At 62.4% G+C, this 57671-nt stretch carries 51 protein-coding genes (1 of these 51 cut by a window edge); 20 read left to right on the top strand and 31 right to left on the bottom strand.

Annotated elements, in window-relative coordinates:
• From dnaE to rpsB, 16 genes are all read right to left on the bottom strand, one after another.
• Positions 1–2991, bottom strand: partial view of a DNA polymerase III subunit alpha gene (gene dnaE, locus FW789_RS08620; RefSeq protein ID WP_181088545.1) — the 5' portion only. The gene continues 534 nt to the left of window position 1, outside the view; 2991 of the gene's 3525 nt are visible here — the first part of the coding sequence; its start codon is at positions 2989–2991; its stop codon lies off the left edge, out of view.
• Positions 2992–3101: 110 nt separating this feature from the next.
• Positions 3102–3725, bottom strand: a complete 624-nt coding sequence (rnhB, locus tag FW789_RS08625) for a ribonuclease HII (protein WP_101317266.1) — start codon at positions 3723–3725, stop codon at positions 3102–3104.
• Entirely contained in the window at positions 3726–4853 is a 1128-nt protein-coding gene (gene lpxB, locus FW789_RS08630) for a lipid-A-disaccharide synthase (RefSeq protein ID WP_103436330.1), read from the bottom strand.
• Position 4854: 1 nt separating this feature from the next.
• Positions 4855–5631, bottom strand: coding sequence for an acyl-ACP--UDP-N-acetylglucosamine O-acyltransferase (gene lpxA, locus FW789_RS08635; protein WP_101317262.1), 777 nt, complete (start codon positions 5629–5631; stop codon positions 4855–4857).
• Positions 5628–6068: a 3-hydroxyacyl-ACP dehydratase FabZ gene (fabZ, locus tag FW789_RS08640; protein WP_101317259.1), complete on the bottom strand. Its 441-nt coding sequence runs from the start codon at positions 6066–6068 to the stop codon at positions 5628–5630. The genes lpxA and fabZ overlap by 4 nt, the downstream gene beginning before the upstream one ends.
• Positions 6069–6183: 115 nt before the next feature.
• Positions 6184–7239, bottom strand: a complete 1056-nt coding sequence (lpxD, locus tag FW789_RS08645) for a UDP-3-O-(3-hydroxymyristoyl)glucosamine N-acyltransferase (protein WP_446431335.1) — start codon at positions 7237–7239, stop codon at positions 6184–6186.
• 1 nt (position 7240) lies between these two features.
• Positions 7241–7744, bottom strand: a complete 504-nt coding sequence (locus tag FW789_RS08650; RefSeq protein WP_101317254.1) for an OmpH family outer membrane protein — start codon at positions 7742–7744, stop codon at positions 7241–7243.
• A 45-nt stretch (positions 7745–7789) separates the two neighbouring features.
• Entirely contained in the window at positions 7790–10138 is a 2349-nt protein-coding gene (gene bamA / locus FW789_RS08655) for an outer membrane protein assembly factor BamA (protein WP_101317252.1), read from the bottom strand.
• 73 nt (positions 10139–10211) lie between these two features.
• A complete protein-coding gene (gene rseP, locus FW789_RS08660; protein ID WP_103436328.1) occupies positions 10212–11564 on the bottom strand; it encodes a sigma E protease regulator RseP in 1353 nt (450 codons plus the stop codon).
• 46 nt (positions 11565–11610) lie between these two features.
• Positions 11611–12801: a 1-deoxy-D-xylulose-5-phosphate reductoisomerase gene (gene ispC / locus FW789_RS08665; RefSeq protein ID WP_446431336.1), complete on the bottom strand. Its 1191-nt coding sequence runs from the start codon at positions 12799–12801 to the stop codon at positions 11611–11613.
• Positions 12798–13613 (bottom strand): phosphatidate cytidylyltransferase, encoded by an 816-nt coding sequence (locus FW789_RS08670; protein WP_446431337.1) that lies wholly within the window; start codon positions 13611–13613, stop codon positions 12798–12800. Before FW789_RS08670 ends, ispC begins: the two co-directional genes overlap by 4 nt.
• Positions 13613–14368, bottom strand: coding sequence for a polyprenyl diphosphate synthase (gene uppS, locus FW789_RS08675; protein WP_103436325.1), 756 nt, complete (start codon positions 14366–14368; stop codon positions 13613–13615). The genes FW789_RS08670 and uppS overlap by 1 nt, the downstream gene beginning before the upstream one ends.
• A gap of 16 nt (positions 14369–14384) precedes the next feature.
• Positions 14385–14942 (bottom strand): ribosome recycling factor, encoded by a 558-nt coding sequence (gene frr / locus FW789_RS08680; protein ID WP_101317243.1) that lies wholly within the window; start codon positions 14940–14942, stop codon positions 14385–14387.
• On the bottom strand, positions 14939–15682 hold the full coding sequence (gene pyrH, locus FW789_RS08685) for a UMP kinase (RefSeq protein WP_101317241.1): 744 nt from the start codon (positions 15680–15682) through the stop codon (positions 14939–14941). Before pyrH ends, frr begins: the two co-directional genes overlap by 4 nt.
• 181 nt (positions 15683–15863) lie before the next feature.
• Positions 15864–16727, bottom strand: a complete 864-nt coding sequence (tsf, locus tag FW789_RS08690; RefSeq protein ID WP_101317239.1) for a translation elongation factor Ts — start codon at positions 16725–16727, stop codon at positions 15864–15866.
• Positions 16728–16914: 187 nt separating this feature from the next.
• On the bottom strand, positions 16915–17652 hold the full coding sequence (rpsB, locus tag FW789_RS08695; protein WP_101317236.1) for a 30S ribosomal protein S2: 738 nt from the start codon (positions 17650–17652) through the stop codon (positions 16915–16917).
• Positions 17653–17999: 347 nt separating this feature from the next.
• Here rpsB and map point away from each other — a divergent pair, with 347 nt between their 5' ends.
• The 4 genes from map (at position 18000) to FW789_RS08715 (ending at position 23548) form a co-directional block, all read left to right on the top strand.
• Complete coding sequence (gene map / locus FW789_RS08700) at positions 18000–18782, top strand: type I methionyl aminopeptidase (protein ID WP_103436323.1); 783 nt, start codon at positions 18000–18002, stop codon at positions 18780–18782.
• 21 nt (positions 18783–18803) lie between these two features.
• Positions 18804–21506 carry a [protein-PII] uridylyltransferase gene (locus FW789_RS08705; RefSeq protein ID WP_103436322.1) on the top strand — a complete coding sequence of 901 codons (2703 nt, stop codon included), beginning with the start codon at positions 18804–18806 and terminating at the stop codon, positions 21504–21506.
• Between the two features lie 23 nt (positions 21507–21529).
• On the top strand, positions 21530–22726 hold the full coding sequence (dapC, locus tag FW789_RS08710; protein ID WP_446431338.1) for a succinyldiaminopimelate transaminase: 1197 nt from the start codon (positions 21530–21532) through the stop codon (positions 22724–22726).
• Between the two features lie 87 nt (positions 22727–22813).
• Positions 22814–23548, top strand: coding sequence for a M12 family metallopeptidase (locus FW789_RS08715; protein WP_103436320.1), 735 nt, complete (start codon positions 22814–22816; stop codon positions 23546–23548).
• Positions 23549–23550: 2 nt separating this feature from the next.
• Here FW789_RS08715 and FW789_RS08720 read toward each other — a convergent pair whose 3' ends face one another.
• Entirely contained in the window at positions 23551–25197 is a 1647-nt protein-coding gene (locus FW789_RS08720; protein ID WP_103436319.1) for a Na+/H+ antiporter, read from the bottom strand.
• A 271-nt stretch (positions 25198–25468) separates the two neighbouring features.
• Between FW789_RS08720 and FW789_RS08725 the strand changes: the two genes are divergently transcribed.
• The 4 genes from FW789_RS08725 (at position 25469) to FW789_RS08740 (ending at position 28582) form a co-directional block, all read left to right on the top strand.
• On the top strand, positions 25469–25816 hold the full coding sequence (locus FW789_RS08725; protein WP_101317223.1) for an ArsC family reductase: 348 nt from the start codon (positions 25469–25471) through the stop codon (positions 25814–25816).
• 42 nt (positions 25817–25858) lie between these two features.
• A complete protein-coding gene (dapD, locus tag FW789_RS08730) occupies positions 25859–26893 on the top strand; it encodes a 2,3,4,5-tetrahydropyridine-2,6-dicarboxylate N-succinyltransferase (RefSeq protein ID WP_103436318.1) in 1035 nt (344 codons plus the stop codon).
• A gap of 76 nt (positions 26894–26969) precedes the next feature.
• A complete protein-coding gene (locus tag FW789_RS08735; protein WP_103436317.1) occupies positions 26970–28175 on the top strand; it encodes a cysteine desulfurase in 1206 nt (401 codons plus the stop codon).
• Positions 28172–28582: a SufE family protein gene (locus FW789_RS08740; RefSeq protein ID WP_186697674.1), complete on the top strand. Its 411-nt coding sequence runs from the start codon at positions 28172–28174 to the stop codon at positions 28580–28582. The genes FW789_RS08735 and FW789_RS08740 overlap by 4 nt, the downstream gene beginning before the upstream one ends.
• Before the next feature lie 15 nt (positions 28583–28597).
• On the opposite strand, the gene tcdA is transcribed toward FW789_RS08740, so the two are convergent.
• The gene (gene tcdA / locus FW789_RS08745) at positions 28598–29419 is read right to left on the bottom strand and encodes a tRNA cyclic N6-threonylcarbamoyladenosine(37) synthase TcdA (protein WP_103436315.1); all 822 of its coding nucleotides are present in this window, start codon (positions 29417–29419) and stop codon (positions 28598–28600) included.
• 255 nt (positions 29420–29674) lie between these two features.
• Here tcdA and FW789_RS08750 point away from each other — a divergent pair, with 255 nt between their 5' ends.
• The 4 genes from FW789_RS08750 (at position 29675) to FW789_RS08765 (ending at position 34727) form a co-directional block, all read left to right on the top strand.
• On the top strand, positions 29675–32266 hold the full coding sequence (locus FW789_RS08750) for a glycosyltransferase (RefSeq protein WP_103436314.1): 2592 nt from the start codon (positions 29675–29677) through the stop codon (positions 32264–32266).
• A gap of 102 nt (positions 32267–32368) precedes the next feature.
• Positions 32369–33520 (top strand): succinyl-diaminopimelate desuccinylase, encoded by a 1152-nt coding sequence (dapE, locus tag FW789_RS08755; RefSeq protein ID WP_446431339.1) that lies wholly within the window; start codon positions 32369–32371, stop codon positions 33518–33520.
• Positions 33520–34332 (top strand): putative RNA methyltransferase, encoded by an 813-nt coding sequence (locus FW789_RS08760; protein ID WP_101317209.1) that lies wholly within the window; start codon positions 33520–33522, stop codon positions 34330–34332. The genes dapE and FW789_RS08760 overlap by 1 nt, the downstream gene beginning before the upstream one ends.
• 17 nt (positions 34333–34349) lie before the next feature.
• Complete coding sequence (locus FW789_RS08765; protein ID WP_101317207.1) at positions 34350–34727, top strand: hypothetical protein; 378 nt, start codon at positions 34350–34352, stop codon at positions 34725–34727.
• Positions 34728–34813: 86 nt separating this feature from the next.
• Here the strand turns inward: FW789_RS08765 and FW789_RS08770 are convergent, their stop codons facing one another.
• On the bottom strand, positions 34814–35023 hold the full coding sequence (locus FW789_RS08770) for a cold-shock protein (protein WP_101317205.1): 210 nt from the start codon (positions 35021–35023) through the stop codon (positions 34814–34816).
• A 232-nt stretch (positions 35024–35255) separates the two neighbouring features.
• Between FW789_RS08770 and plsB the strand changes: the two genes are divergently transcribed.
• From plsB to FW789_RS08785, 3 genes are all read left to right on the top strand, one after another.
• Positions 35256–37745 (top strand): glycerol-3-phosphate 1-O-acyltransferase PlsB, encoded by a 2490-nt coding sequence (gene plsB, locus FW789_RS08775; protein ID WP_207072514.1) that lies wholly within the window; start codon positions 35256–35258, stop codon positions 37743–37745.
• Positions 37746–37843: 98 nt separating this feature from the next.
• Positions 37844–38242 carry a YbaY family lipoprotein gene (locus FW789_RS08780; RefSeq protein WP_103436310.1) on the top strand — a complete coding sequence of 133 codons (399 nt, stop codon included), beginning with the start codon at positions 37844–37846 and terminating at the stop codon, positions 38240–38242.
• A gap of 35 nt (positions 38243–38277) precedes the next feature.
• On the top strand, positions 38278–38967 hold the full coding sequence (locus FW789_RS08785) for a DUF4197 domain-containing protein (protein WP_101317199.1): 690 nt from the start codon (positions 38278–38280) through the stop codon (positions 38965–38967).
• A gap of 54 nt (positions 38968–39021) precedes the next feature.
• On the opposite strand, the gene FW789_RS08790 is transcribed toward FW789_RS08785, so the two are convergent.
• From FW789_RS08790 to FW789_RS08805, 4 genes are all read right to left on the bottom strand, one after another.
• Positions 39022–42075 carry an efflux RND transporter permease subunit gene (locus FW789_RS08790; protein ID WP_446431340.1) on the bottom strand — a complete coding sequence of 1018 codons (3054 nt, stop codon included), beginning with the start codon at positions 42073–42075 and terminating at the stop codon, positions 39022–39024.
• A 6-nt stretch (positions 42076–42081) separates the two neighbouring features.
• Complete coding sequence (locus FW789_RS08795; protein ID WP_207072512.1) at positions 42082–43182, bottom strand: efflux RND transporter periplasmic adaptor subunit; 1101 nt, start codon at positions 43180–43182, stop codon at positions 42082–42084.
• A 427-nt stretch (positions 43183–43609) separates the two neighbouring features.
• Positions 43610–44944: an amino acid permease gene (locus FW789_RS08800; RefSeq protein ID WP_207072743.1), complete on the bottom strand. Its 1335-nt coding sequence runs from the start codon at positions 44942–44944 to the stop codon at positions 43610–43612.
• A gap of 294 nt (positions 44945–45238) precedes the next feature.
• The gene (locus FW789_RS08805; protein ID WP_103438709.1) at positions 45239–45997 is read right to left on the bottom strand and encodes a gamma-glutamyl-gamma-aminobutyrate hydrolase family protein; all 759 of its coding nucleotides are present in this window, start codon (positions 45995–45997) and stop codon (positions 45239–45241) included.
• Between the two features lie 332 nt (positions 45998–46329).
• Here FW789_RS08805 and FW789_RS08810 point away from each other — a divergent pair, with 332 nt between their 5' ends.
• On the top strand, positions 46330–46971 hold the full coding sequence (locus tag FW789_RS08810) for a TetR/AcrR family transcriptional regulator (protein WP_103436305.1): 642 nt from the start codon (positions 46330–46332) through the stop codon (positions 46969–46971).
• Here FW789_RS08810 and FW789_RS08815 read toward each other — a convergent pair.
• Positions 46968–47750: a class I SAM-dependent methyltransferase gene (locus FW789_RS08815; RefSeq protein ID WP_446431341.1), complete on the bottom strand. Its 783-nt coding sequence runs from the start codon at positions 47748–47750 to the stop codon at positions 46968–46970. The two genes, FW789_RS08810 and FW789_RS08815, sit on opposite strands and share 4 nt — an antisense overlap.
• A gap of 94 nt (positions 47751–47844) precedes the next feature.
• Between FW789_RS08815 and FW789_RS08820 the strand changes: the two genes are divergently transcribed.
• Positions 47845–48465: an energy transducer TonB gene (locus FW789_RS08820; protein WP_446431342.1), complete on the top strand. Its 621-nt coding sequence runs from the start codon at positions 47845–47847 to the stop codon at positions 48463–48465.
• Here the strand turns inward: FW789_RS08820 and FW789_RS08825 are convergent.
• From FW789_RS08825 to ppc, 7 genes are all read right to left on the bottom strand, one after another.
• Positions 48462–49151 carry an extensin-like domain-containing protein gene (locus FW789_RS08825; protein ID WP_446431343.1) on the bottom strand — a complete coding sequence of 230 codons (690 nt, stop codon included), beginning with the start codon at positions 49149–49151 and terminating at the stop codon, positions 48462–48464. The two genes, FW789_RS08820 and FW789_RS08825, sit on opposite strands and share 4 nt — an antisense overlap.
• Positions 49152–49157: 6 nt before the next feature.
• Entirely contained in the window at positions 49158–49988 is an 831-nt protein-coding gene (locus FW789_RS08830; RefSeq protein ID WP_186697650.1) for an isocitrate lyase/PEP mutase family protein, read from the bottom strand.
• 30 nt (positions 49989–50018) lie between these two features.
• A complete protein-coding gene (locus tag FW789_RS08835; RefSeq protein WP_446431344.1) occupies positions 50019–50888 on the bottom strand; it encodes a DUF72 domain-containing protein in 870 nt (289 codons plus the stop codon).
• 3 nt (positions 50889–50891) lie between these two features.
• Positions 50892–51179 carry a hypothetical protein gene (locus FW789_RS08840; RefSeq protein ID WP_101317179.1) on the bottom strand — a complete coding sequence of 96 codons (288 nt, stop codon included), beginning with the start codon at positions 51177–51179 and terminating at the stop codon, positions 50892–50894.
• 131 nt (positions 51180–51310) lie between these two features.
• The gene (tsaB, locus tag FW789_RS08845; protein WP_103436300.1) at positions 51311–51985 is read right to left on the bottom strand and encodes a tRNA (adenosine(37)-N6)-threonylcarbamoyltransferase complex dimerization subunit type 1 TsaB; all 675 of its coding nucleotides are present in this window, start codon (positions 51983–51985) and stop codon (positions 51311–51313) included.
• 87 nt (positions 51986–52072) lie between these two features.
• Positions 52073–52720: an adenylate kinase gene (gene adk / locus FW789_RS08850; RefSeq protein WP_101317175.1), complete on the bottom strand. Its 648-nt coding sequence runs from the start codon at positions 52718–52720 to the stop codon at positions 52073–52075.
• Positions 52721–52978: 258 nt separating this feature from the next.
• Positions 52979–55606, bottom strand: a complete 2628-nt coding sequence (ppc, locus tag FW789_RS08855) for a phosphoenolpyruvate carboxylase (protein WP_207072742.1) — start codon at positions 55604–55606, stop codon at positions 52979–52981.
• A 177-nt stretch (positions 55607–55783) separates the two neighbouring features.
• Between ppc and FW789_RS08860 the strand changes: the two genes are divergently transcribed.
• From FW789_RS08860 to FW789_RS08870, 3 genes are all read left to right on the top strand, one after another.
• The gene (locus FW789_RS08860; RefSeq protein WP_103436297.1) at positions 55784–56128 is read left to right on the top strand and encodes a pilin assembly protein; all 345 of its coding nucleotides are present in this window, start codon (positions 55784–55786) and stop codon (positions 56126–56128) included.
• 282 nt (positions 56129–56410) lie between these two features.
• Complete coding sequence (locus FW789_RS08865) at positions 56411–56824, top strand: DUF4398 domain-containing protein (protein WP_103436296.1); 414 nt, start codon at positions 56411–56413, stop codon at positions 56822–56824.
• Positions 56825–56872: 48 nt separating this feature from the next.
• Entirely contained in the window at positions 56873–57658 is a 786-nt protein-coding gene (locus FW789_RS08870) for an OmpA family protein (protein ID WP_101317166.1), read from the top strand.
• The last annotated feature ends 13 nt before the right edge of the window (positions 57659–57671 follow it).

Below are 57671 nucleotides of genomic sequence, written 5' to 3' on the forward strand. Positions count from 1 at the left end.
CTGGCGGGCGAATCGGCGGATTTCGCCTTCGTACTCGTCGATCGGGTGGCCGGTCAGGTACAGCCCCAGCGTGTCCTTTTCACCTTTCAAGCGCTCTTTGAGGGTCAGCTCGCGCGCCTTGCGGTGGTTGGCATAAACGTCGACATCCGCTTCGACGAACAGCCCGCCAAACAGGTCGATGTGGCCGCTATCGGCGGTCCGCGCGGTCTGCTCGGCCGACTTCACTGCCTCTTCGAGCGCCGACATCAGCGCTGCCCGGTTGCGGTCGATGTTGGCCTGGTAGGCCTTGATCTCGTCGTGAAAGTGCGGCCCGAGGCGATCCAGCGCACCGCTGCGGATCAGTGCATCGAGAGTACGCTTGTTGACCCGCTTGAGGTCGATGCGCTCACAGAAGTCGAACAGATCCTTGAACGGCCCACCGGCACTGCGCGCCTCGACAATGGCCTCCACTGGCCCTTCACCTACACCTTTGATCGCGCCCAGGCCATAAATGATGCGGCCATCGTCGTCGACTGTGAACTTGAACTCGGAGGCGTTCACATCCGGGGCGTCAAGGCGCAGTTTCATGGTGCGCACTTCTTCGATCAGCACCACCACCTTGTCGGTGTTGTGCATATCCGCAGAAAGCACCGCCGCCATGAACGGCGCCGGGTAGTGCGTCTTGAGCCAGGCGGTCTGATAAGAAACCAGGCCGTAGGCGGCCGAGTGCGACTTGTTGAAGCCGTAGCCGGCGAATTTTTCTACCAGGTCGAAGATGTTACCGGCCAGATCCGCACTGATGCCGTTGTTGGCACACCCCTCGATGAAGCCGCCACGCTGCTTGGCCATCTCTTCGGGCTTTTTCTTACCCATCGCCCGGCGCAGCATGTCAGCACCGCCGAGGGTGTAGCCGGCCATGACCTGGGCGATCTGCATCACCTGTTCCTGATACAGGATGATGCCGTAGGTCGGTGCCAATACAGGCTGCAGGCCTTCGTACTGGTAGTCCGGGTGTGGGTAGGCCAGCTCGGCGCGACCGTGTTTACGGTTGATGAAGTCATCAACCATGCCCGACTGCAGTGGGCCTGGGCGGAACAACGCCACCAATGCGATAAGGTCTTCCAGGCAGTCGGGCTTGAGCTTTTTGATCAGCTCTTTCATACCGCGCGACTCGAGCTGGAATACCGCAGTGGTCTCGGCCTTCTGCAGCAGCTCGTAGGTTTTCTTGTCGTCCAGCGGGATGAAGTCGATGTTCAGATCGGGCAAGCCTTCCTTGGCCTGCTCGCGGTTGATCGTCTCCATCGCCCACTTGATGATGGTCAGGGTGCGCAGGCCGAGGAAGTCGAACTTGACCAGCCCCGCCGCCTCGACGTCGTCCTTGTCGAACTGGGTTACCAGGCCGCCGCCCTCTTCGTCACAGGCGATCGGCGAAAAGTCGGTGAGCTTGGTCGGTGCGATAACCACACCACCCGCGTGCTTGCCGGTACCGCGACAGACGCCCTCGAGCTTGAGGGCCATGTCCCAAATCTCGCGGCCATCCTCGTCGCTCTTGAGGAAGTCGCGCAGCACCTCCTCCTGCTCGTAGGCCTTTTCCAGGGTCATGCCGACTTCGAACGGGATCATCTTCGACAGACGATCAGCCAGCCCGTAGGACTTGCCCTGCACCCGCGCCACATCGCGCACCACCGCTTTCGCAGCCATGGTGCCAAAGGTGATGATCTGGCTTACCGCGTTACGCCCGTAGGCGTCGGCGACGTATTCGATGACTCGGTCGCGGCCATCCATGCAGAAGTCGACGTCGAAGTCGGGCATCGATACCCGCTCAGGGTTGAGGAAGCGCTCGAACAGCAGGTCGTAGGCCAGCGGGTCCAGGTCGGTGATCTTCAACACGTAGGCGACCAGCGAACCGGCACCCGAACCGCGGCCAGGGCCGACCGGTACGCCGTTGTTCTTGGCCCACTTGATGAAGTCCATAACGATCAGGAAGTAACCGGGGAAGCCCATTTGGATGATGATATCCAGCTCGAACTTGAGCCGGTCCAGATAGACCTGACGCTTGGCCTCGTAGTCCTCGGTAGTGTCCTTGGGCAGGATCACCGTCAGGCGTTCTTCCAGGCCCTCGTGGGAAACGTGGCGCAGGTAGTCATCGATGCCCATGCCATTGGGCGTCGGGAAGTCGGGCAGGAAGTGCTTGCCCAGTTGCACCTCGATGTTGCAGCGCTTGGCGATTTCCACCGTGTTGGCCACGGCGTCGGGCAGGTCGCTGAACAGCTCGACCATCTCTTCCTGGCTTTTCAGGTATTGCTGATCACTGTACAGGCGCGGTCGGCGCGGGTCGTCGAGGGTCCAGCCCTCACCGATGCAGACGCGGGTTTCGTGGGCGTCAAAATCGGTCTGCTTGATGAAGCGCACATCGTTGGTCGCGACCAGCGGCGCGCCAACCCGGTCAGCCAGGGCTACAGCGGCGTGCAGGTAGTCTTCATCGCCAGGGCGATTGGTGCGCTGCAGCTCGACGTAGAAGCGCCCGGGGAACATGCCCAGCCAGTCGCGCAGCAAGGCTTCGGCCTCTGCGCTGCGGCCGCTGAGCAGGGCCATGCCGATATCCCCTTCGCGGGCGGCAGACAGCGCGATCAAGCCTTCGCTGGCCGGGGCTATCCAGTCGCGCTGGATGACCACCAAGCCATTGCGCTGGCCGTCGACCCAGCCGCGCGAAATCAATTCGGTGAGGTTGCGATAACCCTTGGGGTTCATCGCCAGAAAGCAGATACGCGACAATGGCGCTTCCGGATCAGCCCCGGCCAGCCACAAATCGGCGCCGCAAATCGGCTTGATGCCGTTGCCCATCGCGTTCTTGTAGAACTTCACCAACGAGCACATGTTGCTCTGGTCGGTAATCGCCACTGCCGGCATGTTCAGTCCGGCCAAGGCCTTGGCCAGCGGCTTGATCCGCACCAGGCCATCGACCAGGGAGAATTCGGAGTGCACACGAAGGTGAACGAAAGAAACCGACATGTAAGGGCCTATAGCAGAGCAGCGGACAAGCGCGGGATTGTACCGCAAATGTGAACGGCTGCGGCGCCACGTGACGGCCTGCAGGGTCGCAGCGCGACCCGCGCAGGCGATCAGATCAGTGAGGTAGGCACGCCCGCGCGGGCTTCCCAGGCCACCCGCACCGGCGCGAAGGAGCGCCGGTGGATCGGCGTAGGCCCAAGCCGGGCAAGTGCCTCAAGGTGCACGGGGGTCGGATAGCCTTTGTGACCACCCATGCCGTAGCCGGGGTAGATCAACTCGAAGGCGCTCATCTCGCGGTCGCGGGTGACCTTGGCCAGGATCGACGCAGCAGCGATCGCAGGCACCTTGGCGTCGCCCTGCACCACTGGGGCGGATGGCACAGCCAGCACCGGGCAGCGATTGCCGTCGATCAAGGCAAGCTTGGGCGTGATGCTCAAGCCCTCGACCGCGCGCTGCATGGCCAGCATTGTGGCATGGAGAATGTTCAACCGGTCGATTTCATCAACCTCAGCCCGCGCAATGCAAAAGCTCAGGGCTTTTTCGCAGATTTCGTCGAACAACGCTTCGCGCCTGGCTTCGGTGAGCTTCTTGGAGTCGTTCAAGCCGAGGATCGGCCGCCGTGGATCGAGGATCACCGCTGCCGTGACCACCGCACCGCAGAGTGGCCCGCGGCCAACTTCATCGACGCCTGCGACGAGTTCTTCGACCAAGTTGAAATCCAGTCCCAGCTGCATCTAGCGTTGCTCCAACAAGGCCAGCACTGCGTCCGCCGCCTGGTTCGAGGCGTCACGACGGAGGGTGCGGTGAATCTGATCGAAGCTGTCAGTCTGATGCTGGCCATCGGCAAGCAACGGTGCCAGGGTCTGCGCCAGGGCCTCGCTGGTGGCAGCGTCCTGCAGCAGTTCCGGCACCAACATGCGCTGCGCCAACAGATTGGGCAGCGACACGTAGGGGCTTTTGACCATGCGCTTGAGAATCCAGTAGGTCAGCGGCGCCAGGCGATAGGCGACGACCATTGGCCGCTTGTACAGCATCGCTTCCAGCGTAGCGGTACCCGACGCAATCAGCACTGCATCGCAGGCGGCCAGTGCCTGATGCGACTGACCATCGAGCAGAGTCAGCGGCAGGTCGCGACCTGCCAGCATCTGCTCGATCTGCTCACGGCGGGTCTGGTTGGCGCAGGGCAAGACGAACCGCACACCCGGGATCAACTGCTGCAAACGCTCGGCGGCCTCCAGGAACAGCGCACCCAGCCGGCCGACTTCGCCGCCGCGGCTGCCGGGCATCAATGCCACCAGCGGCCCGGCGGGCAGGCCCAGCTCGGCACGAGCGGCTTGACGGTCAGCCTCCAGCGGAATCGTATCGGCCAGCGGATGGCCGACAAAGCGCACCGGTACACCCTGCTCTTCATAGAAGCGCGCCTCGAATGGCAGCAGGGTCAGCATCAGGTCGCAGCCTTCGCGGATCTTCAGCACCCGCTTCTGCCGCCAGGCCCAGACCGACGGGCTGACGTAGTGCACGGTCTTGATGCCGTGCTGGCGCAGTTTCAGTTCGATATTGAGGGTGAAGTCGGGCGCATCGATGCCGATGAACACATCGGGCTTCTCGTCAAGCAGGGTCTCGATCAGCAGTTTGCGTCGCTTGAGCAGCTCACGCAGACGCCCGAGCACCTCAACCAGACCCATCACTGCCAGGCGCTCCATAGGGAAGTAGGACTGCATGCCCTCAGCCTCCATCAACGGGCCGCCGACACCGATAAAGCGCACACCGGGATGGCGCGCCTTGAGTGCGCGCATCAAACCGGAGCCGAGGATATCGCCGCTGGCCTCACCTGCGACCAACGCTACACAAAGCTCACTCATATCAGCGGGTGATGCCGCGAGCGGAGCTCTGGATGGAGGCACGGAACAGCTCGACCTCAGGGTGCAATGCAGCTAACTCCTGCAACTCGTTAATAGCCTCGTCAGCCGTCAGGCCCTGGCGATAGACCATTTTGTAGGCCTTGCGCAGCGCGAGGATGACTTCATCGCTGAATCCACGCCGACGCATGCCTTCGAAGTTCATGCTGCGGGCTTCGGCCGGGCTGCCAAATACAGTGACAAACGCGGGTACATCCTTGCCGATCGCGGTGCCCATGCCCGAAAACGCGTGAGCGCCGATATGGCAGTACTGATGAACCAGGGTGTAACCAGACAGAATTGCCCAGTCGCCCACATGCACATGGCCAGCCAGCGCAGTGTTGTTGACCAGAATGCAATTGTTGCCGATCACGCTGTCATGGCCAATGTGGGCATAGGCCATGATCAAATTGTGATCGCCGAGGGTGGTTTCGGCACGGTCCTGAACGGTCCCGCGGTGAATGGTCACGCCTTCGCGGATCACGTTGTGGTCGCCGATTACCAGACGCGTTGCTTCACCCTTGTACTTGAGGTCAGGGGTGTCTTCGCCAATCGAGGAAAACTGGTAGATACGGTTGTTCTTGCCGATCCGGGTCGGCCCTTTGAGTACCACATGTGGGCCGATTACTGTGCCCTCCCCGATTTCGACATCGGGACCAATGATCGACCAGGGGCCCACCTCGACACCGTCCGCCAGCCTGGCAGAAGGATCGACGATAGCCCGCGGATCAATTGAATTCATAGGGAGCGTTCCGCACAGGTAATCTGCGCCGAGCATACCGGCTTGCCGTCAACCAGGGCACGGCACTCAAACTTCCAGATCATGCTCTTGCGGCTGAGGAACTTGGCTTCGAGGACCAACTGGTCGCCTGGCAACACTGGCTGACGGAAGCGTAGCTTGTCGGAGCCAACAAAGTAGTACAGCGTGCCGTCTGCCGGCTTGGCATCGAGCATCTTGAACCCGAGAATCCCGGCCGCCTGGGCCATGGCTTCGATGATCAGCACGCCTGGCATGATCGGGTGGGCCGGGAAGTGGCCATTGAAGAACGGCTCGTTGATGCTGACATTCTTGTAGGCACGAATGCTCTGGGCCTCGAAGTCCAGCTCCGTGACCCGGTCCACCAGCAGGAACGGGTAACGGTGAGGCAGGTATTCGCGAATCTCGTTGATGTCCATCATTTCGGGGGGAAGCCTGTAGTAAGAATAGGGAGCGCAGGTGCTGACCACACGCTCCTTTAGCAATCCAATAGAGGAGCCAGCTAGCAACGGATCACTCTTGGCTCAGGAAATGGTATCAGCCTTCTGATGTCGGCTGGCCACCTGAGGTCACGGTCTCGAAGCGTTTTTCCATCTGCTGCAGGCGCTTGGCCATATCGTCGAGCTGGCGAATCCGCGCCGCACTTTTGCGCCAATCGCCCAGCGGCTGCATGGCCGTGCCGGAAGAATAGGCACCCGGCTCGGTGATCGAACGGGTAACCATGGTCATGCCGGAGACGAACACGTTGTCGCAGACATCGATATGGCCAACCATGCCGACACCGCCAGCAATGGTGCAATGCTTGCCAATGCGGGTGCTGCCAGAGATGCCGACACACGCGGCCATAGCCGTGTGATCGCCAATCTGCACGTTGTGCGCGATCTGGATCTGGTTGTCGAGCTTGACCCCGTTGCCGATCTGGGTATCCGCCAATGCACCGCGGTCTACCGCAGTATTGACGCCGATCTCGACATCATCACCGATGCTCACACCGCCAATCTGGGCAATCTTGCGCCAGACGCCCTTCTCGTTGGCAAAGCCGAAGCCCTCGCCGCCGATTACCGCACCGGACTGAATCGTCACCCGCGCACCAATGGTCACGTCGTGATACAGCGTGACCCGCGGGGCCAGCCAGCCGCCTTCGCCAATCACACAGCGCGCACCAATGAAGCAGTGCGCACCCACGGTGACATTGGCAGCGATGCGCGCACCGCTCTCGATCACCGCAAACGGCCCAATGCTGGCATCGGCATCGACCTGAGCGTCATCAGCAACCACGGCGCTGGGGTGAATCCCCGCTACAGCCTTGGGCTTTGGATCAAACAGGTGAGAGATGCGCGCGTAAGCCAGATACGGGTCGGCGACGATCAGGGCGTTGCCGGCGAAGCCTTCGGCGTCTGCTGCCTTGAGCAGAACCGCAGAAGCCTGGGAATTGTCCAGGTACTTGCGGTACTGCGGGTTGGCGAGAAAGCTCAATTGCCCGGGACCGGCCTCCTGCAAGGTGGCCAGCCCGGTAATCTGCAGCGCCTCGGGCCCCTTGAGGGTAGCGCCGAGCGCCTCGGCCAATTGGCCGAGCGTCATGGTCACGATCATATCAACGGGCTTGGTTCATGCGCTCGATGACTTGGCGAGTGATGTCGTACTGCGGTTTGACATCGATCACTGCGCCGCGCTCGAGCACCAGGTCAAAGCCGCCTTTCTTGATCACTTCTTCAACAGCACCGTCCAGCTTCGGCTTGAGCTGCTTGAGCATGTCACGGTCGGCAACGGCCTTGGCTTCGTTGAGTTCCTTGGACTGGAACTGGAAGTCACGGGCTTTTTGCTTGAATTCGAGCTCAAGACGCTCACGCTCTTGCTGCTGCATCTTGTCGCCGCCTTTGAGCAGACGGTCCTGGATGCCTTTGGCGCTGCTTTCCAGGCCCTTGAGCTTGGTCAGTTGCGGGCCGAACTTCTTCTCGGCATCGACGGCGTAACGCTTGGCGGCGTCCGACTCGAGCAGTGCCATCTGATAGTTCAGCACAGCCACTTTCATTTCGGCGAAAGCGGGGGTGGCGACCAGCGCCGCAGCCACGAAGGCCAGTTGGGTCAACTTACGCACGATGCACTCCTGGAGAATCCGTTGTCGTTTAGCACGGGGCCGACCTTAGAAGGTCTGCCCCAGAGAGAATTGGAACACCTGGGTTTCGGCTTCTGCCGGCTTCTTGATCGGCATTGCCAAACTGAAGCTCAACGGGCCCAGCGCAGTGATCCAGGTTACGCCCAGGCCAACCGAACTGGCCATGTCCGAGAAGCCGACCTTGGTGCAATCAGGCTTGGAACCGCAGTTGGTGTCGAACACGTTACCCACGTCCCAGAACACGGAGGTGCGCAGCGAGCGCTGGTCCTTGACGAACGGCAGCGGGAACAGCAACTCGACACCACCCTGCACCAGCACGTTGCCACCGAAGGCCAACGGATCCTGATCGGGGTCAGCCGCGGTACCCGGACGGTTACCCTTGCTCGGCGTACTGCGCGGGCCGAGGGTGTTGTCCTTGAAGCCACGTACCGAGTTGAAACCACCGGCGTAGTAGTTTTCGTAGAACGGCAGACCAGAGGTGCTGCCATAACCGTCACCGTAACCCAGCTCAGTGTGCAGACGCAGGGTGTAATCGTTGGACAGCGGCTTGAACAGCTGGCCACGGTAGTCCAGTTTGTAGAACGACAGGTCGCTGCCCGGCACGGTGCTTTCCAGGGTCAGGCTCTGGGAGTGACCACGGGTGGCCAGTACACCTTTGTTCAGGGTCGATTCGGACCAGCCGACAGACGCCTTGAAGTTGAGGAAGTTGTCGCCCTCTTTGTCGACGAAGTCGAAGATCTCGTCAACGGTGTAGCGACCGGTCTTCAGCTTGTCCTGCTGCACGCTCAGGCCGTAGGTCAGACGCGATGTCTCGCTGATCGGGTAACCGACGCTGACACCGGCACCCAGGCTGTCTACTGCGTAGCTGGCCACGTCGACGTCGAGGTCGTCGTAGTCGGTGCTGCGGTAGAAGGCGTTGTAACCCAGGCTGACGCCATCGGCAGTCCAGTAGGGGTCAACGAAGCCAAAGTTGTAGCGGGTCTGGTATTCGCTGCGGGTCAGACCGATCGAAACCTTGTTACCGGTACCGAGGAAGTTGGTCTGGCTGATCGAACCACCGAGGATCAGGCCGGCGCTCTGGGCGAAACCGACGCTGGCGGTGATCGAACCGGAGGCCTGCTCTTCAACGCTGTAGTTGACGTCGACCTGGTCATCGGTACCCGGCACAGGCGGGGTCTCGACGTTGACTTCCTTGAAGAAGCCCAGACGCTCAAGGCGAGTCTTGGACTGGTCGATCAGGTAGGTCGAAGCCCAGCCGCCTTCCATCTGGCGCATTTCGCGACGCAGCACTTCGTCTTCGGTCTTGGTGTTGCCGCGGTAGTTGATGCGGTTGACGTAGGCACGCTTGCCCGGGTCGACCACGAACATGATGTCGACGGTGTGGTCTTCATCGTGCGCCTGCGGCACGCCGTTGACGTTGGCGAAGGTATAGCCTTCGTTACCCAGACGACGGGTGATCAGGTCGGACGTGGTGGTCATCACTTTGCGCGAGAAGACCTGGCCTGGCTGCACCAGCAGCAGCGACTGGACCTGGTCTTCCGGAACCTTGAGGTCACCGGACAGCTTCACGTCACGAACGGTGTACTTCTCACCTTCATTGATGTTGACGGTGATGTAGACGTGCTTCTTGTCCGGGGTGATCGACACCTGGGTAGAAGCGATGTCCATGTTGATGTAGCCGCGGTCCAGATAGTAGGAGCGCAGACGCTCGAGGTCACCGGAGAGTTTTTCGCGGGCATACTTGTCGTCGTTCTTGAAGAACGACAACCAGTTGGTGGTTTTCAGCTCGAACAGCTGGCCGAGCTCGTCATCATCGAACACGGTGTTGCCCACCACGTTGATGTGCTGGATCGCGGCAACCGTGCCTTCGTTGATGTTGATCTTCAGGCCAACCCGGTTACGCGGCTGTGGCACGACTTCAGCTTCGACCTCGGCCGAGTAGCGGCCCTGGGCCACGTACTGACGTTGCAGTTCGTTACGCACACCCTCGAGGGTGGCGCGCTGGAAGATCTCGCCTTCGGCCAGACCAGACTGCTTAAGACCTTTCATCAGGTCTTCAGTGCTGATCGCCTTGTTGCCTTCGATCTCGATGCTGGCTACCGACGGACGCTCGACCACATTGATGATCAAGACGTTGCCGTCGCGGCTCAGCTGGATATCCTGGAAGAAGCCAGTCTTGAACAGCGAGCGGGTGGAATCCACCAGGCGACGGTCGTCAGCCTGATCGCCCACGTTCAGAGGCAGTGCGCCGAACACGCTGCCGGCGGAAACCCGCTGCAGGCCGTTGACGCGGATATCGGAGATGGTGAAGGACTCAGCGTGAACTTCAGCGATCATCAGTGCGGAGAGGACCGCAGTTAGCAGCAGACGTTTCATGAAGTCCTTTTATTCCAACTGGCAATAAACAACCCGCCGCAAAAAGGCGGCAGGTTTGCAATTGAGCGAAGCTTTATAGTCGACCCAGATCGTTGATCAGGGCGAGCAACATCACCCCTATGACCAAACTTATACCGATCTGGACCCCCCAACCTTGCACCCGATCCGACAGCGGACGGCCGCGTGCCAACTCGATCAGGTAGAACAACAGATGCCCCCCATCCAGTACTGGAATGGGCAGCAGGTTCAGAACCCCCAGGCTTATGCTCAGGTAGGCCAGGAAATTCAGGAAATCCCCAACGCCCGACTGGGCTGAAGCGCCCGCCACTTTAGCAATGGTTATCGGTCCGCTCAAGTTTTTTACCGAGAGCTCGCCGAACAGCATTTTCTTCAACGACTCAAGGGTCAGAATGCTCATGTTCCAGGTCCGCGTCAGGCCTTCGCCCATCGCGGCCAGCGGCCCATAGCTGACTTCGCGCAGCATCGTCGCCGGCCATTCGCCACCTTTGACCCCTGCCCCGAGGTAACCACCGGAGGCCTGGCCTTCGCCTTTGCGCGCCAGGGTTACCGCAACATCCAGCACCGCAGCATCGCGCTCGATCCGCAGCTGCACCTTGGCCTCTGGGCGGGCACGCACGCTGTCGACCACTTGTTGCCAGTCGTTGAGGGCAATGCCATCCAGGCTCAGCAGCTTGTCACCGGTTTTCAGCCCCGCTGCCGCCGCCGGCCCGTTCGGGTCGATTTCGGCCAGTACCGGGGCAATCACCGGGCGCCACGGGCGCAGACCCAGCGACTGGATTGGATCGGGTTCATCCGCCCCGCGCAGCCACTGATTCAAGTTGATCTCGTGTTGCCTCTCGGCAGTGCTGCCCTCGTCCAGCACACCCACGCGCAGGGTGCCGCTCTCGCCAAGGCGGCGCACCAGTTGCAGGTTGACCGCAGACCAGCCATTGGTCGCCTTGCCGTCCACCGAGACGATTTCCTGGCCAGCAGCGAGGCCGGCACTGGCGGCCAGGCTACCCGCCTCGACCGCACCGATGACCGGCCGTACCTGCTGGGTGCCAAGCATGGCCAGCAGCCAGAAGAACACGATTGCCAGGAGGAAGTTGGCGATCGGCCCCGCGGCGACAATGGCGATGCGCTGGCCGACCGGCTTGCGATTGAACGACTGCTCGATCAGCGCCGGCGGCACTTCGCCCTCGCGTTCGTCGAGCATCTTCACGTAACCGCCCAGCGGAATGGCCGCAACCACGAATTCCGTGCCATGCCGGTCGTGCCAGCGCAGCAGCGGGGTGCCGAAGCCTACCGAGAAACGCAGCACCTTGACCCCGCAACGGCGCGCAACCCAGAAATGACCAAATTCGTGGAAGGTGACCAGCACGCCCAACGCAACCAGGGTACCGATGATCATGTAGAGCGCAGTCATATCCATCTCCGAAAGACGTTCAGGACAACCCTGGAGCGAGCACGCATCAGCGGCCGTTCCGCCGCAGCCATTCCCGGGACAGCTCCCGCGCGCGCTGGTCGGCAGCAAACACCGCATCCAGCGACGTCAGTGGCACAACTGGCTCCTGTTCGAGCACCTGCTCGATCATACCCGCGATCTCCGGGAAGCGGATACGCCGCTGCAAGAATGCCTCAACTGCCACTTCATTGGCCGCATTGAGTACCGCAGGTGCACTGTGGCCGGCTTCTGCCGCCTGACGCGCCAGGCGCAGGCAGGGGAAGCGTTGCGGATCGGGCGCCTGAAAATCCAGCCGGGCGATGGCGAACAGGTCAAGCGGGGCAACGCCGGAGTCGATCCGCTCTGGCCAGGCCAGCGCATTGGCAATCGGCGTGCGCATGTCCGGATTACCCAATTGGGCGAGCACCGAACCATCGACGTAATCCACCAATGAGTGGATCACGCTTTGCGGATGCACCACGACTTCGACCTGAGCTGGAGCAGCATCGAACAGCCAGCAAGCCTCGATCAGCTCGAGGCCCTTGTTCATCATGCTCGCCGAGTCGACCGAAATCTTGCGCCCCATCGACCAGTTGGGATGGGCACAGGCCTGCTCGGGCGTGACTGCTTCAAGCTGCGCCGATGGCGTTTCGCGGAACGGCCCGCCGGAGGCCGTCAGCAAGATGCGGCGCACGCCAACTGCACCCAGACCAAGCGCATAATCGCCGGGCAAGCATTGGAAAATGGCATTGTGCTCGCTGTCGATCGGCAGCAACACCGCGCCACTGCGCCGTACTGCGTCCATGAACAACGCGCCGGACATAACCAGCGCTTCCTTGTTGGCGAGCAGAACCTTCTTGCCGGCCTCAACCGCCGCCAGGGTTGGACGCAAGCCAGCAGCACCGACGATCGCAGCCATTACCGCGTCGACTTCGCTGGCTGCAGCCACCTGACAAAGGCCGGCCTCGCCTTCGAGCACCTCGGTAGCACTGCCCGCCGCCGCCAGATCCGCACGCAGGCGCAGCGCAGCGTCAGCGCTTGGTACCACAGCAAACGCTGGGCTATGACGCAAACACAGCGCCAGCAGCTGCTCGACCTGGGAATAACCGCTGAGAGCAAATACTTGGTAGCGCTCTGGGTGACGGCCAATCACGTCAAGCGTGCTCAGACCAATCGAACCGGTAGCGCCAAGCACCGTGATCCGTTGCCTACGGCTCACATGACACCCCATTCAGCGGCCCACAGCAGCACGGAGAACATCGGGATGGCAGCGGTCAGGCTGTCGATGCGGTCAAGCACACCGCCATGGCCCGGCAGCAGGTTGCTGCTGTCCTTGATGCCTTCGCGGCGTTTGAACATGCTTTCAGTGAGGTCACCCACCACCGAAGCCATCACCACCACTACCGCACCCAGCAGGCCCAGCAGCAGTTGGCCGATGCTCCAGTCACGCACCAGGCCTACGCCCAAGGCGATCAGCAGGCTGACGCCAAGGCCGCCATACACGCCTTCCCAGCTCTTGCCGGGGCTGACGTGAGGGGCCAGCTTGCGCTTGCCGAACGCGCGACCGGAGAAGTACGCACCGATGTCGGCAGACCACACCAGCACCATCACCGAGAGAATCAGGAAGTTACCCAGCGGCCAGTGCTTGAGCAACACCAGGCCTTGCCAGGCCGGCAGCAGCACCAGCAAGCCGATCAGCAGGCGGCAGGCGGCACTCGACCACAGTTCGCTACTGCGCGGGTAGGTCAGCACCAGCCAGGTCGCCAACCCCCACCAGATCACCGCTGCGCCGAGCACCCAAGGCGCCAGTTCGGGCAACAGGTACAGCAGCATCAACGCCGCAGCCACCACAGCGGCATAAGCGATGCGCATTGGTTGAGCCATCAAGCCGGCCAGACGCGCCCATTCCCAGGCGCCCAAGGTGACCACACAGCCGATGAACAGGGCGAAGTCGCCGCCCTGCAGAAGAAAGAATCCAGCCAGTGCAATCGGCAGCAGGATCAGCGCAGTAATGATGCGTTGTTTAAGCATTAAGCACGAGCTCCAGCCTCGACCTGCTCGCTGGTTTTCCCAAAGCGGCGTTGGCGCGAAGCGAAATCGGCCAGCGCGGTACGCATGGCCTCGTGTTTGAAGTCCGGCCAGAACAGGTCGGAGAAATACAGCTCGGCGTAAGCCAGCTGCCACAGCAGGAAGTTGCTGATGCGATGCTCGCCGCCGGTACGAATACACAAGTCAGGCAGCGGCAGGTCGCCGGTCGACAGACAGGCCTGCAACAACCCCGGAGTGATGTCGTCCGGGCGCAGATGCCCAGCCTGAACCTCACGGGCCAGCCGTTGCGCCGCCTGGGCGATATCCCACTGACCACCATAATTGGCAGCGACCTGCAGGATGAAGCGATTGCTGCCGGCGGTTGCCGCTTCGGCCTCGCGCATGGCGGCCTGCAGCTCCGGATGAAAGCGGCTGCGATCACCGATGATGCGCAGGCTGATGTTGTTGTCATTGAGGCGCCGGGCCTCGCGGCGCAAGGCTGTGAAAAACAACTCCATCAACGCGCCGACCTCATCGGCCGGGCGCTGCCAGTTTTCACTGGAGAAGGCGAACAGGGTCAGGACTTCGACACCCGCCTCGGCACATACCTCAATCACCGCGCGCACAGCATCCACGCCAGCTTTATGCCCGGCAACACCGGGCAGCAGACGCTTCTTCGCCCAGCGATTGTTGCCGTCCATGATGATCGCGACGTGGCGCGGCACCCCTGACGGCGCCGCTTGCTTGGTCTTTTCCATGAAGAGAACCCTGGCCTCAGACGGCCATCAGGTCCTTTTCCTTCGCCTTCACGGCAGTTTCGATATCCGCGACGAACTTGTCGGTCAGCTTCTGGATGTCATCAGCCGCACGACGCTCTTCGTCTTCGCTGATTTCCTTTTCCTTGACCAGGTCCTTGAGCTGGCTGAGCGCATCACGACGAATGTTGCGCACGGCGACACGGCCATCTTCAGCAGCTTCACGGGCCTGCTTGGTGAAGCCCTTGCGGGTTTCTTCGGTAAGCGCTGGCATGGTGATCAGCAGCAGCTCGCCCAGGTTGGTCGGGTTCAGGTTGAGGCCTGCGCTACCGATAGCCTTGTCGACCGCGCTGAGCATGTTGCGCTCGAAAGCAACGACCTGCAGGGTGCGCGAATCCTTGACTGTGATGCTGGCCACTTGCTTGATCGGCGTATCCGCGCCGTAGTACGGCACCATCACGCCTTCGAGAATGCTTGGGTGAGCAACACCGGTGCGGATGCGGCTGAACGCATGCTGGAGCGATTCCAGCGATTTGGTCATACGTTCCTGAGCATCTTTCTTGATTTCGTTGATCATGCTTGGCCTTCCTCGATCAAAGTACCTTCAGCGCCACCCACCACGATATTCAGCAGGGCGCCAGGCTTGTTCATGTTGAATACACGCAATGGCATTTTGTGGTCGCGGCACAGACAAATTGCGGTCAGGTCCATCACACCCAGCTTGCGATCCAGAACCTCATCATAGGTGAGGCGATCGAACTTCTCGGCGTGCGGGTCCTTGAATGGATCGGCAGTGTACACACCGTCGACCTTGGTCGCCTTCAGCACTACATCTGCATCGATTTCGATGCCGCGCAGGCAGGCTGCGGAGTCGGTGGTGAAGAACGGGTTGCCGGTACCGGCGGAGAAAATTACCACATCCCCGGAGTTGAGGTGGCGAATAGCTTTGCGACGATCGTAATGGTCGGTGACGCCGACCATGGAGATGGCCGACATGACCAGTGCCGGGATGTTCGAACGCTCAAGGGCGTCGCGCATGGCCAGGCCATTCATCACCGTGGCGAGCATGCCCATGTGGTCGCCGGTAACCCGATCCATGCCGGCGGCGCTGAGCGCTGCACCGCGGAACAGGTTGCCGCCGCCGATGACCAGACCCACCTGGACACCGATGCCGACCAGCTGACCCACTTCGAGGGCCATGCGGTCCAACACTTTCGGGTCGATCCCGAACTCTTCCGAGCCCATCAGGGCCTCGCCGCTAAGTTTGAGCAAAATGCGTTTATAGCGAGGTTGGCGACCACTCACCTGCTGAGCCATTGCGAGTCTCTCCTGCGGCGTTTTTAAGAAAATTCTGCGCGGGCTGGGTTACAGCCAGCTAACTGTAGCGTGGCGCTGCTTCAGCGCCAGCGGTACCAGGCCGGATAAACCTGGTGCCGGTTTGACAAAGAGGCTGCGCGCGTGAGCGGGCAGCCTCTTTGGGGCGACAGACGAGGCTGTCTTACTGCTTGGCAGCAGCCAGCTGGGCGGCAACTTCTTCAGCGAAGTTGTCGACCGGCTTCTCGATGCCTTCGCCTACTTTGAAGTAGGTGAAGGAAACGATTTCAGCACCGGCCTTCTTGGCCAGTTCGCCGACTTTGATCTCCGGGTTCATGACGAAAGCTTGCTCTTTCAGCGAGGCTTCGGCTTTGAACTTGGTGATACGACCGTTGATCATGTTCTCAACGATGTTTTCCGGCTTGCCGGCGATCTTGTCAGCGTTCAGCTGCAGGAAGACAGCCTTCTCGCGCTCTATGGCCTCGGCGGAGATTTCCGACGAATCGAGGAACTCAGGGTTCGACGCAGCAACGTGCATGGCGATTTCTTTGGCCAGCTGAACATCGCCGCCCTTCAGAACAACCGCAACACCGATCTTGTTGCCGTGCAGGTAGGCACCAACAACGTCACCCTCAACGCGCACCAGGCGACGGATGTTGACGTTCTCACCAACCTTGGCGACCAGTGCTTCACGCGCCGATTCGCGCGCAGCGATCAGCGGGGCAGCGTCGGTCAGCTTGTCGTTGAAAGCCTGTTCCACGCTTTCAGCAACGAAGTTTTTGAAGTCGTCTTGCAGAGCCAGGAAGTCGGTCTGCGAGTTCACTTCCAGCAGGACGGCGGACTTGTCGTCGGCCTTGATGGCGATAGCGCCTTCAGCGGCAACGTTGCCAGCCTTTTTGGCGGCCTTGATGGCGCCGGAGGCACGCATGTCGTCAATGGCTTTTTCGATATCGCCGTCAGCCTTTTCCAGGGCTTTCTTGCAATCCATCATGCCTTCGCCGGTACGCTCGCGCAGTTCTTTGACCAGCGCTGCAGTAATTGCTGCCATTTCAAAATCCTCTTGGAAAGTTTTTCAACCATTCCACCCGCTCTTCACGGGCGTTCAATTCTGCTAATCCACTGTCTTGTTGCCAGCAGGAGGTCATCATGCGGCGGTATTGCTGACAGGAGGATTTCAGGTGGCAAAAAGGGGGCCAAGCCCCCTTTTCGCGTGCCAAGTAGACGCCAGGCGTCAATTACTCAGCAGCTGGTGCCGCCGCTTCTTCAACATAGACTTCGGTGCCGCCAGCAACATGGTTGCGGCCGCGGATGATAGCGTCAGCCATCGAAGCCATGTACAGCTCGATTGCGCGGATGGCGTCATCGTTGCCTGGGATGATGTAATCAACACCTTCCGGGCTGCTGTTGGTATCGACAACGCCGATAACCGGGATGCCCAGCTTGTTGGCTTCGGTGATCGCGATGCGCTCGTGATCAACGTCGATGACGAACAGTGCGTCAGGCAGACCGCCCATGTCCTTGATACCACCCAGGCTGCGGTCCAGTTTCTCCAGATCGCGCGAACGCATCAGAGCTTCTTTCTTGGTCAGCTTGGCGAAGGTACCGTCTTCAGCCTGGACTTCAAGATCACGCAGACGCTTGATCGAAGCGCGGATGGTCTTGTAGTTGGTCAGCATGCCGCCCAACCAGCGGTGGTCGACGTATGGCGAACCACTGCGAGCAGCGTGCTCGGCGACCAGTTTGCCGGCGGAACGCTTGGTGCCGACGAACAGGATCTTGTTTTTGCCCTGGGCCAGGCGCTCGACGAACGACAGAGCGTCGTTGAACATCGGCAGGGTTTTTTCCAGGTTGATGATGTGAATCTTGTTACGCGCGCCGAAAATGTATTTACCCATTTTCGGGTTCCAGTAACGGGTCTGGTGACCGAAGTGCACACCGGCCTTCAGCATATCGCGCATATTGACTTGGGACATGATTGTTCCTTGATAAGTCGGGTTGGGCCTCCACGTATCCCAATGACCAACCCACGTCGCCGAAGCGGTCGGGGCACCCAGGTCATCGTGTCGACACGTGTGTGGGTTAAGGCAGTCGAGGTCGTCCCCGAAAGCGGCGCACTTTATACCACAGACTCGGCGCTGACGGAACTGCAATCCTGTCGCATCCGTCAGTGCTTTTTGCAGCGGGCCCGCAATCGCGCCAAAATGCCTCATATAGAGAGCCGCCAGCGGGCCTTTCTGCCGACAGATGGGCGCCTCGCTCTGGTAGAATCTGGCCTTTCCCGTTTGTTCGCGCCCTGCACGGCGCCGTAGAGAGCCTGTCAATGACCGTTACCATCAAGACTGCAGAAGACATCGAAAAGATGCGCATCGCCGGCCGCCTGGCCGCTGAAGTACTGGAGATGATCGAGCCACACGTCAAGCCCGGCGTTACCACCGAAGCGCTCGACCGCCTGTGCCACGACTACATCGTCAACATTCAGCAGGCCATCCCGGCCCCGCTCAACTATAAAGGCTACCCGAAGTCGATCTGCACCTCGATCAACCACGTGGTCTGCCATGGCATCCCCAACGACAAGCCATTGAAGGATGGCGACACGCTGAACATCGACGTGACCGTGATCAAGGACGGCTACCACGGCGATACCAGCCGCATGTTCCATGTCGGCACCGTGCCGGTGTGGGCCGAGCGCCTGTCCAAGGTCACCCAGGAATGCATGTACAAGGCGATCGAGCTGGTCAAGCCGGGCTGCCGCCTGGGCGACATCGGCGAAGTGATCCAGAAGCACGCCGAGAAGAACGGTTTTTCGGTGGTGCGCGAGTTCTGCGGTCACGGCATCGGCAAGGTTTTCCATGAAGAACCGCAGATCCTGCACTACGGCCGTGCCGGCACTGGCATGGAGCTCAAGGAAGGCATGACCTTCACCATCGAGCCGATGATCAACCAGGGCAAGGCCGACACCAAGGTTCTGGGCGACGGCTGGACGGCCATCACCAAGGACCGCAAGCTGTCGGCGCAGTGGGAGCACACCCTGGTGGTTACCGCGACCGGTTACGAGATCTTCACCCTGCGCAAAGACGACACCATCCCCCGCACGTCGGCCTAACACTTTCAGGAAAGCGACTCGATGCCCCAGGTGGATCCCGAGCTGTTCGACCGCGGCCAGTTCCAGGCGGAACTGGCGCTCAAGGCAAGCCCCATCGCAGCCTTCAAGAAGGCTATCCGCCTGGCCCGCGAGGTACTCGATCGGCGCTTTCGCGAAGGCCGTGACATCCGCCGGCTGATCGAAGATCGCGCCTGGTTCGTCGACAACATCCTGCAACAGGCCTGGAGCCAGTTCGACTGGCAACCACCCGAAACGATCGCCCTGATCGCAGTGGGCGGCTATGGCCGCGGCGAACTGCACCCGTACTCGGACATCGACCTGCTGATTCTGCTCGACGGCGCCCAGCACGAGCAGTATCGCGACGCCATCGAACAGCTACTGACCCTGCTCTGGGACATCGGCCTTGAAGTCGGCCAGAGCGTGCGCAGTGTCGACGAGTGCGTCGAGCAGGCCCGCGCCGACCTGACGGTGATCACCAACCTGATGGAAAGCCGCACCATTTGCGGCCCCGAAGCCCTGCGTCAGCGCATGCTCGAGGCCACCAGTACCTCGCACTTGTGGCCGAGCAAGGAGTTCTTCCTGGCCAAGCGCGCCGAACTCAAGGCCCGCCACCACAAGTACAACGACACCGAATACAACCTCGAACCCAACGTCAAGGGATCGCCCGGCGGCCTGCGTGATATCCAGACCGTGCTTTGGGTCGCGCGCCGCCAGTACGGCACCTTGAACCTGCACGCCCTGGCCGGCGAAGGCTTTTTGCTGGAGAGCGAAAACGAACTGCTGGCATCGTCCCAGGCCTTTGTCTGGCGGGTGCGCTATGCCCTGCACATGCTCGCCGGCCGCGCCGAAGACCGCCTGCTGTTCGATCACCAGCGCAGCATCGCCGCCTTGCTCGGCTTCAGCGACGAAAATCCCAAGCGTGCCATCGAGCAGTTCATGCAGCAGTACTATCGGGTGGTGATGAGCATCAGCCAGCTCTGCGACCTGATCATCCAGCATTTCGAAGAAGTGATTCTGGCGGACGAAGACAGCGGCACCACCCAGCCGCTCAACGCCCGCTTCCGGCTGCATGATGGCTACATCGAGGCCGCCCATCAGAACGTGTTCAAGCGCACCCCGTTTGCCATGCTCGAGATGTTCGTGCTGATGGCCCAGCACCCCGAAATCAAGGGCGTGCGCGCCGATACCGTGCGCATGCTGCGCGCCCATCGGCACTTGATCGACGATGACTTTCGCAACGATATCCGCAACACCAGCCTGTTCATCGAGCTGTTCAAGTGCGAGATCGGCATCCACCGAAACCTGCGCCGGATGAACCGCTACGGCATTCTTGGCCGTTACCTGCCCGAGTTCGGCCTGATCGTCGGGCAGATGCAGCATGACCTGTTCCACATCTATACGGTCGATGCGCATACGCTCAACCTAATCAAGCACCTGCGCAAATTGCAGTACACCCCGGTATCAGAGAAATTCCCGCTGGCCAGCAAGCTCATGGGCCGTCTGCCCAAACCCGAGCTGATCTACCTGGCCGGGCTCTATCACGACATCGGCAAGGGCCGTCAGGGCGACCACTCCGAGCTCGGCGCAGTCGATGCGCAGGCGTTCGGCGAACGCCACCAGTTGCCAACCTGGGACACTCGGCTGATCGTCTGGCTGGTGCGCAACCACCTGATGATGTCGACCACGGCCCAGCGCAAGGACCTCTCCGACCCGCAGGTGATCAATGATTTTGCCCTGCACGTCGGCGATGAAACGCGCCTCGACTATCTCTACGTACTGACCGTTGCCGACATCAACGCGACCAACCCGACGCTGTGGAACTCCTGGCGCGCCAGCCTGCTGCGCCAGCTTTACAGCGAGACCAAGCGTGCCCTGCGCCGCGGCCTGGAAAACCCGCTAGACCGCGAAGAGCAGATCCGCCAGACACAAAGCGCTGCGCTGGACATCCTGATCCGCGAAGGCACCGACCCGGACGACGTCGAGCAGCTCTGGTCGCAACTGGGTGACGACTACTTCCTCAAGCACACCGCCGCCGACGTCGCCTGGCACAGCGATGCAATCCTGCAGCAGCCGGCTGACGGCGGCCCGCTGGTGCTGATCAAGGAAACCACCCAGCGCGAATTCGAAGGTGGCACGCAGATCTTCATCTATGCGCCCGACCAGCACGACTTCTTTGCCGTGACAGTGGCGGCGATGTCGCAGCTGAACCTGAACATCCACGACGCGCGCATCATCACTTCGAGCAGCCAGTTCACCCTCGACACCTACATCGTGCTGGACAACGACGGCGGCTCGATCGGCGACAATCCGCAGCGGGTCAAGCAGATTCGCGACGGTTTGACCGAAGCCTTGCGCAACCCGGAAGACTACCCGACCATCATCCAGCGGCGCGTCCCGCGTCAGCTCAAGCACTTCACCTTTGCGCCGCAGGTGACCATCCTCAATGATGCCCAGCGCGCGGTGACCATTCTCGAGATCACGGCTCCCGACCGGCCTGGCCTGCTGGCACGGATCGGGCGGATCTTCCTCGAGTTCGACCTGTCGCTGCAAAACGCCAAGATCGCCACTCTCGGCGAGCGGGTCGAAGACGTGTTCTTCATTACCGACGCCAACAACCAGCCGCTGTCCGACCCGCAACTGTGCAGCCGCCTGCAAGAAGCGTTGGTCCAGCAGTTGCAGCCCAGCCAAGGCAGCGACAACAGCCCTGCCCGCCTGACTATCTAGATGATTGACGAGACCTCGTGCCGATGAACCAAGCCATGACCCAGCTGCAGCCCTACCCGTTCGAGAAGCTGCGCGCCCTGCTCGGCAGCGTGCAGCCCGCCGCTGACAAACGTGCCATTGCCCTGTCGATCGGCGAACCCAAGCACGAGTCGCCGACCTTTGTAGCCAAGGCCCTGGCAGACAACCTTGACAAGCTGGCGGTGTATCCAAGCACGCTGGGCTTGCCGGCCCTGCGTCAGGCGATTGGCCAGTGGTGCGAGCGCCGCTTCAATGTGCCCGGCGGCTGGCTTGACGCTGACCGTCACATCCTGCCGGTCAACGGTACCCGCGAGGCCCTGTTTGCATTCACCCAGGCGGTGGTCAACCGCGCCGACGATGGCCTGGTGATCAGCCCCAACCCGTTCTACCAGATCTACGAAGGTGCAGCGCTGCTGGCCGGTGCCACCCCGCACTACCTGCCGTGCCTGGAAGACAACGGTTTCAACCCTGACTTCGACGCAGTGTCGGCCGAGACCTGGCAACGCTGCCAGATCCTGTTCCTGTGCTCGCCAGGCAACCCGACCGGCGCGCTGGTGCCGCTGGACACGCTGAAAAAGCTGATCGCCCTGGCCGACGAGCATGACTTCGTGATTGCCTCCGACGAATGCTACAGCGAGCTGTACTTCGACGAAGAAAACCCGCCGCCGGGCCTGCTCACCGCCTGCGCCGAGCTGGGTCGCAGCGACTTCAAGCGCTGCGTGGTGTTCCACAGCCTGTCCAAGCGCTCCAACCTGCCCGGCCTGCGCTCAGGCTTTGTCGCGGGCGATGCGCAGATCATCAAGCCGTTTTTGCTGTACCGCACCTATCACGGCTGCGCCATGCCCGTACAAACCCAGCTGGCCAGCGTGGCCGCCTGGCAGGACGAAACCCACGTGCGGGCCAACCGCGACCAGTACCGGGCCAAGTACGACGCCGTGCTGGAGATTCTCCAGCCCGTTATGAACGTGCAGCGGCCCGACGGCAGCTTCTACCTGTGGGCCAAGGTGCCGGGTTGCGATGCTGACTTCACACGCGATCTGTTCGAAGCTGAACATGTCACCGTCGTGCCGGGTTCATACCTGTCCCGCGAAGTCGACGGCGTCAACCCAGGCGCAGGCCGTGTGCGCATGGCCTTGGTCGCACCATTGGATGAGTGCATCGAGGCGGCGTCGCGTATCCAGCGCTTCCTTGAACGCCGCTGAGCCAGTTACAAGCTGATATATGTAAGGCACAGCTGCATAGCCGATCGGCGAAGCTCGTGGTCCATCAATTGACCAGGAGCTTTCCCGATGATCATCGATTCCCGGCCTTGTTGCCGCAACCGCATCCCAGAGCAGCTCTCCTACGACCTGGCGATCGCCGAAAACCCACGCAACAGAGGCGTAAGTAGTGGCGGGCGACACAAACGCGGCCTCGTCAAACACACGCACTTGTGGGAGCCGGGCCGCACGCTGTGGATCTCGTTCATGGGCTCACCTGATCGAAGCCTGAAAATGGCAATTTTCGAACTGGCGAGCCAGTGGACTGACCTGTCCGAGGCGAATCTGGAATTGGATCTGGCCGAAGACAACGATGCCAATGCCCAGATCAGGGTTCTGACCGGCAAGGATGTCCTGCACAATGAATCAGACTTCGGCACCGATGCGCTGGCCCATACCGACGAGACCATGTGCCTGAACGTCGCTCCCGGCGAAGAGTGGTTTGAATGTACAGTGCTGCATGAGTTCGGCCACGCCCTCGGACTACAGCACGAACACACCCACCCTGATGCCAATATCCCGTGGAACGAACAGGCGCTCATCGCCACGCTCCAAGGCGCTGGCTGGACTGCACAGGATGTGTACCAGCAGTATCTGGAGGTGCAGACTGATACAGCCATGATAAAAACCGCTTACGACCCGTTGTCGATCATGCATTATGCCGTCGCGCAATGGCAGACCATTGGCGATTTTGAAATCGCACGCAACCACCAGCTCAGCGAAAAGGACCTTGAGCTGATGCGCCTGGCCTACCCGCACGACTGAACCTAGCGAACCTGTCCAAGGTTGGCCTCGCTCATGTCCAGATCGCCCAGCACCTGGCGCACGACCTCATCACCTACCAGGTGCTGGCGATGCAGGCTATAGAGTTCCAGGCGCTGGGCACGCAGCGCACGCAAACGCAGGCGCCGCTCGAGCAAGTCCATCTGGTGCGCCAGCTCACGGGCTTCGGCGCTGTCATTGTAGCTGGCCAGTTCATCGCGATACTCGGCCATCAGCCGCGCCTTGAGCTCGACCGCCAAGGTTGCCTGAGCCGCATCCTGAGCAGCGTTGGCATCGACCACCTCCTCGGCTTCGAGGGCATGGATCGCTGCCTCTGCGGTAAGCCGCCACGCCTCCCGCACTTCCTGCTGCAAGCGCTCGTCCGGGCTCTGGGTAATGCCGCGCAAGAGCAGCGGCAAGGCAATGCATGCACTGAGCAACGACAACAGAATCACCCCGGCGGCAATAAAGATCAGCAAGTCGCGTTGCGGGAACGCCTCCCCGGCACCGATCAACAACGGCACCGACATCACGCCCGCCAAGGTCACCGCACCGCGCACGCCGCCCAGGGTCAACAGCCAGCAGGAACGTGCAGTCGGCACCAACACCAGTTCAGGCTTGCCGCGCCAGCGGCGTACCACGCCAATCGCCCGCCAGATGCTCTGTACCCAGATGAACCGGAGCACGATCAGCGCCGCAAAGATTGCCAGCACTTCCAGGCAGCGGAAGGCGAGCGCCGGCCACAGCGATGTTTCGTGGCTGACCACTGCCTTGATGATGTCCGGCAACTGCAGGCCCAGCAGCAAGAAGATCAAACCGTTGAAGGCGAACTCAAGCAACGACCAGACGCTGCGATTGAGTAGCCGAGTGCTGGTCTGGCGCGGCAGCAGATCCAGCCAGCTCTGCATCATGCCTGCGGCTACCGCCGAAAGGATGCCCGACACACCAAGACGCTCGGCCAGTACATAGGCCGCGAACGGCAGCAACAGCATGAACACCACATGGGTGGCCGGATCATCCCAGCCGCGGGTGATCATCCACGCGCGTAGCCGCCCGACCAGCCAGCTCAACGCCACGCCAACGGCCAGCCCTCCCAAGGCCACCAGTACGAACGACAAGCTCGCGTCGGTGAGCGAAAACACCCCGGTAATGGCCGCTGCCAGGGCGAACTTGAAGGTCACCAGGCCCGAGGCATCATTGAGCAAGGCTTCGCCCTGAAGCATGTGCATCAACGGCGTCGGCAGTCGGTCCTGGGCAATGGCCGAGACGGCCACTGCATCGGTCGGCGACAGCACGGCGGCGAGGGCAAACGCCACCGGCAGCGGAATGCTCGGCAGCAGCCAATGAATGAAGTAACCCGCGCCGACCACGGTAAACAGCACCAGCCCAACGGCCAGGGCGATGACCGGGCCGCGCATGCGCCACAGCTCCCGCTTGGGGATACGCCAGCCATCGGCGAACAGCAGCGGCGGCAGGAACAGAAACAGGAACAGCTCCGGCTCCAATGCCACATGCAAACCCAGGCTGGGCCACGCCAATAATGCGCCTGCCGCGATCTGTACCAACGGCAACGGCAGCGGGATCAAGCGCCCGACCAGCTTGGACACGCTTACCAGCGTCAGCAGGATGAGGACGGTATAGGCTGACTGCATCGGTAAAAAATCCTGTCAAATTGGAGAAACGCTCACAGCGCTAGGACCGCAATTGAAACAATATGTTAGCGGGGAGTTAAGGCCATCTGCCGCTGCACAATAGTCGCAGGCTGCCGCAGAATATGTAACAGCATGCTACTCAACGCGCTTAACCGCGGGCATTCGGCAGCCAGCCGTGGCGCCAGCCCCAGCGATGTCGCATAATCCGCCGACTAAACAACGGGAGATATTGGGGAGGTTTTGGGTGAACCCGCCGGACCCTTTGAATTCAATGGCTTACACTCTCTACGGCATCAAGGCCTGCGACACCATGAAAAAGGCCCGTAGCTGGCTTGAAGAACACGCCATCGACTACGCCTTTCATGACTATAAAAGCCAAGGCATCGACCGTGACAGCCTGATCCGCTGGTGCAACGAGCACGGCTGGCAGGTTGTGCTCAACCGCGCCGGCACCACGTTCCGCAAACTCGACGATGCCAGCAAAGCCGACATTGACCAGGCCAAGGCCGTCGAATTGATGCTGGCCCAGCCGTCGATGATCAAGCGCCCGGTGCTCGACCTTGGCGAACGCACCCTGGTCGGCTTCAAGCCGGATCTGTACGCCGCTGCGCTGGGCTGAGCCCAACAGCGCTGCCACCACCTATTCGCAAGAGGTAATCGCATGTCCACTACTTTGTTCAGCCTGGCCTTCGGTGTCGGCACCCAAAACCGTCAGGGCACCTGGCTGGAAGTGTTCTACGCACAACCACTGCTCAACCCGAGCGCCGAACTGATCGCTGCCATCGCCCCGGTGCTGGGCTATGAAGGCGGCAACCAGGCCATCACGTTCAGCAATGCCCAGGCCGGCCAGCTGGCCGATGCGGTCAAGTCGGTCGACGCTACCCAGTACGCGCTGCTGACCCGCCTGGCAGAAAGCCACAAGCCGCTGGTCGCCACCCTGTTGGCCGAAGACAGCGCACTGACCTCGACGCCTGAGGCCTACCTCAAGCTGCACCTGCTCTCGCATCGCCTGGTCAAGCCGCACGGCCTGAGCCTGGCCGGCATTTTCCCGCTGCTGCCGAACGTAGCCTGGACCAACCGTGGCGCGGTCGACCTGGCAGAGCTTGCCGAACTGCAACTGGAAGCACGCCTGAAGGGCGAGCTGCTGGAAGTGTTCTCGGTCGACAAGTTCCCGAAAATGACCGACTACGTGGTCCCGGCCGGCGTGCGTATCGCCGATGCGGCGCGCGTGCGTCTGGGCGCCTATGTTGGCGAAAGCACCACCATCATGCACGAAGGCTTCGTCAACTTTAACGCCGGCACCGAAGGCCCGGGCATGATCGAAGGCCGCGTCTCGGCGGGCGTCTTCGTCGGCAAGGGTTCGGACCTGGGCGGCGGTTGCTCGACCATGGGCACCTTGTCCGGTGGCGGCAACATCGTCATCAAGGTCGGCGAAGGCTGCTTGATCGGCGCCAACGCCGGTATCGGTATCCCGCTGGGCGACCGCAACACCGTTGAAGCTGGCCTGTACATCACGGCCGGCACCAAGGTGAACCTGCTCGACGAGAACAACGAACTGGTCAAGGTGGTCAAGGCCCGTGATCTGGCCGGCCAGACCGACCTGCTGTTCCGTCGCAACTCGCTCAACGGCGCAGTCGAGTGCAAGACGCACAAGTCGGCAATCGAGCTGAACGAGGCGCTGCACGCGCACAACTGAGAACCATCAGGTTCGAAGTGATAAGATCGGGTCTGGCGTAAAGCCAGGCCCGATTTTCATTGCAGGTCCCGCAAACATGTTTCAGCCCTCCCCCTGGCGCGCCGACTTCCCCGCGATCGCCGCGTTGCAACGCCAGCACCAGACCTACCTGGACAGCGCCGCCACCACCCAAAAGCCGCAGGCCCTGCTGGATGCCTTGAGCCATTACTACGGCCATGGCGCCGCCAATGTGCACCGCGCGCAACACCTGCCGGGCGCGTTGGCCACACAAGCGTTCGAGGCCAGCCGTGACAAGGTGGCTGCCTGGCTGAATGCCGCTGATGCGCAACAGATCATCTTCACCCACGGCGCGACCTCAGCGCTGAACCTGCTCGCCTATGGCCTTGAGCACGGCTTCAATGCCGGCGACGAGATCGCCATCAGTGCTCTGGAGCACCACGCCAACCTGTTGCCCTGGCAGCAGCTGGCGCAGCGGCGCAATCTGCGCCTGGTAATATTGCCGGTGAACTCGCAAGGCCAGATTGACCTTGACCAGGCACTGCAGCTGATCGGCCCGCGTACACGCTTGCTGGCGGTCAGCCAGCTGTCGAATGTGCTCGGCACCTGGCAACCGCTGCCAGCCCTGCTCGCCCATGCCCGCGCCCAAGGCGCGTTGACCGTGGTCGATGGCGCCCAGGGCGTGGTGCATGGACGCCACGACGTGCAACAACTGGGCTGCGACTTCTACGTGTTCTCCAGCCACAAGCTGTACGGCCCGGAAGGCGTCGGCGTGCTCTACGGCCGCCATCGCGCGCTGCAGCAGTTGCGCCATTGGCAGTTTGGCGGCGAGATGGTCCAACTGGCGGATTACCACAGCGCCAGTTTTCGTCCTGCGCCGCTCGGCTTCGAAGCCGGCACGCCGCCGATTGCCGGCGTGATTGGCCTGGGCGCCACGCTGGACTATCTGGCCAGCCTTGATGCCAACGCGGTCGAGCGCCACGAAGCCAGCCTGCACCAGCACCTGCTGCGCGGTCTGGCCGAGCGCGAGGGCGTTCGCGTACTGGGCGCACCACAGACCGCGCTGGTCAGCTTTGTCGTCGACGGCGTACACAACGCCGACATCGCCCATGTGCTGACCGAGCAAGGCATCGCCGTGCGCGCCGGTCATCACTGTGCAATGCCCCTGCTCAAAGGCCTCGGCCTTGAGGGCGCGATCCGCGTGTCGCTGGGGCTGTATAACGACAGTGACGATCTGGCGCGCCTGTTCGAAGCGCTGGATCAAGGCCTGGAGCTGCTGCGATGAGCCTGCCCGAACAAGCCCGCGAGGCATTGGCGTGTTTCACCGAAGCCCGTGGCTGGGAACAGCGCGCACGCTTGCTGATGCAGTGGGGCGAGCGCCTGGCGCCACTGGATGACGCCGAGAAAACCGAAAGCAACCGTGTCCACGGCTGTGAAAGCCTGGTCTGGTTAGTGGCCGTAGTCGATGACGGCCAATGGCGTTTCAAGGCCACTAGCGATGCGCGTCTGTTACGCGGTTTGCTGGCGTTGTTGCTGGTGCGGGTACAAGGGCTGGCCAGCGCCGAGCTGGCCCAGCTCGACCTACGGGGCTGGTTCAGCGAGCTGGGGCTTGAGCGCCAGTTGTCGCCGTCGCGCAGCAACGGTCTGCATGCGGTACTGCAGCGTATGGCGCAGCTCGCCAGCGAAGCCTGAAGCGCTGACCGCTGCTTACAGATCAGCCGCCGGCGCGATCACCCGCTCCGACGGCCGGCGCGCACCGGCCACCAGTTTTTCGATGGCTTTGCTCGCCGCCACCATGCCGAACGTGGCGGTGACCATCATCACCGCGCCAAAGCCGCCGGAACAATCCAGGCGCACGCCCTCACCGACAAAGCTCTTTTGCAGGCAAACGCTGCCGTCACCCTTGGGATAACGCAGCTGCTCGCTGGAGAACACGCACGGCACGCCGTAATTGCGCGAGGTGTTGCGCGAGAAGTTGTAGTCGCGGCGCAGGGTCGAGCGCACGCGTGAGGCCAACGGGTCGTTGAAGGTCTTGTTCAGGTCGCCGATCTGGATCTGCGTGGGGTCAATCTGGCCGCCGGCGCCACCGGTGGTGACCACGGCGATCTTGCGCCGCCGGCACCAGGCAATCAACGCCGCCTTGGCCATCACGCTGTCGATGCAATCGATGACGCAGTCCATCTGCTCGGTGATGTGCTCGGCCATGCTGTCACGGGTGACGAAGTCTGCCACTGCATGGACTGTGCAGGCCGGGTTGATTGCCCGCAGACGCTCGGCCATGACCTCGACTTTAGCCCGCCCTACCTGGCCTTCCAGCGCATGCGCCTGGCGGTTGGTGTTGCTCACGCAGACATCATCAAGGTCAAACAGGCTGATTTCGCCAACACCGCTGCGCGCCAGCGCCTCTGCCACCCATGAGCCGACCCCGCCGATGCCGACCACCGCCACATGGGCGTCGCGCAGGCGTTGCAGGCCTTGGTCGCCGTACAAACGGGCAACGCCGGCGAAGCGTGGATCTTCTGTGCTCATGCTCGCTATCCGCAAAAAACCGGCGCGCATTATATGCCAGCTGGCGGGTTGCAGGGCCGCACGGCGCTGTTAGTTGGTAAAAAACCTGCCAATCCTGCTTTAATGTCCGATCAGAGAGTCAGACTTGGACGACAACCGAGTGGGACCAGAGCTACATCCTCTGCGCCGAATGGCACTGCTGCTTTCTTGTCCAAGCGTAGAACGCAGCACCAGCTGGCACCCGCCCACTCCCCTCTTCGGAACCTACAATCGCTTATGTCATCACGCAAATTCGGCCTCAACCTGGTAGTAGTGCTGGTCATCGCCGCGCTGTTCACCGGGTTCTGGGCGCTGATCAACCGTCCGGTGTCCGCGCCGGCCTGGCCGGAGCAGATTTCCGGCTTCTCCTACTCGCCGTTTCGCCTGGGTGAAAGCCCGCAAAAGGGCCAGTACCCGAGCGAGCAGGAGATGCGCCAGGACCTCGAGCAGTTGAGCAAACTGACCGACAGTATCCGTATCTATACCGTCGAAGGCACCCAGGCCGAAGTCCCGCGGCTGGCTGAGGAGTTCGGCCTGCGCGTCACCCTGGGTATCTGGATCAGCCCGGACCTTGAGCGCAACGAGCGCGAGATCAGCAAGGCCATCGAGCTGGCCAACAGCTCGCGCAGCGTGGTGCGGGTGGTGGTTGGCAACGAGGCGCTGTTCCGCAAGGAGGTCACCCCCGAGGCGCTGATTCAGTATCTGGATCGGGTCCGCGCGGCGGTCAAGGTGCCGGTGACTACCAGTGAACAGTGGCATATCTGGAAAGAAAACCCGGAGCTTGCACCCCACGTCGACCTGATCGCCGCGCACATCCTGCCGTACTGGGAGTTTGTGCCAATGCAGGATTCGGTCGAGTTCGTGCTTGATCGCGCCCGTGAGCTCAAGCAGCAGTTCCCGCGCAAACCGCTGCTGCTGTCGGAGGTTGGCTGGCCGAGCAACGGCCGCATGCGCGGCGGCGCCGATGCTACCCAGGCCGACCAGGCCATCTACCTGCGCACGCTGGTCAACACCCTAAACCGGCGTGGTTACAACTACTTCGTCATCGAAGCCTACGACCAACCGTGGAAGGCCAGCGATGAAGGCTCGGTGGGCGCCTACTGGGGCGTGTTCAACGCCGAGCGCCAGCAGAAATTCAACTTCGAAGGGCCGGTGGTGGCGATTCCGCAGTGGCGCGCCCTTGCGGTCGCTTCGGTGGTGCTGGCGATGCTCGCCCTGACCATCCTGCTGATCGATGGCTCGGCGCTACGCCAACGCGGGCGCACCTTCCTCACCTTCATTACCTTCCTCTGTGGCTCGGTGCTGGTGTGGATCGCCTACGACTACAGCCAGCAATACAGCACCTGGTTCAGCCTGATCGTCGGTTTCCTGCTGGCGCTGGGGGCGATTGGTGTGTTCATCGTGTTGATGACCGAAGCCCATGAACTGGCCGAAACGGTGTGGACGGCCAAGCGCCGTCGCGAATTCCTGCCGGTGCAGGGCGACAGCGCCTACCGGCCGAAAGTGTCGGTGCACGTGCCCTGCTATAACGAGCCACCGGAGATGGTCAAACAGACCCTCGACGCCCTCGCCGCACTCGACTACCCCGACTATGAAGTGCTGGTGATCGACAACAACACAAAGGACCCGGCCGTGTGGGAGCCGCTCAAGGCCCACTGCGAACTGCTCGGTGAGCGCTTCAAGTTCTTCCACGTTGCGCCGCTGGCCGGCTTCAAGGGCGGCGCGCTGAACTACCTGCTGCCGCACACGGCCAAGGACGCCGAAGTGATCGCCGTGATCGACTCGGACTACTGCGTCGACCGCAACTGGCTCAAGCACATGGTGCCGCACTTCGCCGACCCGAAGATCGCCGTGGTGCAGTCGCCGCAGGACTACCGCGACCAGCACGAAAGCGCCTTCAAGAAGCTCTGCTACAGCGAATACAAAGGCTTCTTCCACATCGGCATGGTCACCCGCAACGACCGTGACGCGATCATCCAGCACGGCACCATGACCATGACCCGGCGTTCGGTGCTGGAAGAACTCGGCTGGGCCGACTGGTGCATCTGCGAAGACGCCGAGCTGGGCTTGCGCGTGTTCGAAAAAGGCTTGTCTGCCGCCTACGCGCACAACAGCTACGGCAAGGGCCTGATGCCCGACACCTTCATCGACTTCAAGAAGCAGCGCTTCCGCTGGGCCTACGGCGCGATCCAGATCATCAAGCACCACGCCCGCGCCCTGCTGCAGGGCAAGGGCAGTGAACTGACCCGCGGCCAGCGCTATCACTTCCTCGCCGGCTGGCTGCCGTGGGTCGCCGATGGCATGAACATCTTCTTCACCGTCGGTGCGCTGCTGTGGTCGGCAGCGATGATCATCGTCCCGCACCGGGTCGATCCACCGCTGATGATCTTTGCCATCCCGCCGCTGGCGCTGTTCTTCTTCAAGGTCGGCAAGATCCTGTTCCTCTACCGTCGTGCGGTCGGCGTTAACCTCAAGGACGCCTTCGCTGCCGCCCTCGCCGGGCTGGCGCTGTCGCATACGATTGCCAAGGCCGTGCTGTACGGTTTCTTCACCAGCAGCATGCCGTTCTTCCGCACGCCGAAGAACGCCGACAGCCATGGTTTGCTGGTGGCGATTTCCGAGGCGCGCGAAGAGCTGTTCATCATGCTCTTGCTGTGGGGCGCTGCCGGTGGCATCTACCTGGTGCAGGGCTTGCCGAGTTCGGACATGCGCTTCTGGGTGGCCATGCTGCTGGTGCAATCGCTGCCGTACCTGGCCGCGCTGATCATGGCCTTCCTGTCGTCGCTGCCCAAACCGGCAAGCAATGCCGCACAAGCCTCGACTGCCTGACCACAAAGGCCACCCGCCGGCACCCTGAAGGTGCCCGGCGGGCGCATTTGATATAAGATAACGCGCCTGTTTTTTCGTCCTTGCCTTGCCCCGGAGTTCCCCATGACGGCCCCCGCCGAGCTCTCGCCTACCCTTCAACTGGCCTGCGACCTGATCCGTCGTCCCTCGGTGACCCCGGTCGATGCCGACTGCCAGACCCAGATGATGAACCGCCTGGGCGCTGTCGGCTTCCAGCTTGAACCGATGCGCATCGAAGACGTCGACAACTTCTGGGCCATCCATGGCAGTAAGGACGGCCCGGTGTTGTGCTTTGCCGGCCACACCGACGTGGTCCCGACCGGCCCGGTGCAGCAGTGGCAACATGAGCCGTTCCAGGCACTGATCGATGCCGACGGCATGCTCTGCGGCCGCGGCGCTGCCGACATGAAGGGCAGTCTGGCATCGATGGTGGTGGCCAGCGAGCGCTTTGTGCACGACTACCCCAACCACCGCGGCAAGGTCGCCTTCCTCATCACCAGCGACGAAGAAGGCCCCGCCCATCACGGCACCAAAGCCGTCGTCGAGCGCCTGATCGCACGCAACGAGCGCCTCGACTGGTGCATCGTCGGCGAGCCATCGAGCACCAATTTGCTCGGTGACGTGGTCAAGAACGGCCGCCGCGGCTCGCTCGGTGCCAAGCTGACCGTACGCGGCAAGCAGGGCCACGTTGCCTATCCGCACCTGGCCCGCAACCCGATCCACCTGGCGGCGCCAGCGCTGGCCGAACTGGCAGCAGAGCATTGGGACGAAGGCAATGCGTTCTTCCCGCCGACCAGCTTCCAGATCTCCAACCTCAATTCCGGCACCGGCGCGACCAACGTCGTGCCTGGCGACCTGACTGCGCTGTTCAACTTCCGTTTCTCCACCGAGTCGACCGTCGAAGGCCTGCAGGCGCGGGTGGCGGCGATTCTCGACAAGCATCAGCTGGACTGGTCGATCGATTGGGCGCTGTCGGGCCTGCCGTTCCTCACCGAGCCGGGTGAACTGCTCGACGCGGTAGCGGCCAGCATCAAGGCCGTCACCGACCGCGACACCCAGCCATCGACCAGCGGCGGCACCTCCGACGGCCGCTTCATCGCCACCATGGGTACTCAGGTGGTCGAGCTCGGCCCGGTCAACGCCACTATCCACCAGGTCGACGAGCGCATCCTGGCCAGCGATCTCGACCTGCTGACCGAGATCTACTACCAGACCCTGGTGCGGTTGCTCGCCTGATGCTCATCTGCCCTCTTTGCCAGGCGGCCCTGGCAGCGCTGGACAACGGTGTCGCGTGCAGCGCCGGCCATCGCTTCGACCGTGCTCGCCAGGGTTATCTGAACCTGTTGCCGGTGCAGCACAAGAACAGCCGTGATCCAGGTGACAATCAGGCGATGGTCGAGGCCCGCCGTGACTTTCTCGACGGTGGCCACTATGCACCGGTCGCCGAGCGCCTGGCGCAGCTGGCTGCCGAGCGCCAGCCCGGCGCCTGGCTGGATATCGGCTGCGGCGAAGGCTATTACACCGCGCAGCTCGCCAATGCCCTGCCGGCAGCCCAGGGTTACGCCCTGGATATTTCCCGTGAAGCGGTTAAACGCGCCTGCAAGCGCGCGCCGCAGGTGACCTGGATGGTCGCCAGCATGGCCCGCGTACCCCTGGCCGATGCCAGCTGCCAGTTCATCGCCAGCGTTTTCAGCCCGCTCGACTGGCAGGAGGCCTTGCGCCTGCTCAGCCCCGGCGGCGGCCTGATGCGGGTCGGCCCGACCAGCGGTCACCTGATGGAACTGCGCGAGGTGCTTTACGATGAAGTGCGTCCGTATGCTGACGACAAACACCTGGCACTGGTGCCAGCGGGAATGGTCCATGCTCACAGCGAAACCCTCGAGTTTCGCCTCAGCCTGGCCGCACCCAAGGCTCGCGCCGACCTGCTGGCGATGACCCCGCACGGCTGGCGAGCAAGCGCTGAAAAGCGCGCGCTGGTGATCGACCAGGCCGCGCCGTTCGAGGTGACCGTTTCCATGCGTTATGACTATTTCCTGCGCCAATCCTGAGCACACCGGAGCCCTTTATGCGTCAACCTGATATCGAGATCTACCTGAAGGACACCGACGTCGACCACAAGCAGATTGCCCAGTGGTTGGTCGAGGCCTTGGGCCCGTGCACCGAATGGACCCAGAAAGGCCTGACCTGGAAATGCCAGGCCGGTAACATCCCGGTGACCTGGTTACCGAAGGCTGTAGGGAAATGGAACAGCCTCTACCTGGAAAGCGACCAGACCCCGTGGGAAGACGACATTGCCTGCGCACGCGCAGCCTTTGCCGCACTCAACGTCGAAGTGCGTTGTGCACCGGGCAGCTGGAGCGAAGAACACGGGGAAGAGGATGCCGACCGTTGGGTCCGCATCAGCGCCGATGGTGAAGAGGAAATCACCTGGCGCACGCAGTAATACTGCGAGAGGGATGTAACACGAGCAATCGCATCAGGCTGCAAGTTCCACGGTCAACTTGCAGCTTGAGGCTTGCCAAGCAGCGCTTACAGGCCCACTACATCCTCGGCCTGGAGACCTTTCTGGCCTTGGGTGAGGTTGTATTCAACCTGTTGCCCTTCGACCAGCGAGCGATGCCCTTCACCACGAATCGCCCGATAGTGGACGAATACATCGGCCCCATCTTCGCGCTGAATGAAGCCATAACCCTTGGCATCGTTGAACCACTTTACATTCCCAGTCTCACGAGACGACATCTGAACTACTCCAGTTTTTTTATTGTGAAGATCGCCTTGCAGGCACTGGGTTTTCCCCGTGCCGACGCCGCTTGCTGAAATATCCTGCAAGGGGCGGACCGAGTATATGACAGAGAACAAAGAAAATTCATGACAGGCCTGTTGAATGCGGTTTTTTGCTGAACTTGCGCAGATACGGCAGACTCACTGACTGCAAATCGATCCGAAATTCTTCCCAGGGCCCACACATCACATGACCCGTTCCCCCCTGCGCCGCTTGATCTTCGGCGCCCTGCGCCGCGTGCTTTACCTGTGGGTACGCTCCGAGACCATCAATCAGTCATCGCTGACCCTAAAGCTCGACCGCAGCCGCCCGGTGTTCTATGCCCTGCCCTCGCCGTCGCTGACCGACCTGGCGGTGCTCGACCGCGAATGCACCAAAGCGGGGCTGCCGCGACCAGTGTTGCCCGTTGTGGTTGGCCCGCTGCACGAGCCTGCGGCGTTTTTTTATCTGACCCCTGAGCCGGACTGGCTCGGCCGCCACGACAAACGCGGCGCGCCGCCGACCCTGGAGCGGCTGGTCGAAGCAGTCAGCCAGCATGCCGAAGAGGACGCACAGATCATCCCGGTCAGCGTGTTCTGGGGGCAGACCCCGGCCAGTGAATCGAGCCCATGGAAGCTGCTGTTTGCCGACAGCTGGGCGGTAACCGGACGCCTGCGTCGCTTGCTCACTATCATCATGCTCGGGCGCAAGACCCGCGTGCAGTTCTCGGCGCCGATCCACCTGCGCGAGCTGGTCGAGCACAACAAGGGCCATGCGCGTACCGTACGCATGGCCCAGCGCCTGATGCGCGTGCACTTTCGCAACCTCAAGAGCGCGGTCATCGGCCCGGACATTTCGCACCGGCGCAACCTGGTCAAAGGCCTGATCCACGACCAGCAGGTGCGTCAAGCCATCGCCGAGGAGGCAGAACGCGAGCAGATTCCGCTGGCGAAAGCCGAGGCGCGAGCGCTGCGCTACGGCAACGAAATTGCCTCGGACTACACCTACACCGCGATCCGCTTTCTTGAAGTGGTGCTGAGCTGGTTCTGGAACAAGATCTACGACGGCATCAAGGTCAACAACATCGAGCAGGTGCAAGGCATCGCTCCCGGTCACGAGGTGATCTATGTGCCCTGCCACCGCAGCCACATCGACTACCTGCTGCTGTCCTACCTGCTGTTTCGCAACGGCCTGACGCCACCCCACGTAGCCGCAGGCATCAACCTCAACATGCCGGTCATCGGCAGCCTGCTGCGCCGTGGCGGGGCGTTCTTCATGCGCCGTACGTTCAAGGGCAACCCGCTGTACACCGCGGTGTTCAACGAATACTTGCACACACTGTTCACCAAGGGCTTCCCGGTCGAATACTTCGTCGAAGGCGGCCGCTCGCGCACCGGGCGCATGCTGCAGCCACGCACCGGCATGCTGGCGATTACTCTGCGCAGTTTCCTGCGCTCGTCGCGCACACCGATCGTGTTCGTGCCGGTGTACATCGGCTATGAGCGGGTGCTCGAAGGCCGCACCTACCTGGGCGAGCTGCGTGGGGCGAGCAAGAAAAAAGAATCCATCTTCGACATCTTCAAGGTCATCGGCGCGCTCAAGCAGCGCTACGGCCAGGTGTCGGTCAACTTCGGCGAGCCGATCCGCCTGGCCGGCTTCCTCGATGAGCAGCGCCCAGGCTGGCGCGAAGAGGATCACGGCGAGCAGTTTCGTCCGGCCTGGTTGAACGACACCACCCACCGCCTGGGCGAAACCGTGGCCCGCCACCTCAACGAAGCCGCGGCGGTCAATCCGGTCAACCTGGTCGCGCTGGCATTGCTCTCGACCAGCCGTCACGCGCTCGACGAAAGCGCGCTGGTGCGGGTGCTCGACCTGTACCTGAGCTTGCTGCGTGAAGTGCCCTATTCGGCGCATACCACCCTGCCTGAGGGCGATGGCATGGCCTTGATCAGCCACGTCAAAGGCATGAACCTGCTGTCCGAGCAGAACGATGCCATGGGCCGCATCCTCTATCTGGATGAAGCCAACGCGGTGCTGATGACCTATTACCGCAACAACGTACTGCACATCTTTGCCCTGCCGGCGCTGCTGGCGAGCTTCTTCCAGAGCAGCTCACGGATCAGCCGCGAGCTGATCGGCCAGTACGTCAAGGCGCTGTATCCGTACCTGCAAGCTGAGCTGTTCCTGCGCTGGACGCCCGAGCAACTCGACGAAACCATCGATCACTGGCTCGACGCGCTGGTTGCCCAAGGCCTGCTGCGGGTGGAAAACGGCGTCTACCTGCGCCCGGCACCGAGTTCGCGTGCGTTCGTATTGCTGACGCTGCTCTCGCGAACCATCACCCAGGCCCTGCAGCGCTATTACATGGCGACCTCGCTCTTGGTCAACAATGGCCAGCAGACCCTGACCGCCGAGGAACTGGAAGACCTCTGTGTGATGATGGCCCAGCGGCTGTCGATCCTGCATGGCCTGAATGCACCGGAGTTCTTCGACAAGAGCCTGTTCCGCCACTTCATCCAGACCTTGCTCCAGCAAGGCGTGCTGCGGCCCGCCGGCAACGGCAAGCTCAGCCATCACGACAAGCTCGGCGAACTGGCCGAGGGTGTGGCCAAGCGCGTGCTGTCGGCCGAGCTGCGCCTGTCGATTCGCCAGGTGGCGCTGCACCGCGAAATAGAAGGTGTGGAGCAAATCCCCACCTGAGTGCAAACCCTTGGCCGCGACTGCCGCGACCTTGGCAGGAAAATCCGCTACAGTCCCCGGGGTTGGTCACAAGCCGACCCCAGGACTACGGAGAATCCATGAAAAAGCTCTTTATGCTGTGCTGCGCCTCTCTGCTTGCAGCCTGCTCCAGCAACAGCCCGGCACCACAGGCCAGCCTTGATGGCGAAGTGTTCTACCTGCAGCGCATTGCCCTGCCGCCAGCCGCTACCCTCAGCGTCAGCTTGCAGGATGTGTCGCTGATGGACGCCCCAGCCGTGACCCTGGCCAGCCAGGCCGGCCCGATCAAAGGCAACGTACCGCTGCCGTTCCACCTGAGCTACGACCCGGCTCAGGTCAAACCGGGACACCGCTACGCGGTCAGTGCCCGCATCGAGTATCAAGGCCAACTATTGTTCATCAGCACCGAACAGCACAGCGTCGCGCTCGACGGCAGCGACCAGCAGCCGCTGCGGATCAAAGTCGACCCGGCTCGCTGAGCCCTGCACCTATTCACTGTCATAAGGAATAATCCATGATTCGCTCCTCCCTGCGCTTCGGCGGCCTCTGCGCTGGCCTGCTGTTGTCCGCCAGTGCGCTGGCCCTGTCGCTCGGCGACCTCAGCCAGCAGGACGCTACCGGCGGCCTGAAAGACGCCCTCACCCAAGGCGCCCAAGTGGCGATCAAGCAACTCGGCACCCCCGGTGGCTTCAGCAACAATCCCGACGTGCGCATCGAGCTGCCAGGCAACCTCGGCAAAGCCGCCAAGGCGATGAAGATGTTTGGCAAGGGCGACCAGGTGCAAGCGCTGGAAGACAGCATGAACAAGGCCGCCGAAGCCGCCGTGCCGCAGGCTCAGGCGATCCTCGTCGATGCAGTGAAGAAGATGACCGTCACCGATGCCAAGGGCATCCTCAGTGGCGGTGAAGACTCCGCCACGCAGTACCTGAACAAGAGCAGCCGCGAGCAGATCCGCGCCAAGTTCCTGCCGATCGTCAAGGCCGCCACCGACAAGGTCGGCGTGGTCCAGCAGTACAACAGCTTCGCCGGTCAAGCCTCGGCCCTGGGCCTTGGCAGCAGCAAGAGCGCCAACGTCGAAAGCTACGTCACCGAGAAGGCCCTTGATGGCCTGTTCGAAATGATTGCCAAGCAAGAGCAGAGCATTCGCCAGAATCCGGCGCAGGCTGCTACCAGCCTGGCCAAAAAAGTCTTCGGCGCCCTCTGAGGCCCATCGCTGGCGCGCCTGCTGCAGATTGGCAGCAGGTGCGCCCAGCGCCCCTTACACTTCCTTCCTGACCTTGAACCATGCCGCATATAGCGCCGGCAGGAACAGCAGCGTCAGCACCGTGGCGACGATCAGACCGCCCATGATCGCCACCGCCATCGGCCCGTAGAACACGCTGCGTGACAGCGGAATCATCGCCAGCACGGCGGCCAGTGCAGTCAGAACGATTGGCCGGAAGCGCCGCACCGTGGCCTCGATAATTGCTTGCCAGCGCTGCATGCCCGCGGCGATGTCCTGCTCGATCTGATCGATCAGGATCACCGAATTGCGCATGATCATCCCGGCCAGGGCAATGGTGCCGAGCATGGCCACGAAGCCGAACGGCTGGCGGAAGATCAGCAGGAACAACGTCACCCCGATCAACCCCAGCGGTGCAGTGAGGAACACCATCACCGTGCGCGAGAAGCTGCGCAGCTGGATCATCAACAGGCTCAACACCACCACGATGAACAGCGGCATGCCGGCATTGACCGACTTCTGCCCGCGCTCGGAGTCCTCGACAGTGCCGCCGACCTCAAGCAGATAGCCGTCCGGCAAGCTGGCACGCACCTGCTGCAACGATGGCTCGATCTGCTTGACCAGCGTCGCCGGCTGCTGCTTGTCGTAGATATCGGCGCGCACGGTCACCGTTGGCAGCCGATTGCGATGCCAGATAATGCCTTCCTCGAAGCCGTACTCAAGAGTCGCCACCTGCGACAGCGCCACGCTCTGGCCGTTATCGGTCGGCACTGCGAGGCTTGCCAGGTTACCCAGGTCGCCACGCGCCTCGGCCGTGCCCCGCACCAGAATCTCGATCAGCTCGTTGTCTTCGCGGAACTGGCTGACCGAGCTGCCGGTCAGCGAGCTGCGCAGGAAGCTCGCCAACTGGGCAGTGCTCACCCCCAGCGCCCGCGCACGTTCCTGGTCGATTTGCAGAAACACCGCCTTGCTCGGCTCTTCCCAATCCAGGTGCACGTTGACTACGTGCGGGTTCTCCAGCACCTTGCTCGCCACTTTCCGAGCCAGCGCGCGGACCTTCTCGATGTGCTCGCCGGTGACCCGGAACTGCACCGGGTAACCTACCGGCGGGCCGTTTTCCAGGCGCGTGACGCGGGAGCGCAATTGCGGGAACTGCTCATCCAGGGTCGCGATCAACCAGCTACGCAGCGCCTCGCGATCTTCCAGGGATTTGGCCAGCACCACGAACTGGGCAAAACTGGCCGCCGGCAACTGCTGGTCCAGCGGCAGGTAGAAGCGCGGCGAGCCGGTGCCGATGTAGGCCACATAGTTGTCGATGCCGTCCTGGTTCTTGAGCAGGCCTTCGAGGCGCTTGACCTGTTCGGCGGAATTACTCAGCGAGGCGCCTTCGGCCAGCTTGAGGTCAATCATCAGCTCCGGCCGACCCGAGGCCGGGAAGAACTGCTGCGGCACGAAACGGAACAGCAGGATGCTGCCGACGAACGCGGCCATGGTCAGCAGGATCACCGTCTTGCGCCGGCGCACGCACCATTCCACCACTCGCCGCACACGTTGGTAAAAAGGCGTCGCATAGGGGTCAGTGTGGCCGCGAGCGGCATGCAGCTTGGCCAGATCTGGCAGCAAGCGCTCGCCCAGGTACGGCACGAACAGTACCGCTGCTACCCAGGAGGTCAGCAGGGCAATGGTCACCACCTGGAAAATCGAGCGAGTGTATTCGCCGGTACTGGAGGCCGCGGTGGCAATTGGCAAAAAGCCCGCCGCGGTAATCAGGGTGCCTGTGAGCATTGGGAACGCCGTGCTGGTCCAGGCGTAACTGGCCGCCTTGAGCCGGTCGTAGCCCTGCTCCATCTTGATCGCCATCATCTCCACGGCAATGATCGCGTCGTCGACCAACAGACCCAGGGCCAATACCAGCGCACCGAGGGAAATCTTGTGCAAGCCGATGCCGAAGTAGTGCATGGCAGCAAAAGTCATCGCCAGCACCAGCGGAATCGCCAGCGCCACCACCAGCCCGGTACGCAGGCCGAGCGAGAAGAAGCTCACCAGCAGCACGATCACCAACGCTTCGACCAGCACTTGCACGAACTCGCCGACCCCGGCCTTGACCGCCGCCGGCTGGTCGGACACCTTGCGCAGCTCCATGCCGGCCGGCAGGTTGTGCGCCAGCCGAGCGAACTCGACCTCCAGCGCCTTGCCCAGCACCAGGATATCGCCGCCGTCCTTCATCGCCACGGCCAGGCCGATGGCGTCTTCACCCATGAAGCGCATGCGCGGCGCCGGTGGGTCATTGAAGCCACGGTGCACCTCGGCGACATCGCCGATACGGAAGGTGCGCTCGCCGACCCGGATCGGGAATTGGCGGATCTGCTCGACACTGTCGAAGCGGCCACTGACGCGCAGTTGCAGGCGCTCGCTCGGGGTCTCGAAGAAGCCCGCGCTGCTAACCGCATTCTGCTCTTGCAGCGCCTGCTGCACGGCGGCCAGCGGCACGCCAAGGGTAGCCAGCTTGAGGTTGGACAGCTCGATCCAGATCTTTTCATCCTGCAGACCGATCAGCTCGACCTTGCCCACATCCTTGACCCGTTGCAGCTGGATCTGGATGCGGTCGGCGTAATCCTTGAGCACGGCGTAGTCAAAGCCTTCGCCAGATAACGCATAGATATTGCCGAAGGTGGTACCGAACTCGTCATTGAAGAACGGCCCCTGGATCTCCGGCGGCAAGGTATGGCGGATATCCGCGACCTTCTTGCGGATCTGGTACCACAGCTCGGGGATGTCCTTGGAGTGCAACGAGTCGCGCGCCATGAAGGTGACCTGCGACTCGCCTGGGCGCGAGAACGACACGATCTTTTCGTACTCGCCAGTTTCCATCAGCTTCTTTTCGATGCGTTCGGTAACCTGGCGCGACACCTCTTCGGCGCTCGCACCCGGCCAGATGGTACGGATGACCATGGCCTTGAAGGTAAACGGCGGATCCTCGCTCTGCCCCAGCTTGGTGTAGGACATCGCACCAATCGCGGCCAGCAGGATCATCAGGAACAGTACGATCTGGCGATTGCGCAGCGCCCAGGCGGAAAGGTTGAAACCCATCGGGACTTACTCCTTGGCCGCCAGATCCACATCACGATTACTGCGGTCGACCGGCCGCACCTGCTGGCCCTCGCGCAATACATGACCACCGGCAGCGACGATCCAGTCGCCCGGGGCCAACCCGTCAAGCACCGGCACGCTGTCGGCGCCATAGGCACCCAGGCGCACCGCAACGCGCTGCAGGCGTTTGTCCTTGTCAACTCGCCACACGTAGGCCTGGCCCTGCTCGGCGGTCACCGCCGACAACGGCAGCGCCAATGCCGGCTGGCCTTCATGGGCGACGAACACTCGGGCGCTTTGGCCCAGCTCAGCCGGCGCCTTGCTCGAGCCAAAAGCGATGCGTGCGGCAAAGGTCCGCGAGCGCGGGTCGGCTGCCGGGGACAGTTCGCGGATGCGCGCGGGGTAACGCTGATTGGGCTGCGACCACAGTTCGACACTGACGGGCTGGCCGACGGCAAAGCGCGCGAACTGCTGCTCAGGCAGGCCGATGACCACTTCACGTTCACCATCTGCTGCCAGGGTAAACACCGTCTGCCCTGCTGCAACGACCTGGCCGACCTCGACCTGACGCTTGGAAATCACTCCCGCCTGCGGCGCACGCAGCACTGCATAGTCGGCCTGGTTGCCGGCCACATCAGCTTCGGCCTGAGCCTGCTTGAGGCGGGCAAGGCCTGCGCGGTAGAGGTTTTCGGCGTTGTCGAACTGCGAGCGGCTGACCATCTGCCGGTCGAGCAATTTCTGATAACGCTCACGTTCGGTCTGCACCAGCGCCAGGTTGGCCTGCGCGGCGGCAAGCTGGGCGCGGTTGGCTTGCAATTGCAGGCGTACATCCTGTGGGTCGAGCTCGGCCAGTGGCTGATCGGCCTTGACCCGCTGGCCCTCTTCCACCAGGCGCTTGCTGACTTTGCCGCCAATGCGGAAGGCCAGCTCAGGCTCGAAGCGGGCGCGCACTTCCCCAGGGTAGCTGTCGGCGACAGCGCTGGCGGGCTGCGGCTGCACCACCAGGGCCGGACGCGGCGCGGCAGGCGGCGCGGTCTCCTGACCACAGGCGGCCAGCAGCAAGGCTGCAGCGGCGGGCAAAGCAATTGACCAGGCATGACGCAACATGATGGGGGACCGTCCGTGTAAGGCGCTTCTAATATTTATACTGGCGAGTATATTAAATCAGCTGTGCGATGGCGGGAAGTCGGGGAAAGGTAGAAAGTTGTTGTGGTGGAGCGCGTGTCAGCGACCAGGAGAGGGTGATCTTGGCCGGTTTATTTGTAGATGGTTCCGGGCCATTCGCTACGCTACGGGGTCCCTCACTCCGGTCTTGCCCCTTAACGCAGGCAGATCAAGATCGAAAGCGAAAGTCAAAAGCAGGGGCCGCGTAGCGGCCCCACTCTTGATCTTGATCCGCCGGTGACTCAGGAGCCGAACGCAGGCCTTGCGAAGGGAGGTGACGGCCTTGGATGGGCGGCAGCAGCTACGGCCCAGAATGGGCCGTACAGCGCGGTCCTCCGGGAGCAAGACCGGTGCGAAGGAAGCTGGTCGGTCACCGCATTCCGCCCTCTGGATCGTCTGCGCGCGCGCGACCTGCCTGCCGCACAAAACTCGTCAAGCCATACAGCACAGCACCGAGCGCCAACAATGCACCTGCCCGGAGCCAGTTTTGCCAAGGCTGCTGACTCATCAGCAGCAAGCAAGAAAATATAGCCAGTACGGGCACAAGCGGTTGCACCGCGTAATGCTCCGCATCGACTTTGTCTTTCTTCAGCACCAGAACCGCCACGTTGGTGCTCAGAAACACCAGCAACAGCAACAGTACGACCGTTTCCGCCAGGACCTGCAGCGAACCCGTAAACGTCAGCAGGACGGCCAGTCCGGTAGTCGCCGCAATCGCATATCCCGGCGTACGGCGACGGTGCAGTACACGGCCGAACAGGCCCGGTATCAAACCATCACGCGCCATGCCCAAGGTCAGTCGGCTGGCCATGATCATCGTCAGCAAGGCGCCATTGGCCACTGCCACCAATGCTATCAGGGCGAAGACCCCATCGGGCACGCCCAGCTCGGCACTGTGAACGATGTCCAGCAACGGAGTGCTGGCCGCGACCAGCTGCTGAACCGGCATCACCAGCGCAGCGCCGGCGCCGATGGCCAGATAAATCACGCCGGCCAATAACAGTGCGGCGAACAAGGCACGTGGATACGTGCGCCTTACGTCCTTGATCTCTTCAGCAAGGTTGGCAGATGTTTCGAAACCAACATAGGAATAGAACGCCAGCAACGCTCCGCCCAGCACCGCACCCGCTGGCCCATTACCGCCGAAATCGATCAACCGGGCCGGCTCGCTCTGCCCCTGACCGGCCAGCACTGCGACGGCAACGATCACCAGCACAAGGCCACTCAGTTCAACCACGGTCATGACCAGGTTGGCCCCCAGCGACTCCTTGATACCGCGTGCGTTCAGCACCCCAATCAGCAACAAAAACAAGGGCGCAAGCACTGCTGCTGGCCAGTCTATGAACACCCGCAGGTACTCTCCAGCAAACGCCAGCGCCAGGCCTGCAGCGCTGGTGACCCCGGCGGCCAGCATGGCGAAGCCGACCAGAAAGGCCAGCAACGGTGATCCGAACGCCTGCCGCGCGAACAGAGCCGCACCGCCAGCGCGAGGATATTTACTGACCAGTTCGGCATAGGACGCGGCCGTCAGCAGGGCAAAAAACAGCGCCATGCCCAGCGGTGCCCAGATGGCTCCACCGGCTCTGTCAGCAATCGCGCCTGCAAGTGCATACACGCCAGCCCCCAGCACATCGCCGAGGATAAAAAACACCAACAACCGTGTGCTGATGACTCGCTTGAGTGAGGAGGATTCGCTTGCGATGATGTCTTACTCCAGGTGCCGAATAGCCATGGCGCTGTGACCGATAGCCAACCGTCGAGGTTCAGAGCGATGTCAGTCTGGGCGCGCTTCGTTTCCAGAAGCCTGGCCAATCAGCTACTGGTCGGCGCTCACCGCACCGCACACAGACGTAATCTTCACCCGGGCCACCCAGATAGCAGGCTTTACGTATATAGCTGCGTGCGCAGCCCTTGCTCCTGGACGACGCTTCAAGCGGCCGATTCATCGTTGTTCAACTCTGTTCGGTAGATGAACTGATCGAAAGCGAAAAACGGCCGACTATGATCGCCGGAGTCGTTGTGCCGCGCGAGCCTGACAGGCCATACCGAATGCCTTGAAAATTGCAAGATAGTGCGGATAGAACATGACCTGCCATTCTGGGTGCCACTGCACGCCGAGAGCAAACGAACGACTGCCCTGTACTGACAACGCCTCCACCAGACCATCTCTGGCCACGGCTTCGATACGCAGTCCATTACCGACCCTCTCGATCCCCTGTCCGTGCACCGAATTGACCTCGATCACTTCGGGGAATCCCAACCCCTCCAGCAAACCCCCCGGCCTTACCGTAAGCTGATGGGCCGGCGCATACTGGTTTTCGATCGGTTCATTGCTCGGCGGTTCGTGCTCCACACCAGGCTGATGAAGTTGTTGAACAAGTGTGCCGCCATAAGCCACGTTCATTTCCTGGAACCCTCTACACACGCCGAGCACAGGCACCCCTGCCTCGACTGCGGCGGGCCAGAGTCGCAGGGTCAGATGGTCGCGCGCAGCATCAAGCTGAGTGCCGGGTGGGCATGGGGGGCCGTCATAATGATGGGGTTCGATGTTGGACGGTGAGCCGGTAAAGAGCAGACCATCCACAGCATCGAGAATATCCGGGATGTTCAGCAGCTCCGGAAACATTGGCAGGATCAACGGCAGCCCCTGGGCAGCTGTTATCACTGCACGGGCATTTTTGTCATCATTCAGTTGCACCGCATGTGGGCCGACTGTGTAGCTACAGGCAGTCACCCCGATTATCGGCAGCCGCGCCATCCCAACCCCCTTTGACTTGCGGTACACCTTATCGCGCGTGACTTGAGCGCCGCCTACAGAACAACGGGCAGTCATGCGCCAATCCAAAGCCGAACTGTGCCCCGCGCCGGTGTTGAACCGGCGCGGCGCTGCACCCTAGCGCTTGGCTTCGGCGTCAGGATTGGCAGACCGGACCAGTACCTCGCTCCCAGCGATGGGTATCTGTTCAGAGACCTTCATCTGTGCGTCGGTCAATGGAATCGACGAACGGAGCTTGCTCGGCCAGCAACGATTAATCGCCCGCTACAGCCGTAGCGCCTTTGAACCGGTAAGATGGCTTCCTGTTCACCAAGATGCAGACCCTGATGCCAAACGACGCACCCATCGGCCCTGGCCGGCCGAAGGACCTGGCCAAACGCGAGGCCATCCTTGAAGCTGCCAAAGCGCTATTCCTGAGCCTTGGCTACGCCAACACCAGCATGGATGCGGTCGCCACGGCGGCAGGTGTTTCAAAACTGACGGTCTACAGCCATTTCACCGACAAGCAGACCCTGTTCGGCTCGGCGGTGATGGCGACCTGCCAAAGCCAACTGCCAGAGCTTATCTTCGAGTTGCCCGCCGGAGTGCCGATTGACCAGGTGCTGCTGAATATCGCGCGTAACTTCCATGCGCTGATCAGCAGTGACGAGTCGGTCAAGCTGAGCCGCCTGATCATGGCGCTGGGCAGCCAGGACCCAGGCTTTGGCCAGTACTTCTATGAAGCCGGGCCGAAGTTGATTCTTGCCGAGATGGAAGCGCTGCTGCGCAACGCCGCCGAGCGCGGCCTGCTCGCGATCGGCAGCCCGTTGCGGGCCGCCGAGCACTTCTTCTGCCTGATCAAGGGCGCGCCGGATTACCGCTTGCTGCTCGGTTGCGCGCCGCCGTTGGTAGGCGCAGAAGCCGAGGCGCACGTGCGCGAGGTAGTCGAGCTGTTTGTGCGGGCGTACGCGCCTTAGGCCTTGAGGGCTTTTTTCGGGTAGATGTCGTAGCGGCTCGATTTGCCTTCCAGGCTGTGGCTGGGCTTGGGCCCGTCAATGATCGGCGCCTTGCGCGGGCGCTTGACCACTACGCGATGGCTGGCCAGTGCCAGCGCGGCAGCCAATAACGCCGGAGCATCGAGGTCGTCGCCCACCAGCGGGCGGAACACACGCATCTCTTTTTTCACCAGCGCGGTCTTCTCTCGATGGGGAAACATCGGGTCGAGGTAGATCACCTGGGGTGGCTCCCCTTGCCAGGCGTGCATGGTGTCGATGGCGTTGCCGACCAGCAAGCGCATGCGCTCGACGATGGGCCCGACCTCATGGTCGTCGCGGGCGCGCTGCAGGCCGTCGGCGAGCAACGCGGCTACCAGCGGCTGGCGCTCGATCAGGGTAAGCTGGCAACCGAGGCTGGCCAGCACGAAGGCGTCCTTGCCCAGGCCGGCAGTGGCATCCAGTACCTGCGGGCGCACGCCCTGGGCCACGCCGACCGCCTTGGCGATCATCTGCCCGCTGCCGCCGCCAAACAGGCGCCGGTGCGCGGCTTGACCTTCGACGAAGTCGACCCGTACCGGCCCTGGCGCCTGCGCCCCGAGCTGCTGCAGTTGCAGGCCGTCTGTGCCGATCTGCAGCGCCACGGCGGCGCTGTCATCGTTCAGCGGCAATCCCAGTTGCATAGCCCACTGCTGCGCCTGGGCCTGGTACTCGGGCGCCAACGCCTCGACTGTGATGCCCGTGCCCTGCTCTTGCTCTACCATCCGATCCTGCACCTGAAAAAATTAATGAAACCCCGGCCACGGCCGATACACGCAGTATCCGCTATTGTGCCAGAGCTGAACCGCCGCGACTGCCATGACAGACACTCTTCCCATCGGCTTGACCTACCTGTCGCCTGTCGGCAACTACGGTCGGCAGAATACCCAGGCACTCGGTGGCGTCAGCCATCTGTGGCAGGATTTCTTCGCCCGAGCGATGGCCGACCAAAGTGCTGTCGAAGTGGACCCGGTCAGCCAGGCGCTGCAGCAGCATGACCAAGTCAGTGGTGAGCCCACCGGCGGCGCCCGCGCCCTGGCATTGATCGACCTACAGCGTAGCTGTCAGGTCAGCGACACCGAGGTCAAGCCACCCGAGCCGCTGTTTCTGCCCAAGGCGGAGCTTGAAGCCGCACTGCTCGAACCTGCGCCCGAGCCTTTCAGCGCCGCTGAGATGATCGAGCAGCAGCGCGATCTGGACCTCAACAACAGCTGGTTACGCCCGGTCGTCATGCACCAGGGCCAGCTGCTGCCAACGCCTGGCGCTGCACCCGCGCCGCGCCCGCTGTACCTGCCGATTGCCGAATTCGACATGGACTTGCTCGACCCGGCGCCGGAGCCGTTCGATCAGCCGACCCTGACACTGCAGCAGCACGACCTTGAGTTCGACATGCACTGGGCAGGCCCGGTGGTGCTGAACAACGTGCGCGTACACGCCTAACGGCAGACCTGCCAGACGCCCATATCAAAGTGGAAGTGATTGTGGTGAGCGGCGTTGTAATCCGGCCCTAGTACCGTACTGAAGCTGGCACATGCAGCCTTGCGCACCTCGCGCAGAAACTCAGCCTTTTGTCCGCCAACCTGCCAGTCCTGCGCCAGCACGATGCGCTGGCCATCCTTGAGCTGAAAAGCGCTGATATCGAGGGCGTTGGCCGTCGCATGCTGGCTCAGGCGCCCTTCCTTGCGGTTGTACACATTGCGACAGGCAAAGCTGCCAAGGTGCTCGACCCTTGTCACCGGCTGGCCAAACACGCGCTGCGCGGCCGGCTGCAAGCCATGGGTCTCGAACAAGGCATAGGCCACCGCCAGCGGGCAGCTGGCGAGGAAACTGCTACTCAGGCTGGCCTGGCCTGCCTCAACCCGCCACACATTGCTCAACGGGCAGCGCGCGCTGTCTGGGCTGTCGGCCTGGGCGCGATAACGCAGGCCGGAGCTTTGCAGGGCTTGTTCGCACAGGGCTGGATCCTGGCGCAGCCGCGACAGCTTGTACGCGGTCAACCAGTTCGGCGGCTGGCGTACGTCGAGCGCTGCCCATGGGTTCCAGGCGGCAGGCGGGCGCCAGCCCAGGTACCAGGCTTGCGCCGCCGCCAGAGAGAGGATGAACAGCAGCCAACCGAGCCAGCGCATCAAGGCTTAGCGACGGAACAGATCGTTGAGCTGAGCAAACGGCATGCTCTGCTCGGCGTAGCTGAAGGTGCCCTGCTCGCGGATTTCCAGCGCTGCCCGCTGCAGCGCGCCAAAGGCCGCGCGGGCCAGTGACGAGCCGACGCTGATGCGGCGCACGCCGAGGTCCTGCAGCTGGTTGACGCTCAATGGCACGCCAGCCAGGCCCATCAGCACGTTGACCGGCTTGGGTGCCAGCGCCTGCACCACCGCGCGCACTTCGTCGGCGCTGCGCAGGCCTGGTGCGTAGAGCACATCGGCCCCCGCTTCGGCGTAGGCCTGCAAGCGCAGGATAGTGTCGTCGAGGTCCATCCGCTCATGCAGCAGGTTTTCCGCGCGGGCGCACAGGGTGAAGGTGAACGGCAGGCTACGCGCGGCCTGGGCGGCGGCACGGATCCGCTCCACGGCCAGGCCCATGTCATAGATGGGGGCATCGCTGCGGGTAGTGGCGTCTTCGATCGAGCCGCCCACCAGGCCCGCCTCGGCCGCGCGCAGGATCGCCTGGGCGCAGTCTTCAGGCAAGTCGCCAAAGCCGTTTTCCAGGTCGGCGGCGACTGGCAAGGCGGTCGCATCGACGATGGCGCGGGCGTTATGCAAGGTATCGTCCAGGCTCAGCGCACCCTCGGCATCGGCGCGGCCGAGGCTGAAGGCAAGGCCGGCACTGGTGCTCGCCAGCGCTTCGAAGCCCATGCTGGCCAGGAGTTTGGCCGAGCCGGCGTCCCAGGGATTGGCCATGATAAAGGCACCGTCACGCTCATGCAGCGCCTTGAAGGCCTCAGCTCGCAGGGTTTGTACATCCATGATCACAGGCTCCGGCAGATTGACGAGTGGTCAGAGTAGACCCAGCTGTTCGACCTCAGGCGCTCGTGGCAATTCCGCCAGTGCTGGCAACCCCGGCAGACGCTCGCTCAAGCGCTGGTGAAAATGCTGAGCCAAGGCCGCCGCCTGCTGGTTGTCGGAGGTATGCAGAAACACATAAGGGCTCAGGCCGGCTTCGATCCACTCGGCGACCTTGCTCACCCATGGCGTCAGGAACGGCTCGTTGCCAATCACTTCAGGCTGGCCGATGAAGCGCACCTGTGGGTGCTGGCTGAAAGCAGCCGGACGCGCCGGTACGCGAGGCTTCTTGCTCTGCGCATGCAACACTGCAGGCGCGCGTGAGGTGCAGCTGAACAACGCACGCGAGTCCAGGCAAATGCGCTCGACACCCATGCCATGCAGCAGACGATTGAGCGACCGCTCCTCTTCGCCGCGAGCGAAAAAGGCGTCGTTACGCACCTCGACTGCAACCGGCACGCCGATCTCTTGCAGAAAGTACGCAAGCTCGGGCAACCGCGAAGGGCCAAACGTGGCCGGCAACTGCAGCCAGTACGGCGCGACCCGCCCACCCAGCGGCGCCATCAGCCGAGTAAAGGCCAACGCTGCCTCAAGTTGCTCACGCAGATCACCGCCATGGCTGACTTCACGCGGGAATTTGGCGGTGAAGCGAAAGCCGGGCGGCATGATTTGCGCCCAGCGTTCTACCGTGGACAGTGCCGGGCTGGCATAAAAGGTGGTATTGCCTTCGACGGCGTTGAAGACCTGGCTGTACAGCGCGAGGTAATCAGTAACGCGGGCATCGGCGGGGTAGAGATAGTCGCGCCAGGCGCTTTCTCTCCAGGACGGGCAACCAAGAAAGTACGGTAGGGGCGATCGCTTCATCCATCAAATGTACAGATCAAGCCCCAACACTTCCATATCCCAATCGGTGAATCCTGCAGTCGCCATGTAGCTGGCCAGAGCGGTTGCAGTGCGCCGGTCGCGGGCGCGGGGGAAGACCATGTCCTGCTGGCGGGCGGGCAAGCCACCCGCGCTGCGGCGAGTGCGGGTTTCCTGCGCGACCTCGGACTCTTCGATCAGCTCGGCATCTTCGACTGCTTCGTCACGCACCGGTGCCTTGCGCGGTGCGCGCTTGATCGGATAGGACTGCGGTGAAAAGCCGTCGATACGCATGAAATGAACACTCAGGATCAATGATGGCAATTTAGCAGCATCAGAGATCCATCGCTAATGCCCTTGTGATAACTGGACCACAGTTCTCACCAAAGGTTTAGCGCAAAAGTAACCAGCCGACGAACCGCCGCTTAAACCGCCTTGGGCGTGGCCACGTTATCGCGCAGATAAACCGGTTGCGCCTGGTCGGCGGCGACCGCTTCACCGCGGGCCCAGGCAAATCCGGCCAGGCTCAGCACATCGAGCGCGCTGGGCAGCAGGCTGGTGTCCATGGCGCTGACCGGTACCGCCAGGCGCTCGTGGTAAGCCCAGCCAGTGCCGGCGCCGAACCAGTCGCCGCTGCTGCCATCCGGCAGCGCTACACGCTCCGGCGGCAGCACCGCTTCGCGGCCAACCAGGCGCATCTCGCCAGCAGTGGCCTGATAGCAGCCCCAGTAGACTTCATCCATGCGCGCATCGATGGCTGCGGCAACCTGAGCGATGCCACGCTCACGCAACACGCCTTGGGCCAGCGCGGCGAGGTTGGAAACCGGCAGCACCGGCCGCTCCAGAGCGAAGGCCAGGCCCTGGACAACGCCAATGGCAATGCGCACGCCGGTGAAGGCGCCAGGGCCGCGACCGAAGGCGATGGCGTCGACAGCGCTCAGCGCCACGCCCGCGTCGGCCAGCAACTGCTTGATCATCGGCAGCAGCTTTTGCGCGTGCAGACGCGGGATGACCTCATAGTGGCTGGTGACCTTGCCGTCATGCAGCAATGCAACGGAACAGGCTTCGGTGGCGGTATCCAGGGCCAGCAAGGTGGTCATCGAACGGGTTTCCAGACGCAAGAAAAAGAGCGCCAGTATAAACGACAACGGCCCGCAAGCGGGCCGTTGTCTTATGCAAGGTAACGATCAGCTCAGGGCTGCGAGGACCTTGGCAGTGATTGCTTCAACCGAGCCGACACCTTCGATGTGGCTGTACTTCGGCTTGCCATTGGCAGCACCAAGCTTCTGGTAGAAGTTGACCAATGGCTTGGTCTGGTCGTGGTAGACCGACAGGCGATGACGCACGGTTTCTTCGGTGTCGTCTTTACGCTGGACCAGATCTTCGCCAGTCACGTCGTCTTTGCCGGCAACCTTCGGCGGGTTGTAGACCACGTGGTAGACGCGACCCGAGCCCTCATGGACGCGACGGCCAGCAATGCGCTGAACGATCTCTTCGTCTTCCACGGCGATCTCGACCACAGCGTCCAGCTCGACGCCGGCAGTGACCAGCGCTTCAGCCTGCGGGATGGTGCGCGGGAAGCCGTCGAAGAGGAAACCGTTGGCGCAGTCTGGCTGGGCGATACGGTCCTTGACCAGGTTGATGATCAGCTCGTCGGAGACCAGCTTGCCAGCGTCCATGATCGCCTTGGCTTCGATGCCCAGAGGGGTGCCAGCCTTCACTGCGGCACGCAACATGTCGCCGGTGGAGATCTGTGGGATCGAGAACTTTTCGGTGATGAATTTTGCCTGAGTACCTTTACCGGCCCCGGGAGCTCCCAGCAGAATTACGCGCATCTTGTGCTCCTCATATTTTTTTATGCAAATCAACGGAGTCGGCGTCAGGGCCAAGTCCGGAAAATCAGGTGTCGACCAGAAAATCGGTCAAAAGGCTGATCAAGATACACAGCGCCCGGCGACCAGACAAGCGTCCCAAAGTTGCGATAAACCGCCACTTGCGACCTGCCCTGGCAAGGGTTGCCCTCGGTGCAACCCTGTTCCGCCGTGCACTATCATAGCCCGCCCCCGCCCACCTGAGCCTCCTTTGGTGGCGCCCTAACCGGTGTTGCGCAGGCCGGCGGCAATCCCTGCCACAGTGACCAGCAGCGCCTGCTCCAGCGGGCTGTCCAGAGCGGCTTCACGGCTGCGCGAGCGCGCCAGCAGCTCGGCCTGAAGGCGATGCAGCGGGTCCAGATAGGTGTTGCGCAGGCTAATGAACTCGAGGGTCTCAGGGCTGTGTGCGAGTAGCACCGGCTGCCCGGTCAGGCCCAATACCACCTGGCATGACTGCGACAATAGGTCGCGCAGGTGCGCACCCAATGGCAGCAGCTCGGGTTGCACTAGACGTTGGTCGTAGGCCTCGGCAATTTGCGCGTCGGCCTTGGCCAGGACCATCTCGAGCATGTCGATACGGGTGCGGAAGAACGGCCACTGCTCGCGCATCTGCGCCAACAGCTCACCCTGGCCGCGCGCCAAAGCGTTGTTCAGGGCGCTTTCCCAACCGAGCCAGGCCGGCAGCATCAGCCGTGTCTGCGTCCAACCGAAGATCCATGGGATTGCCCGTAGACTTTCGATACCGCCCGCGCGGCGCTTGGCCGGGCGACTGCCCAGCGGCAGACGGCCCAGCTCCTGCTCGGGAGTCGACTGGCGAAAGTACTCGACGAAGTCAGGGTTCTCGCGCACCACCCCGCGGTAGGCCTTGACGCCATCGGCGGCGAGTTGGTCCATCACCTCGCGCCAGGCCGGCTCAGGCGGCGGTGGCGGCAGCAGGGTGGCTTCGAGCACGGCGGCCAGGTACAGGTTGAGGTTCTGCTCGGCGATGCCCGGCAAGCCGAACTTGAAGCGGATCATCTCGCCCTGCTCGGTGGTACGGAAGCGCCCGGCGACCGAGCCGGGTGGCTGCGACAGGATCGCCGCATGGGCCGGGCCACCGCCGCGGCCGACGGTGCCGCCACGGCCGTGGAACAGCAGCAGTTCGACCTGATGCTCGCGGCAGATCTGCACCAGGGTTTCCTGGGCGCGATACTGCGCCCAGGCCGCGGCCGTGGTGCCTGCGTCCTTGGCCGAGTCGGAGTAACCGATCATCACTTCCTGAGGGCCGCGCAGGCCGCTGCGGTAACCCGGCAGGCCGAGCAGGCGCTGCATGACCGGCCCGGCGTTGTCCAGGTCGGCCAGGGTCTCGAACAACGGCACCACGCGCATTGGCCGGGTCAGGCCGGCTTCCTTGAGCAGCAGTTGCACGGCCAGCACATCAGACGCCGCGCCGGCCATGGAAATGACGTAAGAGCCAAGTGACGCAGCCGGCGCGGCGGCCACCTCGCGGCAGGTATCGAGGACCTCGGCGGTCTCGGCCTGGGGCTTGAAATGGGCCGGGAGCAACGGCCGGCGATTTTTCAGTTCAGCCTGGAGGAATTCGATGCGCTGCTCTTCATCCCAGTCGGCATAACGGCCAAGGCCGAGGTAGTCGGTGATCTCGCTCATCGCATCGCGATGGCGAGCGGCGTCCTGGCGCACGTCCAGGCGCACCAGGAACAAGCCAAAGGTGACGGCGCGGCGCAGGCAGTCGAGCAGCGGGCCATCGGCAATCACACCCATGCCGCACTCGTGCAGCGAGCGGTAGCACAGCTCGAGCGGGTCGAGCAGTTGGCGGTTGTCGCTGAGCACCTGGGCACCAGGTGGTTGGTTGCTGGTCAGTGCGGCCTGGGCCCAGCTGCGAGTCGCACGCAGGCGCTCGCGTAGCTGCTTGAGAACACTGCGATAGGGTTCAGCGCCCTCGCCTGCCTGTTCGAGCAGTTCAGCACTGGCCTGCTGCATCGACAGTTCAGCGGCCAGGCTGTCGATATCACGCAGGAACAGGTCCGCTGCCATCCAGCGCGCCAGCAGCAGCACCTCGCGGGTCACGGCGGCGGTGACGTTGGGGTTGCCATCACGATCACCGCCCATCCACGAGGCGAAACGGACCGGCGCCGACTCCAGCGGCAGGCGCAGGCCGGTTGCCTCAAACAGCGCTTTGTCGACTTTGCGCAGATGGCTGGGCACGGCCTGCCACAGTGAATGTTCGATGACTGCGAAGCCCCATTTGGCTTCGTCCACCGGGGTCGGCCGGGTGCGGCGGATTTCCTCGGTGTGCCAGGCCTCGGCGATCAATCGGCGCAGCTTGTCGCGCACCTGCTCGCGCTCGGCGGGGGTCAGGTCGCGGTGATCCTGCACGGCCAATTGCGCGGCGATGGCGTCGTATTTCTGGATCAGGGTGCGCCGCGCGACCTCGGTTGGGTGCGCGGTCAGCACCAGTTGGATATCGAGCTTGGCCAATTGCCGGGCGAGGGCATCGTCGCTGTGCCCTTCCTGCTTCAGGCGGGCCAGCAGCTCGGGCAAAACCCGGCTCTCGAACGGCTCGGGCTGGTCGCCAGCGCGGCGGTGGATGAGCTGATACTGCTCGGCGATGTTGGCCAGGTTGAGAAACTGGTTGAATGCCCGCGCCACCGGCAACAGCTCGTCATCGGCGAGGTCGTCGAGGGTCGAGCTGAGCTGCTCGGCCGCGCCGCGGCGGTCAGCCTTGGCGCTGTGGCGGATGGCTTCGATCTTCTGCAAAAACGCATCGCCATGCTGCTGGCGAATGGTTTCACCCAGCAGTTCCCCCAACAGATGGACATCCTCACGCAAGCGTACATCGATATCGGTCATCAGGCCTTTCTCCAGCGCGGCTCGTCCGCGCATCCATTCAGGAACCAGCAGCCCCAAGAGTGCCCACAGCAGCGCGCTCAAGGCAAGCCTGGCACAGCCAAAGCAACTAAAGTTGAGCAGTGTCACTCCCAATCAGTGCATGGCATCACGCCCTATCCAAGCTGCACAGAGGTCAACATGAAAATCCGCGAACTCGCCCAACACTGGGAACAGAACGCCGCAGGCAGCCTGAGCCCAACCAGCCACATCCTGCATCTGGACCTGGAATCGGAGGCGCGCCTGGCCGCGCTGATCGATATGTTCCCCAAACGCACCGCCGAAGAACTGCTTGGCGAACTGGTCGCCTCGGCCCTCGAAGAGCTTGAAGCGAGCTTCCCCTATGTGCAGGGCCGGCAGGTCATTGCCACCGATGAGCAAGGCGACCCCATGTATGAAGACGTAGGCTCTACGCCGCGATTTCTGGCCCTGTCGCGGCAGCATCTGCAGACGCTCGCAAGCACCGATCAAGACCCTGCCAAATAACGCGCTGACGACCGCGGGGGGGCCCGTGCGCCCCGCCGCAGTTACCCTGCCCTACCCCTTCGCGAGCTGAAAGTTCCGCAGTTTCTCGCTGACCGTTCAGTCAGAAAATACTTGTAACGGCTTGCTATTTTTTTCGGAACTATTCGAAAAACGCTCCAGTCCGAGCCAATAGCCATCACGCTAAAACCCTGCACACAGTGGTAGTGCACAGTTCAGCTGAAGCGCGCACTGTCAGGGAACGAGCGATGGACTGCCACGGACATTGTCATCAGGAGTGATCCAATGGAGCTGACCAACATGAAGAGCCGCACTATGCCAACATCCTTCACCCGCATGCATGGCCTGAAACTGGCCGCGCTGGCCCTGGGCAGCACGTTTGTCCTCGCTGGTTGCGCCGGCAAGCCGCCAACCGAGCAGTACGCCGTGACCCAATCTGCGGTCAACGCGGCGGTGAGCTCCGGCGGTACCGAGTTCGCTGCAGTGGAAATGAAAGCGGCGCAGGACAAGTTCAAGAAAGCTGAAATTGCCATGCACGACAAAAAGTACGAAGAAGCCAAGGTGCTCGCCGAGCAGGCTGAGTGGGACGCCCGCGTAGCAGAGCGCAAGGCACAGGCTGCCAAAGCGCAAAAAGCTGTGCAGGACTCCCGCCAAGGCGTCCAGGAACTGCGTGAGGAAGGCCTGCGCAGCGCTGAATAAGCCTGCCCGCCTCCCCCAGCCTTCGTTACTGATTAAAGGAAGAACACTATGCGCAACTACGTCATGATCCCCGCCCTGCTGGCCCTGAGTGTTGGCCTTGCTGCTTGCTCGCATGATCCAAACGCCAACCTCGAGTCTGCTCGCACCAGCTTCTCGGCGCTGCAGAGCGATCCACAGTCGACCAAACTGGCCGCCCTTGAGACCAAGGACGCGCAGGACTGGCTGAACAAGGCCGACAAGGCCTACATGGATCGCGAAGACACCAAGAAAGTCGACCAGCTGGCCTACCTGACCAGCCAGCGCGTTGAAGTCGCCAAGCAGACCATCGCCCTGCGCGCTGCTGAAGGCGAGCTGAAAAACGCTTCGGCGCAACGTGCCCAGGCTCGCCTGGATGCCCGTGACGCCCAGATCAAGAAGCTGCAGGACAGCCTCAACGCCAAACAGACCGACCGTGGCACCCTGGTAACCTTCGGCGACGTGCTGTTTGACTTCAACAAGGCTGAACTGAAGAGCAGCGCCCTGCCGAACGTGACCAAGCTGGCGCAGTTCCTGGCTGAAAACCCAGAGCGTAAAGTGATTGTCGAGGGCTACACCGACAGCGTCGGTTCGGCCAGCTACAACCAGAGCCTGTCCGAGCGTCGTGCTGGCGCTGTGCGCATGGCCCTGGTACGTGCCGGTGTAGATCCAGCGCGTATCGTCTCGCAGGGCTATGGCAAGGAATACCCGGTTGCTGACAACACCAGCAACTCCGGCCGTGCCCAGAACCGTCGTGTGGAAGTAACCATTTCCAACGACAACCAGCCGGTTGCGCCGCGTACTGCTGCCAACCAGTAAGGGTTGTGAGCGG

This window comes from Pseudomonas sp. 1121_17, assembly GCF_052850745.1.

Coding starts and splice junctions, on each gene's coding strand:
- rnhB (WP_101317266.1), bottom strand. CDS start 3,725: ATGCAGCTGGGACTGGATTTCAACTTGGTCGAAGAACTCGTCGCAGGC.
- lpxB (WP_103436330.1), bottom strand. CDS start 4,853: ATGAGTGAGCTTTGTGTAGCGTTGGTCGCAGGTGAGGCCAGCGGCGAT.
- lpxA (WP_101317262.1), bottom strand. CDS start 5,631: ATGAATTCAATTGATCCGCGGGCTATCGTCGATCCTTCTGCCAGGCTG.
- fabZ (WP_101317259.1), bottom strand. CDS start 6,068: ATGATGGACATCAACGAGATTCGCGAATACCTGCCTCACCGTTACCCG.
- lpxD (WP_446431335.1), bottom strand. CDS start 7,239: ATGATCGTGACCATGACGCTCGGCCAATTGGCCGAGGCGCTCGGCGCT.
- bamA (WP_101317252.1), bottom strand. CDS start 10,138: ATGAAACGTCTGCTGCTAACTGCGGTCCTCTCCGCACTGATGATCGCT.
- rseP (WP_103436328.1), bottom strand. CDS start 11,564: ATGACTGCGCTCTACATGATCATCGGTACCCTGGTTGCGTTGGGCGTG.
- FW789_RS08670 (WP_446431337.1), bottom strand. CDS start 13,613: ATGCTTAAACAACGCATCATTACTGCGCTGATCCTGCTGCCGATTGCA.
- uppS (WP_103436325.1), bottom strand. CDS start 14,368: ATGGAAAAGACCAAGCAAGCGGCGCCGTCAGGGGTGCCGCGCCACGTC.
- frr (WP_101317243.1), bottom strand. CDS start 14,942: ATGATCAACGAAATCAAGAAAGATGCTCAGGAACGTATGACCAAATCG.
- pyrH (WP_101317241.1), bottom strand. CDS start 15,682: ATGGCTCAGCAGGTGAGTGGTCGCCAACCTCGCTATAAACGCATTTTG.
- tsf (WP_101317239.1), bottom strand. CDS start 16,727: ATGGCAGCAATTACTGCAGCGCTGGTCAAAGAACTGCGCGAGCGTACC.
- rpsB (WP_101317236.1), bottom strand. CDS start 17,652: ATGTCCCAAGTCAATATGCGCGATATGCTGAAGGCCGGTGTGCACTTC.
- map (WP_103436323.1), top strand. CDS start 18,000: ATGACCGTTACCATCAAGACTGCAGAAGACATCGAAAAGATGCGCATC.
- FW789_RS08705 (WP_103436322.1), top strand. CDS start 18,804: ATGCCCCAGGTGGATCCCGAGCTGTTCGACCGCGGCCAGTTCCAGGCG.
- dapC (WP_446431338.1), top strand. CDS start 21,530: ATGAACCAAGCCATGACCCAGCTGCAGCCCTACCCGTTCGAGAAGCTG.
- FW789_RS08715 (WP_103436320.1), top strand. CDS start 22,814: ATGATCATCGATTCCCGGCCTTGTTGCCGCAACCGCATCCCAGAGCAG.
- FW789_RS08720 (WP_103436319.1), bottom strand. CDS start 25,197: ATGCAGTCAGCCTATACCGTCCTCATCCTGCTGACGCTGGTAAGCGTG.
- FW789_RS08725 (WP_101317223.1), top strand. CDS start 25,469: ATGGCTTACACTCTCTACGGCATCAAGGCCTGCGACACCATGAAAAAG.
- dapD (WP_103436318.1), top strand. CDS start 25,859: ATGTCCACTACTTTGTTCAGCCTGGCCTTCGGTGTCGGCACCCAAAAC.
- FW789_RS08735 (WP_103436317.1), top strand. CDS start 26,970: ATGTTTCAGCCCTCCCCCTGGCGCGCCGACTTCCCCGCGATCGCCGCG.
- FW789_RS08740 (WP_186697674.1), top strand. CDS start 28,172: ATGAGCCTGCCCGAACAAGCCCGCGAGGCATTGGCGTGTTTCACCGAA.
- tcdA (WP_103436315.1), bottom strand. CDS start 29,419: ATGAGCACAGAAGATCCACGCTTCGCCGGCGTTGCCCGTTTGTACGGC.
- FW789_RS08750 (WP_103436314.1), top strand. CDS start 29,675: ATGTCATCACGCAAATTCGGCCTCAACCTGGTAGTAGTGCTGGTCATC.
- dapE (WP_446431339.1), top strand. CDS start 32,369: ATGACGGCCCCCGCCGAGCTCTCGCCTACCCTTCAACTGGCCTGCGAC.
- FW789_RS08760 (WP_101317209.1), top strand. CDS start 33,520: ATGCTCATCTGCCCTCTTTGCCAGGCGGCCCTGGCAGCGCTGGACAAC.
- FW789_RS08765 (WP_101317207.1), top strand. CDS start 34,350: ATGCGTCAACCTGATATCGAGATCTACCTGAAGGACACCGACGTCGAC.
- FW789_RS08770 (WP_101317205.1), bottom strand. CDS start 35,023: ATGTCGTCTCGTGAGACTGGGAATGTAAAGTGGTTCAACGATGCCAAG.
- plsB (WP_207072514.1), top strand. CDS start 35,256: ATGACCCGTTCCCCCCTGCGCCGCTTGATCTTCGGCGCCCTGCGCCGC.
- FW789_RS08780 (WP_103436310.1), top strand. CDS start 37,844: ATGAAAAAGCTCTTTATGCTGTGCTGCGCCTCTCTGCTTGCAGCCTGC.
- FW789_RS08785 (WP_101317199.1), top strand. CDS start 38,278: ATGATTCGCTCCTCCCTGCGCTTCGGCGGCCTCTGCGCTGGCCTGCTG.
- FW789_RS08790 (WP_446431340.1), bottom strand. CDS start 42,075: ATGGGTTTCAACCTTTCCGCCTGGGCGCTGCGCAATCGCCAGATCGTA.
- FW789_RS08795 (WP_207072512.1), bottom strand. CDS start 43,182: ATGTTGCGTCATGCCTGGTCAATTGCTTTGCCCGCCGCTGCAGCCTTG.
- FW789_RS08805 (WP_103438709.1), bottom strand. CDS start 45,997: ATGGCGCGGCTGCCGATAATCGGGGTGACTGCCTGTAGCTACACAGTC.
- FW789_RS08810 (WP_103436305.1), top strand. CDS start 46,330: ATGCAGACCCTGATGCCAAACGACGCACCCATCGGCCCTGGCCGGCCG.
- FW789_RS08815 (WP_446431341.1), bottom strand. CDS start 47,750: ATGGTAGAGCAAGAGCAGGGCACGGGCATCACAGTCGAGGCGTTGGCG.
- FW789_RS08820 (WP_446431342.1), top strand. CDS start 47,845: ATGACAGACACTCTTCCCATCGGCTTGACCTACCTGTCGCCTGTCGGC.
- FW789_RS08825 (WP_446431343.1), bottom strand. CDS start 49,151: ATGCGCTGGCTCGGTTGGCTGCTGTTCATCCTCTCTCTGGCGGCGGCG.
- FW789_RS08830 (WP_186697650.1), bottom strand. CDS start 49,988: ATGGATGTACAAACCCTGCGAGCTGAGGCCTTCAAGGCGCTGCATGAG.
- FW789_RS08835 (WP_446431344.1), bottom strand. CDS start 50,888: ATGAAGCGATCGCCCCTACCGTACTTTCTTGGTTGCCCGTCCTGGAGA.
- FW789_RS08840 (WP_101317179.1), bottom strand. CDS start 51,179: ATGCGTATCGACGGCTTTTCACCGCAGTCCTATCCGATCAAGCGCGCA.
- tsaB (WP_103436300.1), bottom strand. CDS start 51,985: ATGACCACCTTGCTGGCCCTGGATACCGCCACCGAAGCCTGTTCCGTT.
- adk (WP_101317175.1), bottom strand. CDS start 52,720: ATGCGCGTAATTCTGCTGGGAGCTCCCGGGGCCGGTAAAGGTACTCAG.
- ppc (WP_207072742.1), bottom strand. CDS start 55,606: ATGACCGATATCGATGTACGCTTGCGTGAGGATGTCCATCTGTTGGGG.
- FW789_RS08860 (WP_103436297.1), top strand. CDS start 55,784: ATGAAAATCCGCGAACTCGCCCAACACTGGGAACAGAACGCCGCAGGC.
- FW789_RS08865 (WP_103436296.1), top strand. CDS start 56,411: ATGGAGCTGACCAACATGAAGAGCCGCACTATGCCAACATCCTTCACC.
- FW789_RS08870 (WP_101317166.1), top strand. CDS start 56,873: ATGCGCAACTACGTCATGATCCCCGCCCTGCTGGCCCTGAGTGTTGGC.